Source organism: Cellulosimicrobium sp. 22598, assembly GCF_052044445.1.
GTDB classification, from domain to species: Bacteria; Actinomycetota; Actinomycetes; order Actinomycetales; family Cellulomonadaceae; genus Cellulosimicrobium; species Cellulosimicrobium cellulans_G.
The window spans coordinates 1-57,671 of record NZ_JBQEMZ010000011.1; the positions used below are offsets into that span (position 1 = coordinate 1).

50 protein-coding genes and 1 riboswitch (1 of these 51 running past the window's edge) are annotated in these 57,671 nt (G+C 75.4%); of the genes, 27 read left to right on the forward strand and 23 right to left on the reverse strand.

The features are described 5' to 3' along the window. Positions 1-284 precede the first annotated feature (284 nt). Positions 285-1,547 carry a cell division protein PerM gene (locus ACTJIY_RS12990; protein WP_440674373.1) on the reverse strand — a complete coding sequence of 421 codons (1,263 nt, stop codon included), beginning with the start codon at positions 1,545-1,547 and terminating at the stop codon, positions 285-287. An 81-nt stretch (positions 1,548-1,628) separates the two neighbouring features. Here ACTJIY_RS12990 and ACTJIY_RS12995 point away from each other — a divergent pair, with 81 nt between their 5' ends. Together ACTJIY_RS12995 and ACTJIY_RS13000 are read left to right on the forward strand one after the other, a co-directional pair. Further along, the gene (locus ACTJIY_RS12995) at positions 1,629-2,474 is read left to right on the forward strand and encodes a patatin-like phospholipase family protein (protein WP_253050882.1); all 846 of its coding nucleotides are present in this window, start codon (positions 1,629-1,631) and stop codon (positions 2,472-2,474) included. Then, positions 2,471-3,529 carry a 1-acyl-sn-glycerol-3-phosphate acyltransferase gene (locus ACTJIY_RS13000; RefSeq protein ID WP_253050881.1) on the forward strand — a complete coding sequence of 353 codons (1,059 nt, stop codon included), beginning with the start codon at positions 2,471-2,473 and terminating at the stop codon, positions 3,527-3,529. Before ACTJIY_RS12995 ends, ACTJIY_RS13000 begins: the two co-directional genes overlap by 4 nt. Before the next feature lie 117 nt (positions 3,530-3,646). Here ACTJIY_RS13000 and sucD read toward each other — a convergent pair whose 3' ends face one another. The 3 genes from sucD to ACTJIY_RS13015 form a co-directional block, all read right to left on the reverse strand. Next, positions 3,647-4,537 (reverse strand): succinate--CoA ligase subunit alpha, encoded by an 891-nt coding sequence (gene sucD / locus ACTJIY_RS13005; RefSeq protein ID WP_087471388.1) that lies wholly within the window; start codon positions 4,535-4,537, stop codon positions 3,647-3,649. A gap of 37 nt (positions 4,538-4,574) precedes the next feature. Further along, positions 4,575-5,744: an ADP-forming succinate--CoA ligase subunit beta gene (gene sucC / locus ACTJIY_RS13010; RefSeq protein WP_253050880.1), complete on the reverse strand. Its 1,170-nt coding sequence runs from the start codon at positions 5,742-5,744 to the stop codon at positions 4,575-4,577. 175 nt (positions 5,745-5,919) lie between these two features. Further along, entirely contained in the window at positions 5,920-7,518 is a 1,599-nt protein-coding gene (locus ACTJIY_RS13015; protein ID WP_440674372.1) for an OmpA family protein, read from the reverse strand. A 153-nt stretch (positions 7,519-7,671) separates the two neighbouring features. Between ACTJIY_RS13015 and ACTJIY_RS13020 the strand changes: the two genes are divergently transcribed. Both ACTJIY_RS13020 and ACTJIY_RS13025 read left to right on the forward strand, forming a co-directional pair. Then, positions 7,672-7,893, forward strand: a complete 222-nt coding sequence (locus ACTJIY_RS13020; protein ID WP_047233082.1) for a helix-turn-helix domain-containing protein — start codon at positions 7,672-7,674, stop codon at positions 7,891-7,893. A 1-nt stretch (position 7,894) separates the two neighbouring features. Continuing rightward, entirely contained in the window at positions 7,895-8,470 is a 576-nt protein-coding gene (locus tag ACTJIY_RS13025; RefSeq protein WP_440674371.1) for a Clp protease N-terminal domain-containing protein, read from the forward strand. A 29-nt stretch (positions 8,471-8,499) separates the two neighbouring features. Here ACTJIY_RS13025 and ACTJIY_RS13030 read toward each other — a convergent pair whose 3' ends face one another. Continuing rightward, complete coding sequence (locus tag ACTJIY_RS13030) at positions 8,500-9,426, reverse strand: DUF5996 family protein (RefSeq protein WP_440674370.1); 927 nt, start codon at positions 9,424-9,426, stop codon at positions 8,500-8,502. Positions 9,427-9,533: 107 nt separating this feature from the next. Here ACTJIY_RS13030 and ACTJIY_RS13035 point away from each other — a divergent pair, with 107 nt between their 5' ends. After that, positions 9,534-10,223: a DUF6518 family protein gene (locus ACTJIY_RS13035; protein ID WP_440674369.1), complete on the forward strand. Its 690-nt coding sequence runs from the start codon at positions 9,534-9,536 to the stop codon at positions 10,221-10,223. Positions 10,224-10,339: 116 nt separating this feature from the next. Here the strand turns inward: ACTJIY_RS13035 and pcrA are convergent, their stop codons facing one another. Further along, complete coding sequence (gene pcrA / locus ACTJIY_RS13040) at positions 10,340-13,111, reverse strand: DNA helicase PcrA (protein WP_440674368.1); 2,772 nt, start codon at positions 13,109-13,111, stop codon at positions 10,340-10,342. 121 nt (positions 13,112-13,232) lie between these two features. Between pcrA and ACTJIY_RS13045 the strand changes: the two genes are divergently transcribed. Further along, complete coding sequence (locus ACTJIY_RS13045) at positions 13,233-13,613, forward strand: VOC family protein (RefSeq protein WP_253050874.1); 381 nt, start codon at positions 13,233-13,235, stop codon at positions 13,611-13,613. 12 nt (positions 13,614-13,625) lie between these two features. On the opposite strand, the gene ACTJIY_RS13050 is transcribed toward ACTJIY_RS13045, so the two are convergent. From ACTJIY_RS13050 to ACTJIY_RS13065, 4 genes are all read right to left on the reverse strand, one after another. Then, positions 13,626-14,108 carry a DUF456 domain-containing protein gene (locus ACTJIY_RS13050; RefSeq protein ID WP_253050873.1) on the reverse strand — a complete coding sequence of 161 codons (483 nt, stop codon included), beginning with the start codon at positions 14,106-14,108 and terminating at the stop codon, positions 13,626-13,628. A 27-nt stretch (positions 14,109-14,135) separates the two neighbouring features. Continuing rightward, entirely contained in the window at positions 14,136-14,942 is an 807-nt protein-coding gene (locus tag ACTJIY_RS13055) for an alpha/beta fold hydrolase (RefSeq protein WP_253050872.1), read from the reverse strand. Then, on the reverse strand, positions 14,939-15,499 hold the full coding sequence (locus ACTJIY_RS13060) for a PadR family transcriptional regulator (RefSeq protein ID WP_253050871.1): 561 nt from the start codon (positions 15,497-15,499) through the stop codon (positions 14,939-14,941). The genes ACTJIY_RS13055 and ACTJIY_RS13060 overlap by 4 nt, the downstream gene beginning before the upstream one ends. Positions 15,500-15,601: 102 nt before the next feature. Continuing rightward, entirely contained in the window at positions 15,602-15,967 is a 366-nt protein-coding gene (locus tag ACTJIY_RS13065; RefSeq protein WP_253050870.1) for a hypothetical protein, read from the reverse strand. 439 nt (positions 15,968-16,406) lie between these two features. Between ACTJIY_RS13065 and ACTJIY_RS13070 the strand changes: the two genes are divergently transcribed. From ACTJIY_RS13070 to cobA, 5 genes are all read left to right on the forward strand, one after another. Next, complete coding sequence (locus ACTJIY_RS13070) at positions 16,407-18,161, forward strand: nitrite/sulfite reductase (RefSeq protein WP_253050869.1); 1,755 nt, start codon at positions 16,407-16,409, stop codon at positions 18,159-18,161. A gap of 176 nt (positions 18,162-18,337) precedes the next feature. Beyond that, positions 18,338-19,051: a phosphoadenylyl-sulfate reductase gene (locus tag ACTJIY_RS13075; protein WP_353709585.1), complete on the forward strand. Its 714-nt coding sequence runs from the start codon at positions 18,338-18,340 to the stop codon at positions 19,049-19,051. An 8-nt stretch (positions 19,052-19,059) separates the two neighbouring features. Next, positions 19,060-20,067 carry a sulfate adenylyltransferase subunit CysD gene (cysD, locus tag ACTJIY_RS13080; protein WP_353707843.1) on the forward strand — a complete coding sequence of 336 codons (1,008 nt, stop codon included), beginning with the start codon at positions 19,060-19,062 and terminating at the stop codon, positions 20,065-20,067. Next, on the forward strand, positions 20,067-21,455 hold the full coding sequence (locus tag ACTJIY_RS13085) for a sulfate adenylyltransferase subunit 1 (protein WP_440674367.1): 1,389 nt from the start codon (positions 20,067-20,069) through the stop codon (positions 21,453-21,455). Before cysD ends, ACTJIY_RS13085 begins: the two co-directional genes overlap by 1 nt. Before the next feature lie 10 nt (positions 21,456-21,465). Further along, on the forward strand, positions 21,466-22,869 hold the full coding sequence (gene cobA / locus ACTJIY_RS13090; protein WP_440674366.1) for a uroporphyrinogen-III C-methyltransferase: 1,404 nt from the start codon (positions 21,466-21,468) through the stop codon (positions 22,867-22,869). A gap of 8 nt (positions 22,870-22,877) precedes the next feature. Here cobA and ACTJIY_RS13095 read toward each other — a convergent pair whose 3' ends face one another. From ACTJIY_RS13095 to ACTJIY_RS13105, 3 genes are all read right to left on the reverse strand, one after another. After that, entirely contained in the window at positions 22,878-24,422 is a 1,545-nt protein-coding gene (locus tag ACTJIY_RS13095) for a hypothetical protein (RefSeq protein WP_440674365.1), read from the reverse strand. Between the two features lie 53 nt (positions 24,423-24,475). Beyond that, positions 24,476-25,093, reverse strand: a complete 618-nt coding sequence (locus ACTJIY_RS13100; RefSeq protein ID WP_253051426.1) for a LuxR C-terminal-related transcriptional regulator — start codon at positions 25,091-25,093, stop codon at positions 24,476-24,478. 77 nt (positions 25,094-25,170) lie between these two features. Beyond that, entirely contained in the window at positions 25,171-26,589 is a 1,419-nt protein-coding gene (locus ACTJIY_RS13105; RefSeq protein ID WP_440674364.1) for a PspC domain-containing protein, read from the reverse strand. A gap of 136 nt (positions 26,590-26,725) precedes the next feature. Between ACTJIY_RS13105 and ACTJIY_RS13110 the strand changes: the two genes are divergently transcribed. Further along, a complete protein-coding gene (locus ACTJIY_RS13110; protein WP_440674363.1) occupies positions 26,726-28,477 on the forward strand; it encodes a PspC domain-containing protein in 1,752 nt (583 codons plus the stop codon). Continuing rightward, positions 28,477-29,049 (forward strand): hypothetical protein, encoded by a 573-nt coding sequence (locus ACTJIY_RS13115; protein ID WP_440674362.1) that lies wholly within the window; start codon positions 28,477-28,479, stop codon positions 29,047-29,049. Before ACTJIY_RS13110 ends, ACTJIY_RS13115 begins: the two co-directional genes overlap by 1 nt. A gap of 180 nt (positions 29,050-29,229) precedes the next feature. Here ACTJIY_RS13115 and ACTJIY_RS13120 read toward each other — a convergent pair whose 3' ends face one another. After that, positions 29,230-30,003 (reverse strand): hypothetical protein, encoded by a 774-nt coding sequence (locus ACTJIY_RS13120; protein WP_440674361.1) that lies wholly within the window; start codon positions 30,001-30,003, stop codon positions 29,230-29,232. A 180-nt stretch (positions 30,004-30,183) separates the two neighbouring features. On the opposite strand from ACTJIY_RS13120, the gene ACTJIY_RS13125 reads away from it, so the two are divergent. Continuing rightward, entirely contained in the window at positions 30,184-31,344 is a 1,161-nt protein-coding gene (locus ACTJIY_RS13125; protein ID WP_440674360.1) for a glycosyltransferase family 4 protein, read from the forward strand. A gap of 4 nt (positions 31,345-31,348) precedes the next feature. Here ACTJIY_RS13125 and guaA read toward each other — a convergent pair whose 3' ends face one another. Together guaA and thiE are read right to left on the reverse strand one after the other, a co-directional pair. Continuing rightward, positions 31,349-32,962, reverse strand: a complete 1,614-nt coding sequence (gene guaA / locus ACTJIY_RS13130) for a glutamine-hydrolyzing GMP synthase (RefSeq protein WP_440674359.1) — start codon at positions 32,960-32,962, stop codon at positions 31,349-31,351. Between the two features lie 43 nt (positions 32,963-33,005). Then, the gene (gene thiE / locus ACTJIY_RS13135; protein ID WP_440674358.1) at positions 33,006-33,731 is read right to left on the reverse strand and encodes a thiamine phosphate synthase; all 726 of its coding nucleotides are present in this window, start codon (positions 33,729-33,731) and stop codon (positions 33,006-33,008) included. Between the two features lie 51 nt (positions 33,732-33,782). Beyond that, positions 33,783-33,862: riboswitch (TPP riboswitch) on the forward strand. Between the two features lie 4 nt (positions 33,863-33,866). Here thiE and ACTJIY_RS13140 point away from each other — a divergent pair. From ACTJIY_RS13140 to ACTJIY_RS13150, 3 genes are read left to right on the forward strand one after another with little or no spacing between them, the layout of a single operon-like run. Next, positions 33,867-35,264 carry an FAD-dependent oxidoreductase gene (locus ACTJIY_RS13140; protein ID WP_440674357.1) on the forward strand — a complete coding sequence of 466 codons (1,398 nt, stop codon included), beginning with the start codon at positions 33,867-33,869 and terminating at the stop codon, positions 35,262-35,264. Positions 35,265-35,269: 5 nt separating this feature from the next. Beyond that, complete coding sequence (gene thiS / locus ACTJIY_RS13145; protein WP_308202266.1) at positions 35,270-35,503, forward strand: sulfur carrier protein ThiS; 234 nt, start codon at positions 35,270-35,272, stop codon at positions 35,501-35,503. Between the two features lie 9 nt (positions 35,504-35,512). Further along, complete coding sequence (locus tag ACTJIY_RS13150) at positions 35,513-36,355, forward strand: thiazole synthase (protein ID WP_440674356.1); 843 nt, start codon at positions 35,513-35,515, stop codon at positions 36,353-36,355. An 83-nt stretch (positions 36,356-36,438) separates the two neighbouring features. Here the strand turns inward: ACTJIY_RS13150 and ACTJIY_RS13155 are convergent, their stop codons facing one another. Then, positions 36,439-37,704 (reverse strand): ThiF family adenylyltransferase, encoded by a 1,266-nt coding sequence (locus ACTJIY_RS13155; RefSeq protein ID WP_440674355.1) that lies wholly within the window; start codon positions 37,702-37,704, stop codon positions 36,439-36,441. Then, the gene (locus ACTJIY_RS13160; RefSeq protein ID WP_253050859.1) at positions 37,701-38,141 is read right to left on the reverse strand and encodes a DUF3817 domain-containing protein; all 441 of its coding nucleotides are present in this window, start codon (positions 38,139-38,141) and stop codon (positions 37,701-37,703) included. Before ACTJIY_RS13160 ends, ACTJIY_RS13155 begins: the two co-directional genes overlap by 4 nt. 123 nt (positions 38,142-38,264) lie before the next feature. On the opposite strand from ACTJIY_RS13160, the gene ACTJIY_RS13165 reads away from it, so the two are divergent. From ACTJIY_RS13165 to ACTJIY_RS13175, 3 genes are all read left to right on the forward strand, one after another. Continuing rightward, the gene (locus tag ACTJIY_RS13165; RefSeq protein WP_440674354.1) at positions 38,265-40,061 is read left to right on the forward strand and encodes an ABC transporter transmembrane domain-containing protein; all 1,797 of its coding nucleotides are present in this window, start codon (positions 38,265-38,267) and stop codon (positions 40,059-40,061) included. Then, on the forward strand, positions 40,058-41,791 hold the full coding sequence (locus tag ACTJIY_RS13170; RefSeq protein ID WP_253050857.1) for an ABC transporter ATP-binding protein: 1,734 nt from the start codon (positions 40,058-40,060) through the stop codon (positions 41,789-41,791). Before ACTJIY_RS13165 ends, ACTJIY_RS13170 begins: the two co-directional genes overlap by 4 nt. A 102-nt stretch (positions 41,792-41,893) precedes the next feature. Next, positions 41,894-43,012 (forward strand): hypothetical protein, encoded by a 1,119-nt coding sequence (locus ACTJIY_RS13175; protein ID WP_440674353.1) that lies wholly within the window; start codon positions 41,894-41,896, stop codon positions 43,010-43,012. Between the two features lie 71 nt (positions 43,013-43,083). Here ACTJIY_RS13175 and ACTJIY_RS13180 read toward each other — a convergent pair whose 3' ends face one another. After that, positions 43,084-43,977, reverse strand: a complete 894-nt coding sequence (locus ACTJIY_RS13180; protein ID WP_440674352.1) for an SURF1 family protein — start codon at positions 43,975-43,977, stop codon at positions 43,084-43,086. A 244-nt stretch (positions 43,978-44,221) separates the two neighbouring features. Between ACTJIY_RS13180 and ACTJIY_RS13185 the strand changes: the two genes are divergently transcribed. From ACTJIY_RS13185 to ACTJIY_RS13205, 5 genes are all read left to right on the forward strand, one after another. Further along, positions 44,222-46,723, forward strand: a complete 2,502-nt coding sequence (locus ACTJIY_RS13185; protein ID WP_253050854.1) for a phosphoketolase family protein — start codon at positions 44,222-44,224, stop codon at positions 46,721-46,723. Next, complete coding sequence (gene pta / locus ACTJIY_RS13190; RefSeq protein WP_353707828.1) at positions 46,720-48,933, forward strand: phosphate acetyltransferase; 2,214 nt, start codon at positions 46,720-46,722, stop codon at positions 48,931-48,933. The genes ACTJIY_RS13185 and pta overlap by 4 nt, the downstream gene beginning before the upstream one ends. Beyond that, positions 48,930-50,189 carry an acetate/propionate family kinase gene (locus ACTJIY_RS13195; RefSeq protein ID WP_440674351.1) on the forward strand — a complete coding sequence of 420 codons (1,260 nt, stop codon included), beginning with the start codon at positions 48,930-48,932 and terminating at the stop codon, positions 50,187-50,189. The genes pta and ACTJIY_RS13195 overlap by 4 nt, the downstream gene beginning before the upstream one ends. Positions 50,190-50,205: 16 nt before the next feature. Further along, a complete protein-coding gene (locus ACTJIY_RS13200; protein WP_440674350.1) occupies positions 50,206-51,147 on the forward strand; it encodes a DUF4031 domain-containing protein in 942 nt (313 codons plus the stop codon). Between the two features lie 125 nt (positions 51,148-51,272). After that, positions 51,273-51,962, forward strand: a complete 690-nt coding sequence (locus ACTJIY_RS13205) for a SanA/YdcF family protein (RefSeq protein ID WP_353707825.1) — start codon at positions 51,273-51,275, stop codon at positions 51,960-51,962. A 47-nt stretch (positions 51,963-52,009) separates the two neighbouring features. On the opposite strand, the gene ACTJIY_RS13210 is transcribed toward ACTJIY_RS13205, so the two are convergent. From ACTJIY_RS13210 to ACTJIY_RS13225, 4 genes are read right to left on the reverse strand one after another with little or no spacing between them, the layout of a single operon-like run. Next, complete coding sequence (locus ACTJIY_RS13210; protein ID WP_253050849.1) at positions 52,010-53,653, reverse strand: succinic semialdehyde dehydrogenase; 1,644 nt, start codon at positions 53,651-53,653, stop codon at positions 52,010-52,012. A 9-nt stretch (positions 53,654-53,662) separates the two neighbouring features. Beyond that, positions 53,663-54,724, reverse strand: a complete 1,062-nt coding sequence (locus ACTJIY_RS13215) for a GNAT family N-acetyltransferase (protein WP_440674349.1) — start codon at positions 54,722-54,724, stop codon at positions 53,663-53,665. Next, positions 54,721-55,326, reverse strand: coding sequence for a GNAT family acetyltransferase (locus tag ACTJIY_RS13220; protein ID WP_440674348.1), 606 nt, complete (start codon positions 55,324-55,326; stop codon positions 54,721-54,723). The genes ACTJIY_RS13215 and ACTJIY_RS13220 overlap by 4 nt, the downstream gene beginning before the upstream one ends. An 8-nt stretch (positions 55,327-55,334) precedes the next feature. Beyond that, positions 55,335-56,459, reverse strand: coding sequence for a GuaB3 family IMP dehydrogenase-related protein (locus ACTJIY_RS13225; protein WP_253050846.1), 1,125 nt, complete (start codon positions 56,457-56,459; stop codon positions 55,335-55,337). 145 nt (positions 56,460-56,604) lie between these two features. Between ACTJIY_RS13225 and ACTJIY_RS13230 the strand changes: the two genes are divergently transcribed. Further along, positions 56,605-57,306: an exonuclease domain-containing protein gene (locus ACTJIY_RS13230; RefSeq protein ID WP_253050845.1), complete on the forward strand. Its 702-nt coding sequence runs from the start codon at positions 56,605-56,607 to the stop codon at positions 57,304-57,306. Positions 57,307-57,467: 161 nt separating this feature from the next. After that, a protein-coding gene (locus ACTJIY_RS13235; protein WP_253050844.1) for a helix-turn-helix domain-containing protein crosses the window boundary here: on the forward strand, positions 57,468-57,671 show its 5' end (the start). 1,332 nt of this gene lie beyond the right edge of the window; the window shows 204 of its 1,536 coding nt (coding positions 1-204); the start codon lies at positions 57,468-57,470; the stop codon falls past the right edge of the window.

Genomic DNA, 57,671 nt, shown 5'->3' on the forward strand with positions numbered 1-57,671 from the left:
TGGTGGGCCGACCGCCGAGCGGTGGGGGTGGGCTCGGATGCGAAGGGGCGTCAGAGCGGCGCTCCTAGAACCCACGCTCGACAGACCAAGGTGACGGCGCCGCAGCCCCGAGCACCGAGCCCACCCCCACCGCGGACCCAACCCCGCGCGTCTGAGACCCGACCACGCCCACCTCGGCGGACCACAGCTCTACCTCGCGTGACCATGGCTCTACCTCGACCGACCGGGGCTCTACCTCGGCCAACCAGGGCTCTACCTCGGCGGACCGGGGTTCTCCCTCGGCGTCAGGGCTCGTCGTCGAGGGGGGCGCCGTGGTGGCGGCCCAGGACGTCGAGCCGCGCCCAGAGGACCGCGAGCGCGGCGCCGCCGCCGATCTCCGCCGCCGCGAGGGCTCCGACGACGAGCGCGTCGGCGCCGACGACCTCGAGCCGCCCGGGCCCGACCGCGCCGCCCGCGAGCCAGCTCACCGCCCCGACGAGCAGTCCCGCGCCGAGCGCGACCCCGCCCAGGGCGAGGCTCACGTCGAGCCACCGGACGTCGTCGTCCGGGTGGGTGCCTGTCACGTCGCGCAGGCGGCGCCACACGAAGGCCCCGACCACCACGCCGAGCGCGACGACGACGGCCGGCACCCACGGCGTCAGCGGGTTGGTCCAGTCGTCGCCGGGCAAGGCGCCGAGCAGCGGGATCGCCGGCAGCGCGCCGGGCTCGGAGCCGGTCGGGGCGAACGTGCTGCCCTCGCCGACGGCGAAGCCCGGCCCGACGAGCCACGCCCCGGCCCAGGCCACGACGTTCGGCAGGACGGCGAGCTGCGCGAGCGCCAGGACGATGCCACCGACGGTCCCGGGCACGAGCCCCGCGACGATGTCGCCCGACGTCGCACGCCCGGCCACCAGCCACGCCCCGACGACGACGGCGGAGACTCCGGCCAGCAGGCTCGTGCCGAGCAGGCCGCCGCGCAGGCCCAGTCGTACCGACGGCGGGAGCCACCGGTCGAGCCGCTGCGTGAGGTCGCCGACGAGGGGCGCGTCGGGTCGTGCGAGGATCCCGGCGCCCAGGCCGAGCCCGCCGACGACGGCGCCCCCGACGACCGCGACGCCGAGACCCCACGGGGGCGTCGACCCGGCGAGCAGCGCGACGCCGAGCGTCGCGAGGGCATAGGTCACGGTGCCCGCGACCCAGGCGGACAGGGTCGTGTGCGCGGATCGTCGGGCAGACGCGAAGCAGCAGAACAGCGCGAGGGCGGTGAGTCCGAGCGGCACCAGCGTGACCGTCGTCCCGCTCGCGACGAGCGGGACCCCGTGCCCGAGCAGCCAGAATCCCGCGGCGATCGTCACCGACTGCCCCCACCCGGAGCCCTCGGGGGACCCGGTGGACGACGCGAGGAAGGCGACGACGCCGGGGAGCACCACGACGGCGAGCGACAGCGCGAGCGCCTGGAGCGCGGCGAGCACTCCCGAGGGCCCGCGCCGGACCACGACCGGTGCGGGGGCCGGGCTGCCGTCCACGGTGCGCGTGCGCGCACCACGCGTCGTGCTGGTGGTGCTCATGGTGCCCATCGTCGTCGATCGAGTGGTCGGTCTGCGGCATTCGCCCCGGCGCGCCAGCCTACCCGCGCCTACGATCGGTCCATGACGACGCCGCCCGCCCCGACCGCGTTCGTCCTGGGCGGGGGCGGGGTCCGGGGCGCCGTCCAGATCGGCATGCTGCGTGCGCTGCTGGAACGCGGCATCACGCCCGACCTGGTGGTCGGGACGTCGATCGGTGCGATCAACGGGGCGGCCCTCGCGGCGGACCCGACGCCCGCGGTCGTCCCTCGCCTCGAGTCCGCCTGGTCGTCGCCCGCGGCCGCGCAGGTCTACGGCGAGGCGTGGTACCGGCAGGTGCACCGGCTCGCGACGACGCGCACCCACCTCGCCAGCCCGGCTCCCCTGCGCGCGCTGCTGCGCCAGGTGCTCGGCGAGCGCACGACGTTCGCCGACCTCGCCGTGCCCCTCGTCGTCGCCGCGGCGTCGATCGAGCGCGCGGCGGAGCGCTGGTTCAGCGAGGGTCCGTTGGTCGACGCCGTGCTCGCCTCGGCGTCCGTCCCGGGCGCGCTGCCGCCCACGCGCATCGGCGACGAGCACTACGTGGACGGCGGGGTGGTCTCCTCGATCCCGCTGGGCGAGGCGGTGCGTCGCGGCGCACGGACGGTCTGGGTGCTCCAGGTCGGGCGGATCGAGGAGCCGTTGCGGCCGCCGCGGACCGCGGTCGAGGTCGCGAAGGTGACGTTCGAGATCTCCCGGCGGCACCGGTTCGCGCGCGAGCTCGCCGAGGTCCCCGACGACGTGACCGTCCACGTCCTGCCCAGCGGCGGGCCGCTGCCCGGCGACGACCGGCTCTCGTCGTCGCGCCGGCTCGACACGACCCGAGCGCGCGCCGCCTCGTCGTACGCGGCGGCGCGCCGCTACCTGGAGGAGCTGGGGGGCGACGCGTGAACGTCGCGCCCCCGCCGCGCTGGGTCCGCCGGCTGCTGCTCGCGCCGGCCGTCGTCGTCCTCGCGGTCCTGCTCGTCCCGACGAGCCTCATGCTCGTCCTGCTCGTCGGCGGCATCGTGAGCTGGGCGCTGCCCGGTCGCCTGCGCGCGCCGCGCGTCCTCTGGGTCGCGAGCTTCTACGTCGTCTGGGACGCGGTCGCGGTCCTGGCGCTGTTCGGGCTCTGGGTGGGCTCCGGCTTCGGCTGGGCGCTGCACCGGCCCGCCTTCCGGCGCGCGCACGTGCGCCTCGCCGGCCGGATGCTCTCGGTGCTGTTCTGGCAGGTGCGCTGGACGCTGCGCCTGCGGATCGACGTCGACCTCAGCGAGGCCGACGGGCTCGACGGGGCCCCGGTGCTCGTGGTGAGCCGCCACGCCGGGCCCGGCGACTCGTTCGTCCTCATGGACCGCATCGTCAACGCGGCGGGACGCGAGCCGCGCGTCGTGCTCAAGGACACGCTCCAGTGGGACCCCGCGATCGACGTCCTGCTCCACCGCGTCCCGGCGTACTTCGTGGTGCCGCGCTCGCGGCGGCCGCACGGCGCGCCGTCCGGCAGCGAGGCGGTCGCCGCGCTCGCGACGGACCTCGCGCCGGACTCCGCCGTCCTCCTCTTCCCCGAGGGCGGGAACGTCACGCCGCGCCGCCGCGACGCCCGGATCACCGCGCTGCGCGCCTCCGGCGAGGAGGACCTCGCCGTGCTCGCGGAGGGGATGCCGCACGTCATGGCGCCGCACGTCGGCGGGTTCCTCGCCGCGCTCGACGCGACGCCGACGACGGGCGTGGCGGTCGTCGCGCACACGGGCCTCGAGCGCCTGGTCACGGTGCGCGACATCTGGCGCGAGCTGCCGATGGACAAGCGCCTCACGCTCAAGATCTGGGCGACGCCCCGCGAGGCGCTCCCGGCGGGCGACGAGGAGCGCGCCGCGTGGCTCTACGCGCAGTGGGTGCGCCTCGACGCGTGGCTCGCGGCGTCGGGGGCGCCCACCGTCCCGAGCGCGGACCGCGACCCCGCCGCCTGAGGCGCGATGTCCGGCACGAGCCGGACCACGACGCCGGACGCACGACGCCCCGCGGCCGGCGGAGCGGTCACGGGGCGTCGGGTGCGTGGACCCGGGTCGCGGGTCCGGGGTCCAGCGTCAGGCGAGGACCTCGCGCAGGAGCGCGGCGGTCTCGGACGGCGTCTTGCCGACCTTGACGCCGACGGCCTCGAGGGCCTCCTTCTTGGCCTGCGCGGTGCCCGCGGACCCGGAGACGATCGCGCCGGCGTGGCCCATCGTCTTGCCCTCGGGGGCGGTGAAGCCCGCGACGTAGCCGACGACCGGCTTGGTGACGTGGTCCTTGATGTAGGCCGCTGCGCGCTCCTCGGCGTCGCCGCCGATCTCGCCGATCATGACGATCGCCTTGGTCTCGGGGTCGTTCTCGAACGCCTCGAGCGCGTCGATGTGCGTGGTGCCCACGATCGGGTCGCCGCCGATGCCGATGGCGGTCGAGAACCCGAGGTCCTTGAGCTCGTACATCATCTGGTAGGTCAGCGTGCCCGACTTCGACACGAGACCGACCGGGCCCTTGCCCGTGATGGTGTGCGGGGTGATGCCGGCGAGCGACTCGCCCGGCGTGATGATGCCGGGGCAGTTCGGGCCGATCATGCGCGTCTTCTTGCCCTGCAGGTAGGCCCAGACCTCGGCCGTGTCCTGGACGGGGACGCCCTCGGTGATGACGACGATGAGCGGCATCTCGGCGTCGACGGCCTCGATCGCGGCGTCCTTGGTGAACGCCGGCGGGACGAACAGGACGGACACGTTCGCGCCCGTCTCGGCCATGGCCTCCGCCACGGTGCCGAACACGGGGAGCGTGACGTCGTTGCCCTCGTGGTCCTTGTGCGTGACGGTCGTGCCGGCCTTGCGGGCGTTGACGCCGCCGACGATCTGCGCGCCCGAGTCGAGCATGAGGGCGGTGTGCTTGGCACCCATCCCGCCGGTGATGCCCTGGACGATGATCTTGGAGTCGGAGTTCAGGTAGATCGACATGGTGTTCTCTGTCTCAGCTTTCCGCGTCTTCGGGCGATCAGGCGTTGGCCAGCTCGGCAGCCTTGTCGGCCCCGCCGTCCATGGTCTCGGCGAGGGTCACGAGCGGGTGGTTCGCCTCGCGCAGGATCGCGCGGCCGAGGTCCACGTTGTTGCCGTCGAGGCGCACGACGAGCGGCTTGGAGGCCTCGTCGCCGAGGATCTCGAGCGCGCCCACGATGCCCTTGGCGACCTCGTCGCACGCGGTGATGCCGCCGAAGACGTTGACGAACACCGACTTGACCTGCGGGTCGTTGAGGATGACGTCGAGGCCGTTCGCCATGACCTGCGCGTTGGCGCCGCCACCGATGTCGAGGAAGTTGGCGGGCTTCACGCCGCCGTGGGCCTCGCCCGCGTACGCGACGACGTCGAGCGTGCTCATGACGAGCCCCGCGCCGTTGCCGATGATGCCGACCTCGCCGTCGAGCTTGACGTAGTTGAGGCCGTTCGCCTTGGCCTTCGCCTCGAGCGGGTCGGTCGACTCCTTGTCCTCCAGCGCCTCGTGGTCCGGGTGACGGACCTCCGAGGCGTTGTCGTCCAGCGTGACCTTGCCGTCGAGCGCGACGATCGAGCCGTCCTCGGTGCGGACGAGCGGGTTCACCTCGACGAGCGTCGCGTCCTCCGCCGTGAAGACGGTCCAGAGCTTGCGGATGACCGCCGCGACCGGGGCCTTGAGGTCCTCGGCGAACCCGGCGGCGTCGACGATCTCCTGCGCCGTGGCCTCGTCGATGCCCACGATCGGGTCGACGGCGACCTTGGCGAGCGCCTCGGGGCGCTCCACCGCGAGCTGCTCGATCTCCATGCCGCCCTCGACGGAGCACATGGCGAGGTAGTTGCGGTTCGACCGGTCGAGGAGCACCGAGAAGTAGAACTCCTCGGCGATCTTGGCGCCCTGGGCGACCATGACGCGGTGGACCGTGTGGCCCTTGATGTCCATGCCGAGGATCTCGGACGCCTTCTCGGCGGTCTCCTCGGGCGAGTGGGCGAGCTTGACGCCGCCGGCCTTGCCGCGGCCGCCGGTCTTCACCTGGGCCTTGACGACCACGGTGCCGCCGCCGAGCTTCTCGGCGCCCGCGCGGGCCTCCTCGGGCGTCGTCGCGACGACCCCGCCCAGCACGGGCACGCCGTGCTTCTCGAAGATGTCGCGCGCCTGGTATTCGAACAGGTCCACCCTGCTGCGTCCTTCCGTCTGATGCGCCGTGTGCGGCATGACCGATGTCTCGACATCAAGACATCCCCGTACAGGGTAGCCCGGGAAGCCCCGGGCTCCTATCGCTCGGCGGCGGAGGACCGCGGGCGCCGCGTGTTCCGTTCGTCACGCGGCGCCGCGCCCGGGTGACCCCGGCTCAGTCCGCGACGGGCACGTCCACGAACCGCACCGGCGTGCTGCCGTCCGTGACCTCCGTCGACCCGTCCGGCACGTCCACGACGACCGTCTCCCCGCCCCGGTCCGGCCAGACGACGGTCACGCGCGACGTGACGCCCGGGCTCAGCGAGCCGACCGACAGGTCCGCGAGGACGCTGCGCGCCGAGTCCGGGTAGAAGGCCGGGTCGACGAGGTAGTCGACGGGGTAGACGCGCACGCCGCCGTCGAGCAGGGTCACGTTGTTCGCCCCGAGCCCGCCTTCTCCCAGCTCGCCGCGACCGTCGAGCACGGATCCGAGCACGCTCACGAACGCCGCGTGGTCCGTCCCGTCGTTGCGCACGTCGAGGGTCCCCACCAGATAGCCGCCCGCTCGCCGGACCTCCACGAGCTCGACGTGCAGCGTCTGGGTCCCGCCGAGCCCGTCGGCGTGCTCGAGGGTCGCACCCCCGAGACCGTCGACGGTCGCACCCTCCGGCGCCGTGAGCTCGCCGGCCGCCGGCACCTCCGCGGGCGAGCGGTCCGCCGCGGGGACGAACTCGACGGTCACGCGACGGTTGAGCGCCCGCGCCTCGTCGGTGCCGTCGGTGGCGACGGGTTCGGTCTCCCCGCGTCCCTCGACCCGCACGTCGAACCGGCCCAGGTCGGCGATCTCGCCGAGCCGGTCCGCGACCGCGTGCGCACGGCGCTCGGAGAGCTCCTGGTTCGCGGCCTCCTCCCCCTGGTCGTCGGTGTGCCCGACGACGACGAGCTCGCCGTCCGCAGCGAGCGCGAGCTGGTCGGCCACGGCCTGGAGCGCGGCGTCCGACGCGGTGCCGAGCTCGGCGGAGTCGACCGCGAACAGGACGTCGGAGTCGATGGCGACGCTCACGAGGTCGTCCGTGTCGCGGGTGCTGACCGCGTCGTTCGCGCTGGTGCTGAACGTCTCGAGGACGGCGGTCGGCGCGACGACGTCGTCGAGACCGGCGGGCGCGAGCTCGGCCGCCGGGACCGTGAGGCCCTCGGCGTCGTCGGCCGCGACGACGGGGACGTCCTCGACGAGCCCGAGGTAGGGCACGAGGACCGCCGTCGTGGCGGACGCGGGGGCGGCGAACGCGACGTGGCCCACCACCGGCTCCTCGTCCGGCCCGAGCTCGAAACGGTCGTCCTCGAGGGACGCGAGGGCGACGCCGTCGGCCGCCCGGGCCGGCTCCCGGACGACTCCGGCGTCGAGGTCGACGAGGCGCACGCCGTCGAACGTGTCCTCCTGCGAGAGCGTGCGGTTCGCGAACGCCTCCCCGACGAACAGGGTGTCGTCACCGCTCGTGGCCTCGGCCTCGACCCGCAGGACGGCGAGGTCGCCGTCGAGCACCACGGGCCCGACCGACATCTCGATCTCCCGCCCGAGCACGTTCCCCGTCACGACGACCGGCGTCGCGTCCGACGAGGACGCCGGCACCTGCGCCTCGGCGGCCCCCGTCGTGGCGGCCGGGTCGGGTGCCCCGTCGCCCGCACCGCAGCCCGCGAGGGCGACGGCCGCCACGACGACGGTCGCGAGCGCGGGGACGACGCGCGTCCTGGGTGTGCCGGTCCACTGGTGCACGGTGACTTCTCCTGTCGGTCGACGGGGTCGGTGGGCTGCTCCCGCCCACAGGTCGACGTGGACGCTAGCGGACGGACGACCGGCTCGGACGAGCCGCCCATCGCCGTCAACTCGGGTTGACACATGCGAGATCGTCAACCTAGATTGACACGTATGGAACCCGTCGACATGGACGCCGCGAGCAGCACCGATCCCGACACGGGCCTGCGTGCCGTGCGGTCGCTGCGCGTGCTCGCCGAACGCCTCGAGGCGCTGCAGGTCGAGCACGCCCGAGCGCTCGGCTGGTCGTGGCAGGAGATCGCCGACCGCCTCGGCGTCACCCGCCAGGCCGTGCACAAGAAGTACGGCGCGTCCCGCACCACCAGGAGGTCATGACATGTTCGAACGCTTCGCCGCCGACGCCCGCGACACGGTGGTCGGCGCCCAGGAGGTCGCCCGCTCCCGCGGCGACGACGCCATCGACGCCGTGCACCTGCTCCTCGCTCTCGCCCGCCAGGACGGTGGCGCGGGCGCGGTCGCCCTCGCCGCGGTCGGCGTCGACGCCGACGACCTCGAACGCCAGGTCGACTCCGCGCGCAGCCACGACCCGCTCGACGGCCAGGCCCTCGCCGCGCTCGGGATCGACCTCGACGAGATCCGCGCACGCACGGACGCGGCCTTCGGGCCGGGAGCACTCGACCGCGCGGGGGACGACGAGCGCCGCCGCGGGCGGCGGAACCGCCGCTCGCACATCCCGTTCACGCCCGAGGCGAAGAAGTCGCTCGAGCTCTCCCTGCGCGAGGCGGTGCACGCGGGCTCCCGCGCCATCGACTCGGGCCACGTGCTCGCCGCGGTCGCGCGCGCGAAGGGCTCGACGGCGCACCGCGCGCTCGTCGACACGCTCGCCGCGGCGGGGTCCGACGTCGCGGGCCTGCGCGCCGCGCTCGCCGCAGGGCACCGCAAGGCGTCCTGACCCGATACCGCCGACCGGTCCCCGGGCGCTCAGCCCGGCGGGACCGGCCCGGTGAACGCGGCGAGGTCCCACCCGGCCGCCGTCGCCAGCTCGCGGTAGGAGCGCTCGAAGAACGCGAGCAGGACGGCGTCGGGGTCCGCCGCGTCGCGCAGCACCCCGCACGGGAGCACCACCTCGCGCAGGCCGGGGTCCCAGTACCCGGGCGCCAGGTCGAGGTCGGCCGCCCCCGGCGGCTGCGGGTACGCGTACGCGTAGACCTGGTCGGCGTGCGTCGTCGGGTCACCGGGCCAGTAGCCGACCGCGACGTTCTCCGCGTTCTCCGCGAAGCGGTAGATGGGCTCGACGTCGTCCGGCTGGTGGAAGGGCCGCCCGTTGAACAGCGTGAGCCCCAGGTCGAACGCTCCCCAGTAGAAGCGCGGACCGCTCGACTTGCCGTAGAACCCGGAACGGAACCGCTCCATCACCGCCGCGACCCGCTGCACGGTCGCGAGCCACGTGCGCGTGAGCTCGCCGTCCCACTCCCCGACCGCGGTGTCCTGCTCGAACGGCACCGGGTCGGGGATCTCGCGCGGCGTCGACCACACCCGCACCGGCACGGCGAGGCGATCGAGGCACGCGAGGGTGCGCGCGTAGAAGTCGGCGACGGACATCGGCCCCAGCCCGACGGTCTCGGTGCGCCCGTCGGACGTGCGGAACGCGACGTGCTCCGCCACCAGGTCGATCTCGACGTCGAGCGCGCGCTCGCCGACCTGCATCACGGGCGTGACGAACCCGCGCGACGTCACGTGGAACGCGACGTTCCACCAGTGGTTGACGAACGGCGTGAGGTCGAGCACGACCTTGCCGACCACCTGCGTGAACAGGTGGAGCGGCCGGCGCGTCGGCTCCCACCGCCGCACGTCGAGGTCGGGCCACGGGGCGGGCGCGGGGGCGGGGCGGGCGGCCGGCTGGGTCACGGGAGGCTCCTCGGGGCTCGGTCGTCCTGCCACGGTAGGACGCGTCCCGCTGCCGTGCCCGCCGACGGGGTGACGCCTGGCCGGCGCGGGCCGCCTAGCGTCGTGGCGTGCCCGAGACGACCTCGCTCCCCGACCGCGCCGACGACCGCCCGTCGGCACCGGACCGACCCGGCCGGGTCACGACGTCGTCCGGTCGCCCGTGGCGGCGCGGTGCGGTCGTGCTCGTCGCGAGCTTCCTGCTGGGCGGCCTGACGTCGTACGCCCAGGGGTTCCTGCCCGACGCCGCGGCGCCCTTCGCGAACTCGGCGAGCGGCTGGACGCTGCTCACCGCGCTGCTCGTCACGTGGTCGGCGCGCGTCCCGCGCTCCCGGACGTGGCACGCCGCCGTGCTCGGCGCCGCGAGCTTCGTGCTGCTCACCCTGGGCTACGCCGTCGCAGCCGACCTCCGCGGGTACTTCTACGACCCGACGACGTTCGGGGTCGTCGGCGTCGTCGTCGGCCCGTTCGTCGGGGTCGCGGCGGCCTGGCTGTGGCGGACCGGCACCCCCGCCGCCCTCGGCACCGCGGTGCTCGCGGGCATCGGGGTCGGCGAGTCCGTCTACGGGCTCACGACCGTCGTCGAGACGACCGGCGCCACCTACTGGGTCACGATCGGCGTCGTCGCGCTCGTCCTGCTCGGCGGCATGCTCGCGCGCCGGCTCCGCGGCGCGCTGCCGGTCGCGACCGCCGTCGGGGGCACCGCCGTCGTGGCAGCAGCGTTCGTCCTCGCCTACCGCGCCCTGGGCACGATCGGCTGACTCGGCGGTCGAGCCCCCGCACCCCGAGAGAGCGGCCCCCGGCTCAGAGCCCGGTGCACGGCACCCGGTACGTCACTACCTCGGTCAGTGGTCGCCGTCTCGGCGCCGAGGCGCTCTCAGAGCTTGGTCACCGGCGAGTAGCGCAGCAGGAGGCGCTTGGTCCCGTCGGCCCCGAAGTCGATCTTCGCGACCGCGTTCGGGCCAGCGCCCTCGAGCGCGACGACGGTCCCCAGCCCGTAGGCGTCGTGGGTCACCTTGTCCCCGACTGCGAGGTTCGGCACGTCCTCGTCGGCCCGCGGCGTCGCCGACCCGAACTTCGCCCCACCGGACGGCGAGCCGAACGCGGCGCGGGCAGGGGCCGACGATGACGGGTCGTGGCGGGTCTGGCGGGAGCGGCCCGAGGAACGAGGGCCGCGGATGGTAGACCCGTCGTCGTCGGCCCCTGACCGCGCCCCCGACCCGAACCCCGACCGCGAACCGGACCACGACCCCGAGCCGCGGCCCCAGACCGACCCGCCCGCGCGCAGCGTCGCCATCGACGACTCGCGCCGCCGCCAGTCCCACAGCTCCTCGGGGATCTCCTCGAGGAACCGGCTGGGCGGGAACTCGTTCGCCATCCCCCACGCCGACCGCACCGCGGACCGCGACACGTAGAGCCGCTCGCGCGCCCGGGTGATGCCCACGTAGGCGAGGCGGCGCTCCTCGGCGAGCTCGGCGTCGTCGTGCAGCGACCGCATGTGCGGGAACGTGCCGTCCTCCATGCCGGTGAGGAACACGACGGGGAACTCGAGGCCCTTGGCGGTGTGCAGGGTCATGAGGGTGACGACCCCGGGGTCCTCCTTCTCCGCACCCTCGCTCTCGCCGTCGGCCACGTCCTCCGCGGGGATCTGGTCCGCGTCGGCGACGAGCGAGACGCGCTCCAGGAAGTCGGACAGCGTGCCCTCGGGGTCGAGCTCGGTGAACTCCGTCGCGACGGCGTGAAGCTCGGCGAGGTTCTCGACGCGCGTGGCGTCCTGCGGGTCGTCGCTCGCGCGGAGCTCGGCGAGGTACCCGGTGCGGTCGAGGACGGCGCCGAGGATGTCCGACGGCGTCGCGCCGGAGTCGGCGAGCTCGCGCAGCCCGGTCATGAGCTCGACGAACGCACGCAGGGGGTTGAGCGTGCGGTTGGTCAGGCCGGGGATCTCGTCGATGCGGGCGAGGGCCGCGCCGAACGAGATGCGCTCGCGGTCCGCGAGCGCCGCGACCGCCCCCTCGGCGCGCTCGCCGAGCCCGCGCTTGGGCACGTTGAGCACGCGCCGCAGGTTCACGTCGTCGTCGAGGTTGTCGATCGCGCGCAGGTAGGCCACCGCGTCCTTGACCTCGCGCCGCTCGTAGAAGCGCGTGCCGCCGACGACCTTGTACGGCAGACCGACGCGGATGAGCACCTCCTCGAGCGCGCGGGACTGGGCGTTGGTCCGGTAGAACACCGCGACGTCGCCGGGGCGCACGCCCTCGGAGTCGCCGAGGCGGTCGATCTCCTCCGCGACGAACCGCGCCTCCTCGTGCTCGTTGTCGGCGACGTAGCCGATGACCTTCGCGCCCGCGCCCGAGTCGGTCCACAGCCGCTTCGGCTTGCGGTCGGGGTTGCGCGAGATGACGGCGTTGGCGGCCGAGAGGATGTTCTGGGTCGAGCGGTAGTTCTGCTCGAGCAGGATGGTCCGGGCGTCCGGGTAGTCGGCCTCGAACTCGAGGATGTTGCGGATCGTGGCGCCGCGGAACGCGTAGATCGACTGGTCCGCGTCGCCGACGACAGTGAGCTCGGCGGGGTCGAGCGCGGGGACCTGCGCCTCGCCGGTGCCGCTCGTCGCGGCGTCGGTCGCGGCGGAGTCCTCGCCCACGCCCGCGAGCTCGCGCACGAGCACGTACTGCGCGTGGTTGGTGTCCTGGTACTCGTCGACGAGCACGTGCCGGAACCGGCGGCGGTAGTGCTCCGCGACGGCGGGGAACGCCTGGAGCAGGTTGACCGTGGTCATGATGATGTCGTCGAAGTCGAGCGCGCTCGCCGCGACGAGCCGCGCCTGGTAGCGCGTGTAGACGTCGGCGAGCACCTGGTCGAACTCGGGGACGCTCGCGCCGTGCGGGCCGCCGCGCGCGGCGAGGCCGTCGTCCGTCGCGTGGGCGCCCGAGTCCCGCGCGTACGTCTCGGGGTCGACGAGCTCGTTCTTGAGGTCCGAGATCTTGTTGGCGAGCGACCGGGCCGGGTACTTCTTCGGGTCCAGGTCGAGCTCGCGCGTCACGAGCGTGATGAGCCGCTGCGAGTCCGCGGCGTCGTAGATGGAGAAGCTCGACCGCAGCCCGAGCGTCTTGGCCTCGCGGCGCAGGATGCGCACGCACGCCGAGTGGAACGTGGAGACCCACATGTTGCGCGCGGCCGGCCCCACGAGCGTCTCGACGCGCTCGCGCATCTCGGCCGCGGCCTTGTTGGTGAACGTGATCGCGAGGATCTGCCCGGCGTTGGACCGGCGCGTGGCGAGCAGGTAGGCGATGCGGTGCGTGAGCACGCGCGTCTTGCCCGACCCGGCACCCGCGACGATGAGCAGCGGTCCGCCCGCGTGCACGACCGCCTCGCGCTGCTGCGGGTTGAGCCCGTCGAGCAGGGCCTCGGGGTCGAGGTGGGCGTACCGGCCACGACGCTCCCCCGCGCCCGACGCCGCGCCGTCGCCTCCCGGCCCCGTGCCTCCCCGGGCGGCGTCCCCGACGGGCGACCCGGCGCCGTCGGGCACGGCCGGGTCGTCGGTCCAGCGCGGGGCGGTCCGCGGGAGGCGGGACTCGCCGCCGTGGTCGACGCGCGGGCCGTCGAACAGCGTGTCGAGGCCGGGCAGCGGGAGGTTCTCGAAGAGCGAAGCCATAGCCCCTCCAGCCTAGGCGCCCCCGCCCACACCCCGTGCCGACCTCGCCGATGAGTCCTGTCGTCCGCGACGGTCTCCCCCGTCACGGCCGCAGCACGTGCCGCACCACGAAGGAGACACCATGACGACGACCCACCTCACCGGCGTGCACACCGTCGCGGTCCCGGTCACCGACCAGGACCGCGCGCTGGCGTACTACACCGGGACGCTCGGGTTCGAGGTCCGCATGGACGGCGAGCTCCAGGAGGGGTTCCGCTGGATCGAGGTCGCTCCCCCGGGCGCCGCGACGTCCGTCGCGCTCGTCGCGGCGGGCGACGGCCTCCCCGCGGGGATCGACACCGGTATCCGGCTCACCACGACCGACGCGGCCGGCGACCACGCGACGCTCACCGCCGCCGGGGCGAGCACCGGCGAGCTCCTGGCGTGGGAGGGCGTGCCGCCGATGTTCTCGCTGCGGGACGTCGACGGGAACACGCTCTACGTGATGGAGATCCCCGGCTGATCCGACCGCGCCTCAGGTGAGGGCGAGGCCGACGCCCCAGGTCGCCGCCGCGAGGAGGCCGCCCAGGAGCTGGACGAGGATCGTGATGCCGGTCGCCTGCATCGCGGCGACGGTCGCGCGCCACGCGGCGCGGCGGTCGCGGCGGCGCAGGAGCTCCGCGACGAACACCGCGAGCACGAAGCCGATGAAGAGCCCGATCACGGGGATCACGAAGAACCCGACGACGCCCGCGATCCCGCCCCACACGAGGGTCGACCAGGGGACCTCCGCCCGGCGCATGTGGCGGCCCGCGAGGACGTACTGCGACACCTCGGCGGCGACCACGAGCACGGCGGCGACCGCGAAGACCACCCACGCGGCGGTGCCGCCCGTGACGATCGCCCACACGAGGACCGCGCCGAGCACGAGCACGTTCCCGGGCAGGACCTGCACGACGATCCCGACCAGCCCGACCAGGATCGCCAGCCCGACGAGGACCTCTCCACCGACGCTCACGGGGGAAACCCTCGCACGTCGGGCGCGCTACGCACGCCCCGCGAGCGGCACCAGCCGCGGGTGCGCGACGCCGTCGAGCACCCAGGACCGGATCATCGCGCCGAACAGGTCCGGGTCCTCCGCGCTCCACTGGTGGTGCATCCCGGGCGCCACGCGCACGACGGCGCCCGGGACGCGGCGCTCGATCGTCGACAGCGCGCTGCGGGCGGGGCGGAGGTCGCGGCCGCCCGCGACGGCGAGCACGCGGGCCCCGGACTCCGCGAGGCCGTCGGGCCAGCGCCCGCCGTAGACGTCGGCGAGCAGCCGCGCCATGGTCTCGCGGCGGATCGCGAGACCCGAGCGCACGAACAGGTCCCGGGACTCCGCGGGGATCCCGGTGGCGACGGCCTGGCCGCGCCAGTACCAGCGCCGGTCCCAGACCCGGAGCTGCGCGCGGCCGAGCGCGCCGGCGAGCCCGGGCACGCCGTCGACCACCGCGCCCGACGACAGGACGGAGCGCACGAGCCCGGGGTGCCGCGCGGCGAGGTGCAGCGCGACGACCCCGCCGAGCGACAGGCCGACGACGTGCACCTCCTGCCCGGCGGGGATCGCGGAGACCGTCGCGGCGACGTCGTCGACGACCACGTCGAGCGACGCCGGGACCTGGTCCCCGCGGCCGCCGAAGCCGAGCAGGTCGGGCGTCCACACGTCGAGGTCGTCGAGCGCCTCGACCTGCGGCTCCCACATCCACGACGCCACGGTGCCCCCGTGCAGCAGGACGACGGAGACGGAGCCGGTGCCCGGCGCGCCCGGGCGGCTCGCCGGGTGGTGCACGACGGCGTCCGGGAGGCTCACGGGAGCACCTCGCGCTCGGTCTCGTCGAGCCACGCGAGCTCGGTCCGGGCGTGCGCGAGACCGTGGCGCAGCGTCGCGAGCCGGAGGGCGAGGCCGCGCGTGCCGCGGACGCGGTCCGCGTCGGGGCCGCCGTCCGCGAGGACCGCCGCGACCCGCTCCTCCTCGGCGGTGAGCGTCGCGACCGTCTCCTCGGCCAGCGCGCGCCGGGACGCGAGCAGCGCCGCGACGCCCTCGTCGTCGAGCTGGTCGGCGAAGAACAGCCGCCCGAGGAAGGGCTCGCGCGAGTCCTCGTGCGGGAGCGGCGAGGCGAGCCAGTCGCGCAGCGCCGCGCGGCCGGCGTCCGTGATCGTGTGGACCTTGCGGTCCGGGTAGCTCTCCTGGGGCACCACCTCCACCTCGGCGAGCCCGGCGTCCACGATCGCGGCGAGGGTGCGGTAGAGCTGCGAGCGGTCGGCCGCCCAGAAGTGGCGGACCGAGGAGTCGAACGCGCGCTTGAGGTCGTAGCCCGTCATGGGCCGCACCGTGAGGAGCCCGAGCACGAGATATCGAAGGACCATGCGACTAGTGGACCATGCACCTAGTCGAGCGTCAACGCCTCGGGGACGACGAGAGCCCGCCGACGGACGATCCGTCGACGGGCCCCGGCCGGGTCGCTGCGGTCAGTTCCAGAAGACCGCGACGAGGATGTTGACGAGGGTCAGGCCACCGATGGCGTGCTTGACGCCCGGCGCCACGGCGCCGTCGGCCGCCTTGGCCCCCTGGCGCTTGGCGACGAACGCCAGGACGGCGATGACCAGGGCGATGACCAGCTTGACGCCGATCTTGGCCATGTCGGGGCCGCCGTCACCCCAGACGGACGCCTCGCCGATCCCGACCATGGCGATCCCCGCGACGAGCGCGGTGAGCGCGCCGTGGAAGACGCCCTTGTACAGGCCCGGCGAGCGCAGGGACGCGAGGTAGCCGCCGAGGACGATGGCCCACCCGATGAAGTGCAGCGCGACGAAGACGTTGTAGAGGAACTCCATGACCCCATCCTATTTGCTGACGCTCCTGTCGTGAAACTTTGCACAAGGTGGCCCGTCGCATCGCCCGCCGCTCGCCCGACAGCCGGCGAGGGGCCGGATGGCTCGACAAACTGGACTCATCCAGTCTAGTATTTCAGGTTTCCCACCATGCGGACGAGGGGTGTCCACCACGCTGGACCGCGGCTATCGTTCTGCGCATGACCACGGCAGCCCGCACCCTCCTCGTGACCTCGCGTCACGGGATGCCGGCGTGCGCGCACACGTGTCTCAGCTGTTGTCGCTGAACCGCGCCCGACTCAGCGCGAGCCCGCACGCTCGCCTCTCTCCCCGGAGAAACCCTGAGAACCGGCGCGCGCCGTCGGTCCTCAGCCACTCGCACCCTCGCTGAGCGCTCGCCGTCGCGCGTCCCCGCCCCCGAACGAGGACACGAGGAACCCCGATGACGCAGGCCACGACTGCGCCGGAGACCACCGAGGACGCCGCCGCGCGACCTGGTCGTCCCGCCGGCGAGCGCGCCGCCCGGCCGGCACGCGCCGCCCGCCCGAACGGGCAGTGGAAGGTGGACGGCACCGAGCCGCTCAACGCCAACGAGGAGCTCAAGCGCGCGGGCAACGGCCTCGACGTGCGCGAGCGCATCGAGACGATCTACGCCCGCGAGGGCTTCGACTCCATCCCCGGCGACGACCTGCACGGCCGCTTCCGGTGGTGGGGCCTCTACACCCAGCGCAAGCCCGGGATCGACGGGGGCAAGACGGCGACGCTCGAGCCGCACGAGCTCGAGGACAGGTACTTCATGCTCCGCGTCCGCTCGGACGGCCAGGAGCTCGACGTCCGCGCGCTGCGCGTCCTCGGCGGCATCTCGCGCGACTTCGCGCGGGGGTCGGCCGACATCACCGACCGGCAGAACATCCAGTACCACTGGATCGAGATCGAGTCCGTCCCCGAGATCTGGGACCGCCTCGCGACCGTCGGCCTCGAGACGACGACGGCCTGCGGCGACACCCCGCGCGGCTTCCTCGGCAGCCCGGTCGCCGGCATCGCGGCGGACGAGATCATCGACCCGACTCCCGTGATCCTCGAGATCAAGCGCCGGTACATCGGCGACCCCGAGCTCGCGAACCTCCCGCGCAAGTTCAAGACCGCGATCACCGGGCACCCCAGCCTCGACGTCGTGCACGAGATCAACGACGTGTCGCTCGTCGGCGTCGTGCACCCCGAGCTCGGCCCCGGCTACGACCTCTGGGTCGGCGGCGCGCTCTCGACGACCCCGCGCCTCGGCGAGCGCCTGGGCGCCTTCGTCACCGAGGAGCAGGCGGCCGACGTGTGGCACGGCGTCGTGCGGATCTTCCGCGACTACGGCTACCGCCGGCTGCGCAACAAGGCGCGCCTGAAGTTCCTCCTCGCCGACTGGGGCACGGAGAAGTTCCGCGAGGTGCTCGAGAGCGAGTACCTGGGGTACCGCCTCGCCGACGGCCCCGCGCCCGCGCCGGCGACCGGTCCGGGCGACCACGTGGGCGTGCACCTCCAGAAGGACGGGGACTACTACGTCGGGGCCGCCCCCGTCGTGGGGCGCGTGGGCGGCAGCACGCTCACGGGTCTCGCGGACCTGGTGGAGAAGGTCGGCGCCCGGTCGGTGCGCCTCACGGCGCACCAGAAGCTGGTCGTCCTGGGGGTGCCGCCCGAGGGCGTGGACGAGCTCGTCGCGGGCCTCGAGCCGCTCGGGCTCACCGCCCGGCCGAGCCCGTTCCGCCGCTCGACCATCGCGTGCACGGGCATCGAGTTCTGCAAGCTCGCGATCGTCGACACCAAGGACACGGCCGCGCGCGTCATCGGCGAGCTCGAGGAGCGCCTCGCGGACGTCCCGTCGCTGGTCGAGCGGCCGCTCGACCTCAACATCAACGGCTGCCCCAACTCGTGCGCGCGCATCCAGACGGCGGACATCGGCCTGAAGGGCCAGATCATCACCGTCGACGGCGAGCAGATGCCCGGGTACCAGGTGCACCTCGGCGGCGGCCTCGTCGGCACGGGGCGCGACGAGGGCGGGCTCGGGCGCACGGTGCGCGGTCTCAAGGTGCCCGCGACGCAGATCGCCGACTACGTCGAGCGCGTCGTGCGCCGCTACGAGGCGGACAAGGACGGCGCCGAGACGTTCGCCGAGTGGGCGCACCGGGCCGACGAGGAGGCGCTCCAGTGAGCGGGGACCAGGACGTGACCACGACGACGGCCGGCACCACGCCGTCGGGCGCTCCCGACCCGCTGGCCGCGCTGCGCGCCGCGGCGCAGGCCAGGGCCGAGCAGCGCGAGAGCGCGAAGGCCGCGCACCACGCGGAGCGCGCGCGGCACGGCCGGCCGAAGCGGTCGCTCGACGAGCTGCGCGAGATCGCGCGGCGCGGCGCGGCGCTGCTGCACGGCGCGGGCACGCCCGGCGTCGAGGGCGCCACGCGCCCCGAGGCGACCGCGGAGGAGGTCATCGCCTGGGCTGCGCGCGAGTTCGGGACGTCCGTCGCGGTGGCGTGCTCCATGGCCGACGCCGTGCTCCCCCACGTCGTGGCGGCGCAGATCCCCTGGGTCGACGTGCTGTTCCTCGACACGGGGTACCACTTCGCCGAGACGGTCGGCACGCGGGACGCCGTCGAGCAGCAGATGGACGTGACGATCGTCGACGTCCGGCCCGAGCTCACGGTCGCCCAGCAGGACGCCGCGCACGGCAAGGACCTGTTCTCGCGCGACCCCGGCCTGTGCTGCCAGATGCGCAAGGTCGAGCCCCTGCACCGCACGCTCGCGGGCTACGAGGTGTGGGTCACGGGAGTGCGCCGTGACGAGGCGCCGACCCGGACGGGCACGCCCCTCGTCACGTTCGACGAGAAGAACGGGCTCGTGAAGATCAACCCGCTCGCGGCCTGGTCGTTCGACGACCTGCTCGCGTACGCCGCGCGGCACCAGGTGATCCTCAACCCCCTGCTGAACGACGGCTACCCGTCGATCGGCTGCCAGCCGTGCACCCGGCGCGTCGCGCCGGGCGAGGACCCGAGGGCCGGCCGCTGGGCGGGGCTCGACAAGACAGAGTGCGGACTCCACGTATGAGGACGGGCATGACGACCATCGACCTGACGACCGACGCACCGGGCTCCCCCGCCGGTGCTCCCGCCGGCGCCCGCGCGGACGCGCCGGTCCCCGGCTCGGCGCTGCCCGGCGGGCGCCGTCTCGCGCAGCTCGACGCGCTCGAGAGCGAGGGCATCCACATCGTCCGCGAGGTGGTGGCCGAGTTCGAGCGCCCCGTGCTGCTGTTCAGCGGCGGCAAGGACTCCGTGGTGATGCTGCACCTCGCGGTCAAGGCGTTCGCGCCCGGCCCCGTGCCGTTCCCCGTGCTGCACGTGGACACGGGCCACAACTTCCCCGAGGTGCTCGCCTACCGCGACGCGACGGCGGCCCGCCTGGGCCTGCGGCTCGAGGTCGCGAGCGTCCAGGACTACCTCGACGACGGCCGCCTGCGCGAGCGCGCGGACGGGACGCGCAACCCCCTGCAGACGCAGCCGCTGCTCGACGCGATCTCGGGGCACAAGTTCGACGCCGTGTTCGGCGGCGGCCGGCGCGACGAGGAGAAGGCGCGCGCCAAGGAGCGCGTGTTCTCGCTGCGCGACGAGTTCGGCCAGTGGGACCCGCGCAACCAGCGCCCGGAGCTGTGGAACCTCTACAACGGGCGCCACCGGCCCGGCGAGCACGTCCGCGTGTTCCCGCTGTCGAACTGGACCGAGCTCGACGTGTGGCGCTACATCGCGCGCGAGCGCATCGAGCTCCCCGAGCTCTACTACGCGCACGAGCGCGAGGTGTTCGACCGCGACGGGATGCTGCTCGCCGTCGGGCCGTACTCGGAGCCCCGCACGGACGCCGAGGCCGCGTCGCGGCGGACCGAGACGGTGCGCTACCGGACCGTCGGCGACATGTCGTGCACCGGCGCCGTGCGGTCGGACGCGACGGGCGTCGAGGACGTCATCGCCGAGGTCGCCGCGACGCGCATCACCGAGCGCGGCGCGACCCGCGCCGACGACCGCCTCTCCGAGGCCGCCATGGAGGACCGCAAGAAGGAGGGGTACTTCTGATGGGCACCCAGACCAGCACCGGCGCCGCCACCGAGGGCACGACCGTCCCGCTCGACGACGCGCGCCGCGGCACGCTGCTGCGCCTCGCGACGGCGGGCTCCGTCGACGACGGCAAGTCCACGCTCGTGGGCCGCCTCCTCTTCGACTCGAAGTCCGTGCTCGCGGACCAGCTCGACGCCGTCGAGCGCGTCTCGCGCGACCGCGGCCTCGAGTCGGCCGACCTCGCGCTCCTCACGGACGGACTGCGCGCCGAGCGCGAGCAGGGCATCACGATCGACGTGGCGTACCGGTACTTCGCGACCGCGCGCCGGTCGTTCATCCTCGCCGACTGCCCCGGGCACGTGCAGTACACGCGCAACACCGTCACGGGAGCGTCGACGGCGGACGTCGTCGTGCTGCTCATCGACGCGCGCAAGGGCCTGCTCGAGCAGACGCGCCGCCACCTCGCGGTCGCGAGCCTCCTGCGCGTGCCGCACGTCGTCGTCGCGGTCAACAAGATCGACCTCGTCGACTACAGCGAGGCCCGGTACGAGGAGCTCGCGGCGGACATCCGCGCGGCCGCGACCTCGCTCGGCGTCGGCGACGTGCACACCATCCCGGTGTCCGCGCTCGTGGGCGACAACGTGGTGGACCGCGCGAGCGCGAACACGCCCTGGTACGACGGCCCGAGCCTGCTCGAGCTGCTCGAGGAGCTCCCGACGGGCGACGACCCGGAGACCGAGGCGTTCCGCTTCCCCGTCCAGGTGGTCATCCGCCCGCAGGCCGCGGCCGACGAGCGCTACCGCGACTACCGCGGGTACGCCGGGCAGGTGGCGTCGGGCGTCGTGACGGTCGGGGACGAGGTCGTCGTGCTGCCGTCCGGTCGCCGCACGACCGTCGTCGGGATCGACACGGCCGACTCGCTCGCGTCCGGCGAGGTGCTCACGGAGGCGTTCGCGCCGCAGTCCGTGACGATCCGCCTCGCCGACGACGTGGACGTCGCGCGCGGCGACCTCATCGCCTCCGCCGCGGAGGCCCCCGAGGTCACGCAGGACGTCGAGGGCACCGTCGCGTGGCTCAGCGACCGACCGCTCCTGCCCGGCGCGCGCGTGCTGCTCAAGCACACGACCCGCACGGTGCAGGCGGTGGTGCGCGACGTCGTCGGGCGGCTCGACCTCGACACCGCCGAGCTCGACCCCGCCGAGCGTCTCGACCTCAACGACATCGGCCGCGTGACCCTGCGGCTCGCGTCGCCCGTCGCGGCCGAGGAGTACGTCGTGGCCCGCCGCACGGGCGCGTTCCTGCTCGTCGACGCCCAGGACGGCGGCACGCTCGCCGCCGGCATGGTCGGCGACGCGCTCGCCGCCGCCCGGCGTCCGGCGTCCCGGCCCGGCTCGTACGCGATCTAGGCTGGACGCCGTGACCGCACCCGAGCACGAGACGTACCCCCTGGGCCTGCGTCTCGACGGTCGCCGGGCCGTCGTCGTCGGCGGCGGCCCCGTCGCGGCGCGCCGCACGCGCGGGCTCCTCGACGCGGGCGCCGTCGTGACCGTCGTCGCGCCGTTCGTCTGCGAGGACCTCGCGGAGCTGCTCGCGGTGCACGGCCCCGCCGGCGACGCGCACGGGCACGTCGCCCTGCCCGCGGACCACGGTGCGCGGCTGTCGTGGGTGCGGCGCGACTACCTCACCGGGGACCTCGACGGCGCGTGGCTCGTCCACGCCGCGACCGGCGACCCGGGCGTGGACTCCCAGGTCGCGGCCGATGCCGAGGCCGACCGGGTCTTCTGCGTCGCCGCGGGCGACGCGGACCTCGCGACCGCGTGGGTGCCCGCCGTGGCACGCACGCGCGTCCCGGGCGGCGCGTCCCGCGGTGGCCCGGCCGCGGAGGTCACGGTGTCCGTCAACGCGGGCCGGGACCCGCGCCGCGCCCAGCGCGTCCGCGACGCCGTCGCGGCGCTGCTCGAGACGGGAGAGCTCCCGCTCCGTGCGGTCCGCCCGGCGGGCACGCGCCCCACGGCCGACGACGACGCCCCCCGCGCCGGGGCCGTCTCGGAGCCGCTCGTGCGGCCGGTGGGGACGGTCGCGCTCGTCGGGGGCGGCCCCGGCGACGCCGGGCTGATCTCGGTGCGGGGACGCCGCCTCCTGGCGGAGGCGGACGTCGTCGTGGTCGACCGGCTCGGGCCGCGCGGCCTGCTCGCCGAGCTCGGCGACGACGTCGAGGTCGTGGACGTCGGCAAGACGCCGGGCCACCACCCGGTGCCGCAGTCGGAGATCAACCGGATCCTCGTGCACCATGCGCTCGTCGGGCGGCGGGTCGTGCGCCTCAAGGGCGGCGACCCCTACGTGTTCGGGCGCGGCGGCGAGGAGGCCGAGGCGTGCCGCGAGCACGGCATCCCGGTCGAGGTCGTCCCGGGCGTGACGAGCGCCGTCTCCGTGCCCGCCGCGGCGGGCATCCCCGTCACGCACCGCGGCCTGTCGCGCGGGTTCACCGTGCTCACCGGGCACGAGGACGTCGGCAAGGTCCCCGCCGCGACCGACCACACGGTCGTCCTGCTCATGGGCGTCTCTCGCCTCGCGGAGACGGCCGCCGCGCTCGTGGCGCAGGGCCGTCCGCCCGAGACGCCGGTCGCGGTCGTGGAGGACGGCTACGGCCCGCGCCAGCGCACGACCGTCGGCACCCTCGCGACCATCGCCGACCGCGCGCGCGAGGCGGGCGTCCGCCCGCCGGCCGTGACCGTCGTCGGCGACGTGGTGACCCTCTCCCCCGCCTGGCCCGCCTACGCCGCCCACGACGGCCACGGCGCGCGTCGCCGCTCCGGGTAGCCGCGGGCTCAGCCTCCCGGTCGCGCCGGGTCGTCGTGCGGGACCAGCACCCGCACGCCCGGGCGGTCGAGCACGGTCGTCGTCGCCTCGTCGAGAGCCCGCCACGTCTCGTCGCTGAACCCGTCGCCGGTCGTCCGCACGAGGACGGCGGACGTCCCCGAGGTCAGGTAGCGCAGCGCCTCGGCCTGCCAGGCGAGGTTCCGACGGCGCGGGACGGCCTCCCCGTCGGCGTCGCGCGCGCCGAGGTCGTAGGTGTACCCCGAGAGGTCCACCGGGAGCTCGCAGCCGCGCTCCAGGTCGCGGCTCAGCACGTCGAGGACGGCCAGCATCCCGGGGGAGTCGGCGCGCACGCAGCCGTCGTCCGGGAGCCGGGCCGCGACCTCGGCCGTCGGGAGGGGCACGAAGCGGGGCGCGGTCAGCACGGCCGCCACCAGGAGGGCTCCCGCCCCGGCGCCCAGGACCGTCCCCGCCACGACCCGGCCAGGGCGCGGCAGGAGCGAGCACGCCGCTGCCAGGACGAGGACCAGGGCGGGCGCCGGGAAGGCGGCGTACTGCGCGTACGCGGACGGCGCGGCCAGCAGCACGCCGACCTGCGCCACGAGCAGCACGACCCAGAGCCGTCCCCGCCGCCCGGCCCAGGCGACGACCGCCGCGACGGTCAGCAGCACCAGCACGGTCCAGACGGCCGCGACCTGGGCCCGGTGCGACACGAGCTCCTCGAGACCTCCCGTCCCCGTGATCCACACGAGCCGCTGCTCGAGGTCTTTCGGCTCCCGCGGCCGGCCGAGCTGGGTGAGCACCACCATGCGGACCATGTCCGGGCCCGCGGCGAGGAGGAACGGCAGCAGCACGGTCGCCAGCGCGACGACGGCGCCCGCGGCGGCGCGGGCGGCGGTGCGCCACCCGGCGACGGCCAGGAGCCAGAGGAGCACGACGGCCAGCGGCACGACGCCCCAGATCTTGACCGTCGCGCCGAGCCCGAGGACGGCGCCGCCCGCCCACACCCAGAGACGCCCGCTGCCGGTGCCCTCCCGGCGTGCGTCGAGGCCCCGGAGCAGCAGCACGACCCCGCCGAGCAGGCACAGGGAGCCCAGGGGCTCGAGCAGCGTGAGGCGCTCGGCCCACGCCGCGGCGTAGGACACCGCGTACAGGACGCCGCCCACGACCGCGGCCGTCGCACCCCACCGGCGCGCGACGCGCGTCACGAGCACGGCGTTGGCCGCGCCGACGAGCATGAGGCCGACGCGCGCGGCGACCAGGGCGTGGTCGTCGCTCGTCCATGCGGTGAGCCCCGCGAAGGGCGTCAGGGCGAGCATCGAGCCGGGCGGGTGCAGCAGCAGGAAGTCCCGGTAGGGCAGGCGGCCGTGCACGAACGCCACCGCCGCCGAGAAGTACACGCCGTCGTCGTACCCGCGGTAGGCACCGACCCCGGCCGAGCCGCCGACGAGGTGCCACCGCACCGCGAACGCCAGCACCGCCACGACGGCGGCCACGATCCACCCCCACCGAGCGGCAGCGGGCTCGCGGCGCGGGGCACGGGCTGCCATGCTCACACCCGCCAGTGTGCGTCAGGCCCGGGGCGGGCGCGCGACACGGGGCGGTGCCGCTAGAGGAGGCGGCGCTGGGCCGCCCAGCGGGTGAGCTCGTGGCGGGAGGACAGCTGGAGCTTGCGCAGGACCGCGGAGACGTGGGTCTCGACCGTCTTGATCGAGATGAACAGCTCGGACGCGACCTCGCGGTAGGTGTACCCGCGCGCGATGAGGCGCATGACCTCCTGCTCGCGCGCGGACAGCCGGTCCAGCTCGTCGTCGCGCACCGCGACGTCGCCCGCCCCCGTGCCGAACGCGTCGAGCACGAAGCCCGCGAGGCGCGGCGAGAACACCGCGTCGCCGCCCGCGACCTGCCCGACGGCGGCCGACAGGTCCGGCCCGGAGATCGCCTTCGTCACGTAGCCGCGCGCCCCGGCGCGGATGACCGCGACGACGTCCTCCGCGGCGTCGGACACCGACAGCGCGAGGAACCGCACGTCGCCGAGCACGTCGGCGCAGCGCTGGACGACCTCCGCGCCGCCGCCCCCGCTGCCGCCCGGCAGGTGCACGTCGAGGAGCACGACCGGGGGGCGCAGCTCGTGCACGCGCGCGACGGCGGACTCGACGTCGTCCGCCTCCCCCACCACGGTGACGAGGGCGGGGTCGAGGCTCGCGCGCACTCCCGCCCGGAACATGTGGTGGTCGTCGACGAGCACCACCGGGACGGGGCCGGTCGAGGGGCCGCCGGCGGCCGGCGTGCTGGGGATGGTCGTCACGGGGTCTCCTGGTTCGACGGTGCGCTCGACGGCGGGCGGGCGGGCTCGGGCTCGGCCGTCAGGGCGCGCGGCACGCGCAACCGTACCTCCGTGCCCCATCCCGGCCTGCTGATGATCTCGGCCTTCCCGCCGCGGCGCTGGACCCGGCCGAGGATCGACTCGCGGACGCCGAACCGGTCGGGTGCGACGTCCTCCATGTCGAAGCCGTCGCCGCGGTCGCGCACGAAGACCTCGACGGCCGCGTCGCTGACCTCCAGGTAGACCGAGTAGGGCGGACCGCCGTGCGCGACGGCGTTGACGAGCGCCTCGCGGGTGGCCTGCAGCAGCGCCGCGGTCTCCTGGGTGGGCGTGCAGTCGCCCACCACGACGACGTCGACCACGACCGGCCCGGGGTCGGTCTCGCCGGTCGACCCGCCGGGCGCCCCGACGGGCGCGCCGATGGGCTCCGCACGACGGCCCACGCGCCCGTCCTCGACCTCCGCGACGAGCCCGCGCAGCTCGGCGGCGAGCGACGTCCCGGGCGAGGGGCGGTCGTCGTACAGCCACTCGCGCAGCTCGCGCTCCTGGGCGCGCGCGAGGCGCGCGACGGTGTCGGCGTCGGACGACCGGGCGCGGATGAGGGCGAGCGTCTGCAGCACCGAGTCGTGCAGGTGCGCCGCGATGTCGGCGCGCTCGGCCTCGCGGGCGCGGGCGGCGCGCTCGTCGCCGAGCTCGCGCACGAGCTTGAGCCACCACGGGGCGAGCACGATCGCGACGCCGGCGAGCACCGCGACCGCCGCGACCGCCGCGCGGACGATCTGGGTGGGCCGCGCGTCCTGCCCCACGAGGAGGACGATGCCCACGAGGACGAGCACGACGCCGCCCGCGATGCGGAGGACCCCGGCGGGCGTGCGCCCGCCGGCACGGGTGAGCAGCCGGCCGCGCTCGACGGCGTCGAGCTGGCTCCACGCGAGCGCCGCGCCCGCGAGCGCGATGAGGACCGGGATCACCCACGACACCTCGACGTCGACGCCCGTGCGCAGCGCCACGAGCAGCGCGGCACCGCCCAGCAGGACGACGCCGATCGCGACGTCGCGCACGGGCAGGCGGCGCACGCTGCCCTGGAGCCGGGGGGCGAGCCGCGACAGCGACGCCGGGCGCTGCTCCTCCCGTGCCGCGGCCGGGTCGCCGGACGGGACCGTGAGCCACCAGAACACGTAGAGCGCGACGCCCGCGCCGCCCGCGAGCCCGAGGAGCGCCATCACGAGGCGCACCACCCCGACGCTCACGCCCAGGTGGGCCGCGAGCCCGGCGCACACGCCCGCGACCCACCGGCCGCGCTCGGGGCGGCGCAGCGGCAGGCCGCGGGGTCGGGAACCGGGCCCGGCACCGGTGGGTGCACCGGGCCGCGGGCCGGGGCGGGCAGGAGTCGTCACCCCCCGATCGTCACACGTCGCGGGCGCCCGGAGCGTCCCCGGACGGGGAAACCAGGGTCGGTCCGCGGCCGGTTCAGGGTCGGGTCAGGGTGGCACCCGATACCGGCGGGCCGGCTCCCGGGCCAGCATGGTGGCCATGAGCACTCCCGACCTTCCCGGACCCGGCGCCCAGCCCGGGCCCTCCGGCGGCGCCGCCGACGCGTCCGGCGCGCAGCCCGGCACCGTCCCTCCCGGGCCGAGCGGACCCGACCCCGCGTGGGCCGGGCCCGCCGGCCCGTCCGACCCCGGCCAGGGCCCTCCGCAGGGCAGCCCCCAGGGCCCTCCGCAGGGCCCTGGCGGGACCCGCCCGAACGGCACCGACGGCTTCTTCGACGCCGTCCGCCGCGTGGGCATCTTCCGCTCGGACGACCGGTGGATCGGCGGCGTCGCGTCCGGCGTCGCCGAGCGGTTCGGGATCGACCCGCTCGTCGTGCGCGGGCTCCTCTTCGTGACGTTCTTCCTGTCGGGCGCCGGGCTCGTCCTCTACGGCGCGGCCTGGGCCCTGCTGCCGGAGCGTCGGGACGGGCGCATCCACCTCCAGGAGGCGTTCCGCGGCAACGTGGACGTCGCGCTGCTCGGCGCGGCCGCGTTCGTCGTCGTCGGGTTCTCCTGGGGCGGCGGCTGGTGGTCGTGGTGGGACGCGCTCCACCTCGGGTGGCTGACCGGCCTGTTCTGGGTCGCGGCGTTCGTCACCGTGGCGGTCGTCGTGGTCTCCGCGCTCACCCAGCGCGGCCCCCGGAGGCCCCAGGGCGCACCGCCGCAGGCGCCGCCGTGGCCCGGTGGCCCCGGCGCACCCGGCCACGGCCCAGGTGGACCGGGCTACGGTCCGGGCGGGCCGGCCTACGGTCCGGGCGGGCCGGCCTACGGTCCGGGCGGGCCGGGCTACGGTCCGGGCGCTGCCGGTGGCGACCCCGCGCCGGCCGACGCCCCGTGGGGCTCCCCGGGAGCGCCGTCGGGCACCGCGCCGTCGGGTCCGCAGGACCGGACGACCTGGTCCGCCGAGGCGAGCCCGTACGCCTCGACCGCGCCCGGCGTCACCGCGCCCCTCCCCCCGTACGCCCCGGGCGCACCGCTCGGCGCGACCGCGGCACCGCAGCGGGCCCACCAGGGACCGCGGAACCCGTCCGCGCAGCAGCCCCCGAGGCCTCCGCGCGCCCCCCAGCCGCCGAAGCCCCCGCGGCCTCGCGGACCCGGCGCGACCACGACGGGGGTCGTGGTCGGGCTGAGCCTCCTGCTCGGTGCGTTCCTGCTCGTCGTCGACCGGCAGGGCGAGCTGCCCTGGCCCGTGTTCCTCACCTGGGCGGGCCTGTCCGGGATCCTCGCGGGCCTGGCGATCGTCGTGAGCGGCCTGCGCGGGCGCACCAGCGGCGGCCTCGGCTGGCTCGCGGTGCTCCTGCTGGTCGTCGCGCTCCCCGCGTCCGCGTGGCGGTCCGCCCCGTTCACGTTCTTCCTCGACGACTCCGTGCGGACCGTCACGGACGGCACGCACCGCGTGACCGACCCGGACGTCGCCGAGGAGGGCTTCGGCGTGACCTTCGGCGACCCGACGATCGACCTCTCCGGGCTGGACCTGTCCGACGCGTCCGGCGCGTCCCCCGTGGAGGTCCCGATCCAGCTCGGCGCCGGGGACGCGACCGTCGTCGTGCCCGACGGCGTCCCCGTCCGCGCCCAGGTCCAGGTGCTCGCCGGGAACGCCCGCTGGCACGTCGACGGCGACCGGCAGGAGATCGGCGGCGTCAGCACGCAGCCGGTCACGTTCGACAACGACGAGGTCCAGTCCGGCGACGACCCGCTGCTCGTGCTGCGGGTCGAGGTCGGTGCCGGCCAGATCACGATCGAGGAGGACTGATGAACGACTCCGGACGCCGCGACGACGAGACGCGGCCGCTCGGCGACGAGCTGTTCGACACCCCGCAGGCCGGGTCCCCGGAGGCGGACGCCCACCCGACGGTCCCGCTGACCACCGAGCCTCCGGCCACGGAGCCGCTCGGGTCGCCCCGACCCGCGGTCCACCCCACGGAGCCGCTGCCCACCACGCAGGCACGGGACGGGGAGACCTCCGTCCTGGACGTGGGCGTGCCCGCGACGCCTGCGCACACGGGTGCTGCTCCGGACGGCACGACGACGTCCGGCCAGGCCGCCGGTGCCGTGCCACCGGTCGGGCCGTCCGCCTCGGCGACGCCCTCGGCGCCCGCGTCGCCCGTCGCGCCCGCCGGACCCCCGTCGCCCGGACGGCGCGGACCGCGCGTCTCCACGATCGTGTGGGGATTCGTCCTCGTCGCGTTCGGCGTCGTCGTCCTCGCCGCCGCCCTCGGTGCGCGGGTCGACCTCGGGCTGGCCACGATCGTCGTGCTCGCCGCGGCGGGCCTCACGCTCGTGGTCGGGTCGATCGTCTCGGGGGCTCGGCGCCGACGCGGCTGAGCCCGGACCCGTCGCGCGCGGACCCGGCGACCAGGGACGCACCCGGGCGGGAGACACCGAGGGGCCGTGGCACGTGTGCCACGGCCCCTCGCCGTGTCCGAGCGACGCCGCCCCGCACGCTCTCCCCGGTGCGACCCGGTGGGAACGGGTCCTCGGCGTCCGGACGGACGGCCGGGACGATCAGGGGGTGGGCTCGTCACCCCTGCGCTCGGGCGAGGTGCCCGTGGGTCCGGTCACGGGCGGCGTCGTGTCCGGTGAGGCGGCGGGCGACGCGCCGGGGGCGGACGGCGTCCCGGTGCCCGGTGCGCCGGTCGGCTCGACCGGGGTCGCGGCCGCGCGGGCCTCGGCGCCGGGCGTCGAGAGCGCGGACGTGCGGCCCGGCGCCTCGACGGGACGAGTCGGCTCCGGACGGACGGGCGGGGCGGTCGGCGCGGGCTCCGCGTGCACGGGGGCGGCGTGGCGTCCCGCGTCCGACAGGTCGCCCGACGACGTGTACGCCCCCGGCGTCTCGACCGCGACGCTGGGGCCGCCCGCGAGTCGCCGGAGCGCGATCCCGACGAGGATGAACAGGATGCCGAGCCCCATGACGAGCAGGCACACCCCGAACGCGACGACGGACGTGAAGAGCGACGCCCGGAGGAACGACGCCGTCATGACCGTCTGCCGCGTGGGGTCGTCCTGGTCGAGCTCGGCGTACGTCTGGCCGCCGCTCGCCTCGAGCGCGTGCTTGTTGATGACCTCGGCCTGCGCGTACGCGGTGAGCGGCCCGTTGACGTGGCGGCCCGCCAGGAACGACGCGTCGTCCGAGACGGTGATCTCCTCGGCGGACAGCTGGTTCGCCACCACGATCCAGGTGCCGATGCCCGCGAGGAGGAGGACGATGCCGGCGATGATCGACACGAGGCCGATGCCTCGGGCCCCCTTGGCCGGCGTGACGGTGACGGTGCTCGACATGGCGCGTTCTCCCCTTCGTCAGGACCCACCTGCTGCCGCACCGCGGTCCGCGACCCGCGGGCGCGGGTCCGCCGCAGGGCGGTCGAACCACCCATACGGGACCCACGGTAGCGACGACGGCGGTCCCCCGCGCGGCGAACGCGCACCTCAGCGCCGCGCCGGGATGGGAGGATGCCGACCGTGCGCATCACCCACCTGACCGACTGCTACCTCCCCCTGCTCGGCGGGATCGAGACCCAGGTCGCGCGGCTCGCGCAGCAGCAGGCGGCGACCGGCCACGACGTCTCGGTCGTGTGCACCACGCCGGCGCGCCCCGGCGCGCACGGCGTGTCGACCGAGCGGGACGGCGACGTCACGGTGCACCGGCTCGCGGCACGCGTGCCGGGCGGCTACCCCGTCCACCCGCGCGCGCCGCACCACGTGGCGCGGATCCTCGGCGCGGACCGGCCCGACGTCGTGCACCTGCACATGGGCGTCCTCACCCCCTCGACGCAGGCGTCGCTGCGCACGGTCGTGCGCGCCGGGCTGCCCGCCGTGCTCACCGTGCACAGCGTGTGGGGCGGGGCCGAGAAGGCGTTCGCCGCGCTCGACCGCGTCACGCGCTGGTCGAGCTGGCCCGTCCTGTGGTCGGCGGTGAGCGAGTTGACCGCCGCTCCCCTGCGCCGCATCGTCGGCGACCACGGCGAGGTCGTGGTCCTGCACAACGGCCTCGACCTCGACGCGTGGCGCGTCCCGCGCACCGAGCGCGCCGACCGCATGGAGGGCGCGGCCCTCCACGTCGTGGCCGCGACGCGGTTCGCGCCGCGCAAGCGCGTACTGCCGTTCCTGGAGGTCGTGCGGGACGCCGTCGGGCGCCTCCCCGAGGGGGCGCTCCACGTGACGCTCGCCGGGGACGGACCGGAGCTGGCCGACGCGCGGCGCTTCGTCACGGAGCACGGGCTGGGGTCGGTCGTGTCGCTGCCCGGCCGCCTCGACGCGACCGGGCTCAAGCGCCTCTACGCACGGGCCGACGTGTTCGCCGCGCCCGCCGTCGAGGAGGCGTTCGGCATCGCCGCGCTCGAGGGCCAGGCCGCCGGGCTGGCGGTGCTCACCCGCTCGCAGTCGGGCGTCGCGGAGCGCCTCACCGACGGCGTCGACGCGCTCCTCGCGGACGACGACGCCGGGCTCGCCGACGCGCTCGTGCGGCTCGCGACCGAGGACGACCTGCTCGACCGGATCGTCGCGCACAACCGGGACGTGCCGTCGTCGGCGGGCTGGCCGCGCGTGCTCGCCGACGTGGAGCGGGCGTACGAACGGGCCGCGACGATCGCCGTGGATCGTCGGGCCCGCCCGTCCCGCTAGGGGGTCACTCCCACTCGATGGTGCCCGGGGGCTTGCTCGTCACGTCGAGCACGACGCGGTTGACCTCGGAGACCTCGTTGGTGATGCGCGTCGAGATGACGGACAGCACGTCGTAGGGCAGGCGCGTCCAGTCGGCCGTCATCGCGTCCTCGGACGAGACGGGGCGCAGCACGATCGGGTGGCCGTAGGTGCGGCCGTCGCCCTGGACGCCGACCGAGCGGACGTCGGCGAGCAGCACGACGGGGCACTGCCAGATCTCGTCGTCGAGTCCCGCCTTCGTCAGCTCCTCGCGCGCGATCGCGTCGGCCGCGCGCAGCGTCTCGAGCCGTTCCGCCGTGACCTCGCCGACGATGCGGATGCCGAGGCCGGGACCGGGGAACGGCTGGCGCGCGACGATCTCCTCGGGGACGCCGAGCTCGCGGCCGACCGCGCGGACCTCGTCCTTGAAGAGGGTGCGCAGCGGCTCGACGAGCGAGAACTGGAGGTCGTCGGGCAGGCCGCCGACGTTGTGGTGGCTCTTGATGTTCGCCGCGCCCTCGCCGCCGCCGGACTCGACGACGTCCGGGTAGAGCGTGCCCTGCACGAGGAACTTCACCTCGGCGCCGTGCTCGCCCGCGTCCTCGACGATCTGGCGCGCGGCGTCCTCGAACACACGGATGAACTCGCGGCCGATGATCTTGCGCTTGGTCTCCGGGTCGCTGTGCCCGGCGAGCGCCGTGAGGAACCGCTCCTTCTCGTCGCGGATCACGAGGTTGACGCCCGTCGCCGCGACGAAGTCGCGCTCGATCTGCTCGACCTCGCCCGCGCGCATCAGCCCGTGGTCGACGTGCACGCACGTGAGCTGGTCGCCCACCGCGCGCTGCACGAGCGCCGCGGCGACGGCGGAGTCGACGCCGCCCGAGAGCGCGCAGATGACGCGCGCGTCGCCGACCTGGGCGCGGATCGCCGCGACCTGGTCCGCGATGACGTTGCCGGGCGTCCAGTCCGGGGCCAGCCCGGCGCCCTCGTAGAGGAAGTGCTCGAGCACGGTCTGGCCGTGCGCGGAGTGCTTGACCTCGGGGTGCCACTGCACGCCGTAGAGGCGACGCTCGCGGTCCTCGAACGCGGCGACCGGCGAGCCCGACGACGTCGCGAGGACCTCGAAGCCCTCGGGCGCGCGGTGCACCGCGTCGCCGTGGCTCATCCACGTGGTCTGGTGCTCCGGCGTGCCGTCGAGCAGGACGCCCGCGGCGCACACCTCGACCTCGGTGCCGCCGTACTCGCGCAGGCCCGTCTGGGCGACCTCGCCGCCGAGCGCCTTGGCCATGGCCTGGAAGCCGTAGCAGATGCCCATGACGGGCACGCCGGCCTCGAACAGCGCCGGGTCGACGAACGGCGCGCCGGTCGCGTACACCGACGACGGCCCGCCGGAGAGGATGATCGCCACCGGGTCCTTCGCGAGCATCTGCTCGACCGTGAAGGTGTGCGGCACGATCTCGGAGTAGACCTTGGCCTCGCGCACGCGGCGCGCGATGAGCTGCGCGTACTGGGCGCCGAAGTCGACGACGAGCACGGGGCGCGGGGTCGCGGCGACCTCGGCGGTGGTGGGGGTGTCGGGAGCGGTGGCGGGTGACGTCACGGCTCCAGGATAGTCGCCGCGCGGCGCGGTCCCGTCCCGCGTCTCAGGCGCCGGTGGGTTCGGCGGCGCGCTCGGCCGCTCGCTCGGCGACCCGCCCGCGCAGCGCCCGGGCGGCGGCCTCCGGGTCTGGCGCCTGCGTGATCGCCCGCACGACGACGACGCGGGTCGCCCCGGCGTCGAGGACCGCGTCCAGCCGCTCCGCGTCGATCCCGCCGATCGCGAACCAGGGCGTCGTGGGCCGGGTCGCGGCGACGTCGCGCAGCAGGTCGAGCCCGACCGCGACGCGCCCCGGCTTCGTCGGCGTCGCCCAGAGGGGGCCCACGCAGAAGTAGTCGACGTCCGGGTCCGCCTCGGCCGCGGCCGCCTGGTCGGCCGAGTGGGTGGACCGGCCGAGCACCGGCGCGGCCCCGAGCAGGGATCGCACCGCGGAGACCGGCAGGTCGCCCTGACCCATGTGGACGACGGGTGCACCGGTGAGCGCCGCAACGTCGGCCCGGTCGTTCACGGCCCACAGGGCGCCGCGCTCCGTCGCGACCCGTGCGACGAGCTCCTGGAGCTCGAGCTCGCGCGCCGCGTCGAGCGTCTTGTCGCGGAGCTGGACGACGTCGACCCCGCCCGCGAGCGCCGCCCGCAGGAAGTCCTCGAGGTCGCCGCGCTCCTCGCGCGCGTCGGTGCACAGGTAGAGGCGTGCGTCGGCGAGCCGGGCCCGCGCGTCGTCCGCAGCCGGCACGGCGGGGTTCGCGGGCGTGGCGAAGGTCTCGGTGCTCACCCGCCGGAGCCTAGCCGCGCCCGCTCCCGCACGCGGGTACTGTGGCCGACAGCACGGGAGCCCCGCACGGGGCTGAGAGGGCGTCGGAGCCGACCGTCGAACCTGATCTGGGTCATGCCAGCGAAGGGAGCGCGCATGCACACCCCTGTCCGTCCCGGGCCCCGCCCGCCGGGAGCCGGCCCTGCCGTGCCCGACGGCGCGCGCGACGTCGTCGTCGTGGGCGGCGGGATCGTGGGGCTCGCCGTGGCGTGGCGCGCCGCGCGCGCCGGTCTGTCGGTCACGGTGCTGGACCCGGCGCCGGGCGACGGCGCGACGCACGCCGCGGCCGGGATGCTCGCCCCCGTCACGGAGGCCGACTTCGGCGAGGACGCGGCGCTGCGCCTGCACCTCGCCGCCGCCGCGGCGTGGCCGGGGTTCGCCGCCGACCTGCGCGCCGCGACCGGGGCCGACGTCGGTCTGCGCACCGCGGGCACCCTCACGCTCGCCTACGACGCCGACGACCTCGCCCTGCTCCGCCGCGTCCTCGCCCTCCACGCGGAGCACGGCCTCGCCTCGCGCGAGCTCACCGTCGCCGACGCCCGTCGGCGCGAGCCGTACCTCGGCCCGCGGGTCGCGGGCGCCGCCTGGGCGCCGGACGACCACGCGGTCGACCCGCGCGCGGTGCACGCCGCCCTGCTCGGCGGGCTGCGCGGCCTGGTCGGTGGCGGCACCGGAGCGGGCTCCGGGCCGGGGACGCTCGCGGGGTCGGGCACCGGATCCGCGGTGGGCGCCGTCGTCGTGCGGGCGTCCGCGACGCGGCTCGCGCTCGGCCGGGCCGGGCGGGTCGTGGGCGTGCACGACGACGCGGGCCGGCTCCACGCGGCGGGCGCGGTCGTCGTCGCGGCGGGCTGGGAGTCCGGGGCGCTCCTCGCGGACGTGCCGGGCGTCGTCGTGCCGACCCGGCCGGTCAAGGGGCAGACGCTGAGGCTCGACGCCGGGCCGGACCTCGCGCTGGAGCACGTGGTGCGCGGGGTCGTGCAGGGGCGACCCGTGTACGTCGTGCCGCGCGACCCGGTCCCGGACGGGCCGGGTCGCGGCGTCGCGGGTCACCGGGAGGTCGTCGTCGGCGCGACCACCGAGGAGAACCCCGACGACCGCCGCGCGACCGCGGGCGGCGTCTTCGCCCTGCTGCGCGACGCGCGCGCCCTGCTGCCCGGGATCGACGAGGCCGCGCTCGTCGACGTGACGCCCCGGGCGCGCCCCGCGACCCCGGACAACCTCCCGCTCGTCGGTCCGACCGGCGTCCCGGGGCTGCACCTCGCGACGGGGCACGGCCGCAACGGCATCCTGCTCGCGCCGCTCACCGCCGACGCGGTGATGGCCGGGCTCACGGGTGCCGCGCTCCCGCCCACCGTCGCGGCCGCCCTCACCCCTACCCGCACCGACCGCTTCGCCGAACCCGGGATCGCTCCCCACGGCGGGCCCGACCTGGGGAGCGACCCCGGGTTCGGCACCGTCCGGTCCGCCGCGTTCTCCCTGACGACACCGAGGTGATCTCCGTGACCCGACCTGCTCCGACCGCGCTCGTCAACGGCGAGCCGTACCCGCTCGACGCCCCCGTGCACCTCGAGCAGCTCGTCGCGGCGCTCGTGCCCGCGTACGTCGCCGACGGGACGCCGCAGGGTGTCGCCGTCGCGGTGGACGACGCCGTCGTGCCGCGCGGCTCGTGGGCGACGACCGTCGTCGCGCCGGGTGACCGCATCGAGATCGTGACCGCCGTCCAGGGCGGCTGAGGAGGACCCGTGACCACGACCGACATCTCCCCCGCGCCCGCGCACCGACCGTCGGACGGCGGCGACCCGCTCGTCGTCGCCGGCACGACGATCGGGTCCCGCCTCGTCATGGGCACCGGCGGGGCGGCGAACCTGCTCACGCTCGAGGACGCGCTCGTCGCCTCGGGCACCGCACTGACGACCGTCGCGATGCGCCGCGTCGCCGTGCGCGCCGGTGGCGCGGCCTCCCCCGACGCCGGGATCTGGGCGCTCCTCGCGCGCCTCGGCATCCGGGCGCTGCCCAACACGGCCGGGTGCTTCTCGGTGCGCGAGGCCGTGCTCACCGCGCACCTCGCGCGCGAGGCGTGCGGCACCGAGTGGGTCAAGCTCGAGGTGATCGCGGACGACGTCACGCTCCTGCCCGACCCCGTCGGCCTCGTCGAGGCGGCCGAGCAGCTCGTGCGCGACGGGTTCGTCGTGCTGCCCTACACGAACGACGACCCGATCCTCGCGCGCCGGCTCGAGGACGTCGGGTGCGCCGCCGTCATGCCGCTCGGCGCGCCGATCGGCACCGGCCTCGGCATCCTCAACCCCCGCAACATCGAGGCGATCGCCGCCGCCGCGCGCGTGCCCGTGATCCTCGACGCGGGGATCGGCACGGCGTCCGACGCCGCGCAGGCCATGGAGCTCGGGTGCGCCGGCGTCCTGCTCGCGACCGCCGTCACGCGCGCCGCCGACCCGGTCCGCATGGCGCACGCGATGCGCCTCGCCGTCGAGTCGGGCCGCCTCGCCGCCGGCGCCGGCCGCATCCCCCGCCGCGAGGGCGCCCTCGCGAGCTCGTCCCCCCAGGGCCGCCTCGACCTCGCCCTCTGACGCCGGTCCCGCCAGCGGAACAGGCCGTCCTGGCTCGTCAGCCGACCAGGATCCGCGACGTCCACCTGCTCGGCGGGGGCGGACTAGGTGGCCGGGGTCGTTTCCAGGGCGTCGAGGAGGGCGGGGACGCCGCCGACGACCGAGCGGGCGTCGATCCCGGCGGCGCGCGCGACGTCGGCGACGCGGGCCGAGCGGCCGCCGACCGCGCACAGGACGAGCACGGGTCGGTCCGACGGGAGGTCCGCGAGCGCCGCGGCGGGGTCGCCCGTGAGGAACGTGCCGCTCGGCACGAGGGTCGACCCGGGCAGGGGACGCACCTGCGCCTCCCAGTCCTCGCGCACGTCGAGCACGTACGGGGCCGTGCCGTCGTCGCCCAGCAGGGCCGCCGCGTCGCGCGCGGTGACGTCGCGCTCCCCCGTGACCGGCCGCGCGACCGACGTCGCCGGGGCCAGTCCGCAGAACGCGGCGTAGGCGTCGTCGCCCGGCAGGAGCGCGGTGACGGGGTCGCGGGTCGGGTCGGCGCGCACGGTGAGCTGGCGCCACGAGAGGTCGAGCGCGTCGTAGACGGCGAGGCGGCCGAGCAGCGTCGTGCCGGCGCCGGTGACGAGCTTGATCGCCTCGGTCGCCATGACGGAGCCGACGGTCCCGCACATCGCGCCGAACACGCCGCCGGTCGCGCAGTCGGGCGCGGCGCCGGGCGGCGGCGGGACGGGGAACACGTCGCGGTAGGTGACCCCGCGCGCCTCGCCGTCCCCCGGGCCGACGGGAGCCGCGCCGCCCGGGCGCGGGACGTCGTCGGGCAGGGCGAACCGGGGCGCGCCCCAGAAGACGCTGACCTGCCCCTGGAAGCGGTAGATCGAGCCCCAGACCACGGGCAGGCCGAGCACCTCGGCCGCGTCGGAGACGAGGTAGCGCGTGGGGAAGTTGTCGGCGCCGTCGAGCACGACGTCGTAGCCGCGCAGCGCGTCGAGCGCGGTGTCCGCGTCGAGGCGGACCGCGTGCTCGACGACGCGCACGTGCGGGTTGACGTCGGCGATGGCGTCGCGCGCGGAGTCGACCTTGCGGCGCCCGACGTCAGGACCGCCGTGGATGACCTGGCGCTGGAGGTTGGAGGTGTCGACGACGTCGTCGTCGACGATGCCGATCGTGCCCACGCCCGCGGCGGCCAGGTAGAGCAGGGCGGGGCTGCCGAGGCCGCCCGCGCCGACGACGAGCACGCGCGCGGCGGCGAGACGGCGCTGCCCCTCGGGGCCGACGCCGGGCAGCGCGAGGTGGCGCGCGTACCGCTCGAGCTCCGCGGTGGTCAGCTCGGGGCCGGGTGCGACGAGGGGCGCGAGCGGCGTCGTCATGACGCGTACTGCTCCTCCAGGACGGCGAGCTTGGCCTCGGCCTCGGCGTGCACCTTCTTCTCGAGGATGAACGACATGACCGGCACGACGCCCGCGAAGACCATGGTCGCGAGGCGGCCCCAGCCCCACCGCATCTTGGTCCACAGGTCGAGGACCGTCACGAGGTAGACGACGTAGATCCAGCCGTGGGCGAAGGGGATCCACGAGACGTACCGCATGACCCCGTCGACGTCGACGAGCTGGCCGACCCCGTACTTGACGAGCATCTCGACGCACAGGACGAGGAGCATCACACCGGTGATGATCGCGAGGACCCGGTAGCGGGCGAGCGCGCCGCGCGCCTTGCGGATCGCGGTGCGGGCGGCCTCCGTGCTGGGCGTCGCCGCGCCGGCGGGGGCGGGCGTGTCGGTGGGGGTGGCCGGGTCCTGCGTGGTCATGGGAGGGGTCCTCGTTCCGGGCGAGACGGCCGCGGCGGTCCGTGCCGCCGCGGTGGCGTGTGACGCGGTCGCCGCCGTTAATGCGTCGCCGCGTGTCGGACGCCGAACCTAGGGTAGAACACCGTGCGACCCCTCCCCCTCCCCGACCCGGGGACCCCCGACCTGCGCGGACCGACGCGCTACCTGCTCTGGCTGGCCCGTCGTCAGTGGACCGTGCTCACCGTCTCCGTGCTGCTCGGCCTGGCCAACTTCGCGTGCCAGGCGTTCCAGCCGTACATGCTCGGCCGCGCGCTCGACGAGGGGCTCGCGGAGGGGTTCGGGCCGGAGCTGTGGCGCTGGGCGGGTCTCCTGCTCGCGCTCGGCCTCGGGATCGTCGTCACCGGGGTCACGCAGCACCGGTTCGACATCGCGAACTGGCTGCGCTCCGCGCTCACGACGTCCCAGCTCGTGGGCGACGTCACCGCGCGCTCCGGCGACGCGATCACGGAGGAGCTGCCCACGGGCGAGGTCGTGTCGACCGTGGCGAGCGACGCCATGCGCGTCGGCCAGCTCTTCTCGATGATGGGCCAGTTCCTCGGCGCGCTCGGCGCGTACGTCGTGGTGGCGGTCATCATGCTCTCGACGTCGCTCCAGCTCGGGCTCGTCGTCGTGCTGGGCCTGCCGGTCGTCGCGGCGGTGCTCGCGCTGCTCGTCAAGCCGCTCCAGCAGCGCCAGGCCGCGCAGCGCGAGGCGCAGGGCCGGCTCACGACGCTCGGCGCCGACACCGTCTCCGGCCTGCGGATCCTGCGCGGCATCGGCGGCGAGGGCGTGTTCGTCGGCCGCTACGCGCGCCAGTCGCAGAAGGTGCGCGAGGCGGGGGTCAAGGTCGCGCACACGCAGGCCACGCTCGACGCCCTGCAGGTGCTCCTGCCGGGCCTCCTCGTCGTGCTCGTCGTCTACCTGGGCGCGACGGCGGCCCTGCGCGGCGACATCACGCCCGGGCAGCTCGTCGCGTTCTACGGGTACGCGGCGTTCCTCGGCTGGCCGCTGCAGGTCGCGACGCAGATGCTCAACATCGCGACGCGCGCCCACGTCGCGTCGCGCAAGATCGTGCGCGTCCTCGCGGTCGAGCCCGCCGCGGGCGCGACACCGGCCACCGCGCCCATGCCGCCCGAGGGCAGCCCCCTCGTCGACGAGACGAGCGGCCTGGTCCTCGAGCCGGGCCGCGTGGTCGCGCTCGTGTCCGCGGACCCCGACGCGTCGGCGGCCGTGGCGACACGCCTGGGCCGGTTCGACGACGCCGCCGAGGCCGCCACGCCCGTGCGGCTCGGCGGGACGCTCCTCGCCGACCTGGACAAGCACGCGCTGCGGCGCCGGGTCGTCGTCGCCGAGGCGACGCCCCAGCTCTTCTCGGGCGCGCTGCGCGACGAGCTCGACCCGCGGGGTGCCGCGACCGAGGCCGACGTGCTCGCCGCCGTCACCGTCGCCGACGCCCACGACGTGCTCGACTCCGTCCCCGACGGCCTCGCGGGCGAGCTGCCCGAGAAGGGTCGCTCGCTGTCGGGCGGGCAGCGCCAGCGCGTCGCGCTCGCGCGCGCCCTGCTCACGGAGCCCGAGGTCCTCGTGCTCGTCGAGCCGACGAGCGCCGTCGACGCCCACACGGAGGCACGGATCGCCGCGCGCCTCGCCGACGCCCGGCGCGGACGCACGACGCTCGTCGTCACCGCCTCGCCGCTCGTGCTCGAGCACGTCGACGAGGTGCTGCTCCTCGAGGGCGGCCGCGTCACCGCGCGCGGCACGCACCGGGACCTCGTCGACCGCGCCCACGCGTCCGGCACCGCGCCGGACGACGACGCGGCCCGCTACCTGCGCGTCGTCGGGCGCTCGCTCGACGAGTCGCCCGTCCTCGCCCGTACCGCACCCGAAGGAGCAGAGTCGTGAAGCTCCCCGTCGCCGACGGCCCCGCCGTCCGCGCCGCCGCCGGGCGGCTCTTCGCCCGCCACCGCGGCACGTTCGTGCTCATCGCCGTGCTCCACACCCTCGCCGCCGTCGCCGGGCTCGTCGGGCCCTGGCTGCTCGGCCGGCTCGTCGACGCCGTCACCGAGGGCACGACGTCGTCCTACGTGACGACGGTCGTCGCCGTCGGCGCGGGGGCCGTCGTCGCGCAGGCGGTGCTCCGCCGGTACGCCCAGCGCCTGTCCATGGTGTTCGGCGAGACGGTGTTCGCCGAGCTGCGCGAGGACCTCGTCGAGACGGTGACCTCGCTCCCCCTCTCGACGGTCGAGCGCGCGGGCACGGGCGACCTCGTCGCCCGCACGACCAACGACGTCGACCGCATCCAGCACGCGGTGCGCTTCGGCGTGCCGCAGCTCCTCGTCGCCGTCGTGACGCTCGTGCTCACGGTCGTGGCGTCGGTCGTCGTCGCGCCGCTGGTCGCGATCGCGCTGTTCGTCGGGGTCCCGCTGCTCGTCGTCGTCTCGCGCTGGTACCTCCGGCGCGCGTCGGCGGGCTACCAGCGCGAGGCCGCCGCGTACGCGACGCTCAACGGCACCATCACGGAGAACGTGGAGGGCGCGCGCACGGTCGACGCGCTCTCGCTCACCGAGCGGCGCCAGGCCCGCGTGCGCGCCGACCTCACCGAGGCGTACGAGTCGGAGAAGTACACGCTCGGGCTGCGCACCGTGCTGTTCCCCGGCATCGACCTCGCGATCGCGATCGCGCCCGTCGCGGCGCTCGTGTGGGGCGCGTGGCTGCTCTCGCAGGGGCAGACGACGCTCGGCGCGGTCGCCACGGTGACCACGTACGCGTTCCAGCTCGCGGGGCCGGTGTGGAACCTCATCTTCTGGCTCGACGAGATCCAGGTCGCCGCGGCGTCCTACGCCCGGATCGTCGGCGTCGCGCAGGTCCCCGGCGACCGCACCGCGACGGGCGACGTGCCCGACGGCGACCGGCTCGTCGCGCGCGACGTCGAGTACGCGTACCGCGAGGGCCACCCCGTGCTGCACGGCGTCTCGCTGGACCTCGAGCCGGGCGAGCGGCTCGCCGTCGTCGGTCCGTCCGGCGCGGGCAAGTCGACGCTCGGGCGCATGCTCGCGGGCATCCACCCGCCCACCGCCGGGTCGGTGCGCTCCGGCGGCGTCCGCCTCGTCGACCTGCCGCTGGAGGACCTGCGCCGTCAGGTCGCGCTCGTCACGCAGGAGCACCACGTGTTCGTCGGGACCCTGGCGGACAACCTGCGGCTCGCGAAGGTCGACGCGAGCGACGCCGAGCTCCGCGACGCGCTCGACGCCGTGGACGCGCGCGGCTGGGCGGAGTCCCTGCCCGACGGCCTGGAGACGACCGTCGGGTCGGGCGGGCACGTGCTGACCCCCGCGCAGGCGCAGCAGGTCGCGCTCGCGCGGCTCGTGCTCCTCGACCCGCACACGCTCGTGCTGGACGAGGCGACGTCGCTCCTCGACCCGCGCGCGGCCCGCCACCTCGAACGCTCGCTCGACGCCGTGCTCGCGGGCCGGACCGTCGTCGCGATCGCGCACCGCCTGCACACCGCGCACGACGCCGACCGCGTCGCCGTGGTCGACGACGGCCGCATCAGCGAGATCGGCCCGCACGACGAGCTCGTCGCGGCGGGCGGCGACTACGCCCGTCTCTGGCACTCCTGGCAGCAGGAGTAGCCGCCCGCGAGATCGACCCGGCCGTCTCGAGATCGACCTCCAGAGGGTCGATCTCGGACGCTGGGGTCGATCTCGCGGGTTCGGTTGTCCACAGACCACGGCGTGACGCCCCGCGTCCCGCCCGCGTCGGCCACGCTCGGCACCATGCCGCACGACATCCCGCCGATCGACACCCTGCCCCGGGCCACCCCGGCGCGCGACGCCGCGCCCGTGGAGCCGCCCGCCCGCGACACCCCACCGGGCCGCACGTCGTCGGACGGGCGTGCGGACGTCACCTCTCCCGACGCCGCGCCCCGGCGCCCCGGCGACGACCGCCGGACCGAGCGCCCCGTCCCGCCGACGGCGACCCGCTTCTCGGAGGAGCGGCGCACGGAGCTCGCCCGCCGCACCCGGGACGGGACCCTCGACCGCGTCCGGCGCGGCGTCTACCTCCCGCCGGTCCCTGCCGACGCGAGCCCCGCGCAGCTCCGCCGCGAGCTGGTGCTGCGTCGGGTCAGCGCCGTCGCCGAGCGGCTGTCGAGCGCGTACTGGTTCAGCCACACGAGCGCCGCGCTGCTGCACGGCTGCTGGACCTGGCGGCTGGCCGACGTCGTCCACGTCACCCAGCTCCGCCCGCCCAAGGCGGCGCAGACCCGCGAGCCGGCGCTCCGCCGGCACTGGACCCCGCTCCCGGTCCGTGACCGCACCCTCGTCGCAGGTCTCCCGGTCACGACGCTGGAGCGCACGGTCGTGGACTGCGCCCGCTCCCTGCCGGGAGCGCAGGCTCTGGTCGTCGCCGACTCGGCGCTGCGCGCGGGGGCCGACCCGGCGGTGCTCGGCGCCCTGCTCGCGGAGGCCGCGGGGCGGCGCGGCGTCCGCCGGGCACGCGCCGTCGTCGGGCTCGCGGACGCCCGGTCGGAGTCGCCCGGGGAGTCGGTCGTGCGGTGGGTCGTGCACGACGCCGGGCTGCCGGCTCCCGTGCCCGGGCTCGAGGTCCCGACGTGGCGCGGGAGCCTGTGGGTGGACCTCGGCTGGCCGGAGCACCGGGTCGCGGTGGAGTTCGACGGCGCGGTCAAGTACTCGGGTGGCGGCTTCGGGGACCCGCGGTCGCGCCTGCAGCAGGAGAAGGCGCGGCACGACGCGCTCGTGGAGGCGGGGTGGGTCGTGCTCCGGGTCGTCTGGGCGGACCTGGGCGACCCGGCGACGATCGTGCGGCGCGTCGAGCGGGCTCTTCGTCGGTGACGACGCCCGCGGGGGCGGGTCCACGCGTCGAGGCGCGGCGCGAGGTCGACCCGTACGTCCGAGATCGACCCTCAGGAGGTCGACGTCGAGCCGGGCGGGTCGATCTCGGCGGGGTCCGGGAGGCCGGCGATGCCGCCGCCGTCACCGCGGGTGCGGCGCTTGCCGCCCGCCGCCTCGTCGCGCACCAGGCGGATCCACAGCAGCACGGCGAAGCCGCCGAACACCCACCACTGCAGCGCGTAGAAGAGGTTCTGGAGGTTGAGCCCGGTGCCGCCCTCGATCGTCGGGCGCGGGAGCTGGGCCGGGCCGCCCTCGGCCGCCGAGGGCTGCTCGGGGTCGGAGGTGAGGAGCACGAGGTACCCCGAGTACATCGGCCCGCCCCACTCGTTGACGAGCGCCCCGGTCGAGATGGCGTCGGTCAGCCCGGGGGCGGAGCCGCCCTGGCCCGCGGCCTCCGAGGCCTGCAGGTATCCCGTGAGCCGCACGACGCCGCCCGGCGGCTCGAGCGCCGCGCCCTGCTCGGGCGTCTCGACCCAGCCGCGGACCACGGGCAGCACGGGAGCGCCCGAGAGGTCGGCCCACGACGCGCCCTGCGTCCCGTCGTCGGTCACGTGCAGCGGGGTGAGGACGAGGTAGCCGACGCGGCCGTCGAGCGCACGGTTCTCCACCAGGAGCTGGCCCTCCGGGTCGTACTCCCCCTCGACCCAGGCCTGCCGACCGACGAGCTCGCCTGGGAAGGAGGACTGCGGCGGGAGCAGCACCCCGACGCCCTCGGGCCCGGCGGCCTCGAGCTCCGCGGCCTCCTGCTGGGCCGCGAGCTCGGCCCGCTGCTGCGCGCGGTCGAGCTGCCAGACGCCGAGCCGTGCGCACACGGCGGCGGCCAGGAGGAACAGCACGAGCAGGCCGACCACGCGGGGCTGGCGGGCGACCGCCCAGAACGAACGCGGGGCGGTGGGCTCGGGCACGACCCCACGGTAGCCGGGCCTCGCGCGAGAACCCGCATCGCGGGCGACGGACCGGGCGAACCTCACACCGGTGCGGTCGGACGCGGTGGCGTGCGCGACCGGCTCCCGGGACCTAGGACCTTTTCTGCGGTCCTGGACGGACGTCACACCGCCCGGGGCCGTCACGGACCGTGCAGGGCCCCGGTCGATGCGGTTGTATGAAGCCGTAGTCGTTCACGAACCCTTCCCCCTGCAGGAGCGTGAGATGAGCACGACCACCGCCACCGAGTCCACCGCCTGGCGACCCGCCGAGGTCGCCCCCCTCGACGACGACACCCTGCGTCGCGTCGACGCGTGGTGGCGTGCAGCGAACTACCTGTCCGTCGGCCAGATCTACCTGCTCGACAACCCGCTGCTGCGCACGCCGCTGGACCGCGAGGACGTCAAGCCGCGCCTGCTGGGCCACTGGGGCACGACGCCCGGCCTGAACTTCCTCTACGCGCACCTCAACCGCGCGATCGCGCAGCGCCGCCAGTCGACGATCTACGTCGCGGGCCCCGGTCACGGCGGCCCCGGCCTCGTCGCGAACGCGTACCTCGAGGGCACGTACTCCGAGACGTACACGGACATCACGCAGGACACCGAGGGCCTGCGCCGCCTGTTCCGCCAGTTCTCCTTCCCGGGCGGGATCCCGAGCCACGTCGCGCCCGAGACGCCGGGGTCGATCCACGAGGGCGGCGAGCTCGGCTACGCGCTCTCCCACGCGTACGGCGCGGCGTTCGACAACCCGGACCTGCTGGTCGCGGCGGTCGTCGGCGACGGCGAGGCGGAGACGGGCCCGCTGGCGACGAGCTGGCACTCCAACAAGTTCGTCAACGCGCGCAACGACGGCGTCGTGCTGCCGATCCTGCACCTCAACGGGTACAAGATCGCCAACCCGACGGTGCTCGCCCGGATCAGCGACGACGAGCTGCGCGACCTCATGATCGGCTACGGCCACACCCCGTACTTCTTCACGGGCGGGTTCGACGGCGAGGACCACTTCGAGGTCCACCAGCGCTTCGCGCGGCTCCTCGACGAGGTGCTCAACCACATCGCGCAGATCAAGGCCGACGCCGCGGCCGGGAACGACGAGCGACCCGCGTGGCCGATGATCGTGTTCCGCACGCCGAAGGGCTGGACGTGCCCGCCCGTCATCGACGGCAAGAAGACCGAGGACTCGTGGCGCGCGCACCAGGTGCCGCTCGCGAGCGCGCGGGACACCCCGGAGCACCTCGACGTGCTGCGCGGCTGGCTCGAGTCGTACCGTGCGGACGAGCTCTTCGACGAGGGCGGTCGCCTGCGCGACGACATCGCCGCGCTCGCCCCCGAGGGCACGCTGCGCATGAGCGACAACCCGCACGCGAACGGCGGGCTGCTGCTCAAGGACCTGCGCCTGCCGGACTTCCGCGACTACGCGGTCGACGTCTCGGGACCGGGCGGCAACGTCGCCGAGGCGACCCGCGTGCTGGGTCAGTGGCTCACCGACGTGGTGCGGCTCAACCCCGACAACTTCCGGATCTTCGGGCCGGACGAGACCGCGTCGAACCGGCTCCAGGCCGTGTACGAGGTCACGGACAAGCAGTGGAACGCCGACTTCTTCGGGCCCGACGTCGACGAGCACCTCGCGCGTGCCGGCCGGGTCATGGAGATGCTGTCGGAGCACCAGTGCCAGGGCTGGCTCGAGGGCTACCTGCTCACGGGGCGGCACGGCCTGTTCACCAGCTACGAGGCCTTCATCCACATCGTCGACTCGATGTTCAACCAGCACGCGAAGTGGCTCAAGGTCACCAACCACATCCCGTGGCGGCGACCGATCGCGAGCCTCAACTACCTGCTGTCGAGCCACGTGTGGCGCCAGGACCACAACGGCTTCAGCCACCAGGACCCGGGCTTCATCGACCACGTCGTCAACAAGAAGGCCGAGATCGTCCGCGTCTACCTGCCGCCGGACGCCAACACCCTGCTCTCGACCTACGACCACTGCCTGCGCTCCCGCCAGTACGTGAACGTCGTCGTCGCGGGCAAGCAGCCGGCGCCGCAGTTCCTGTCCATGGACCAGGCCGTCGCGCACTGCACGCGCGGGCTCGGCATCTGGGAGTGGGCCGGCACCGAGGTCGAGGGCGAGGACCCGGACGTCGTGCTCGGCGCCGCGGGCGACGTCCCGACGCTCGAGGTGCTCGCCGCGGCGGACATCCTGCGCCGCCGGATCCCGGACCTCAAGGTCCGGGTCGTCAACGTCGTGGACCTCATGCGGCTCCAGGACGAGAAGGAGCACCCGCACGGCCTGTCGGACAAGGACTTCGACACGCTCTTCACCGCGGACCGGCCCGTCATCTTCAACTACCACGGCTACCCGTGGCTGATCCACCGCCTCACGTACCGCCGCACCAACCACGCGAACATCCACGTGCGCGGCTACAAGGAGGAGGGCACCACCACCACCCCGTTCGACATGGCCATGCTCAACGACATCGACCGCTACCACCTGGTGATCGACGTCATCGACCGCGTGCCGTCCCTGCGCTCGACCTACGCGGGTCTGCGCCAGGAGATGGTCGACGCGCGGCTGACGGCCCGGCAGTACACCCGCGAGCACGGGGAGGACATCCCCGAGGTGCGCGACTGGGTGTGGCCGGACGTCGGCGAGACGGCGACCGAGCAGGGTGGCCCGCAGTACAACGGCGCGAGCGCCGCCGTGCAGGACACCGGAGGAGACAACGAGTGAGCGACACCGCTCGCAGCATCTACATCACCTCGCCCGAGGGCGAGACGGGCAAGTCCACGATCGCGCTGGGGGTCCTCGACCTGCTGGTCCGCAAGGTCCAGCGGGTGGGGGTCTTCCGCCCGGTCACCCGGGCCGCCGGCCCGGACGTGCAGGACTACGTGCTCGAGCTCCTGCTCGCGCACGACGGCGTGGACGTCACCGCCGAGCAGGCGATCGGCGTCACGTACGAGGACGTCCACGCCGACCCGGAGGCCGCGCTCTCGCAGATCGTGGCCCGGTACCACGAGGTCGCGCGGCAGTGCGACTTCGTCGTGGTGGTCGGGACGGACTACACCGACGTCGCGGGCCCGACCGAGCTGTCGTTCAACGCGCGCGTCGCGGCGAACCTCGGCGCGCCGGTCCTCCTCGTCGTCTCCGGCAAGGACCGCACGCCCGACGCCGTGGGCAACCTCATCGAGGTGAGCGTCGCCGAGCTGCGCTCCCAGCACGCGCAGCCGATCGGCGTCGTCGCGAACCGCGTCCAGCCGGACGACCTCGACGCGGTGCGCGCGCTGCTCGGGGCGCTCGGCCCCGACGGCGAGCCGCTCGCGCGGGCCGCGGGGACGGCGTCGGGCACGACGGCCGAGCCGGCCACGGGCGCGCACCTGCCGGGCTGGGCGGTGCCCGAGGACCCGTTCCTCGACGCGCCGACCGTGCGCGCGCTCATGGAGGCCGTGGGCGGGACGCTCGCGTTCGGGGAGGAGGCGCTCCTGGGCCGCGAGGCGACGGACCTGCTCGTCGGCGCCATGTCGTTCGAGCACCTGCTGGACCGGCTGACCGACGGCGCGGTCGTCATCACGCCCGGCGACCGCGTCGACATCCTCATCGGGCTGCTCGCCGCGCACTCGGCGTCGGGCTTCCCCTCGCTCGCGGGCGTCATCCTCAACGGCGGGTTCTTCCCGCCGGAGTCCACGGCGCGCCTCGTCGCGGACCTCGACCCGAGCCTGCCGATCATCCGCACCGACCTGGGGACGTTCCGCTCGGCGAGCGCCGCCGCGAGCGCCCGCGGCCGCGTCACCAAGGAGTCGCAGCGCAAGGTCGACACGGCGCTCGCGCTGTTCGAGCAGAACATCGACGGCGCGGCGCTCCTCGCCGGCCTCGACGTTCCCCGGCCCGAGGTCGTCACGCCGCTCATGTTCGAGTACGAGCTGCTCTCGCGCGCCCGCGCGGACCGCAAGCACGTCGTGCTCCCCGAGGGCGACGACGACCGCATCCTGCGCGCCGCGTCCACGCTGCTCGGCCGCCAGGTCGCCGAGCTGACGATCCTCGGCGAGGAGCCCAAGGTCCGCGCCCGCGCGGCCGAGCTCGGCCTCGACATCGACGCCGCCCACGTCGTCAGCCCGCACGACCCGGGGCTCGTGGAGCGGTTCGCGGCGGAGTACGCCCGCCTGCGCGCCCACAAGGGCATCCGGCTCGAGGAGGCGCGCGAGCGCGTCCAGGACGTCTCGTACTTCGGCACGATGATGGTCCACCTCGGCCTCGCGGACGGCATGGTCTCGGGCGCCAAGCACACGACGGCGCACACCATCAAGCCGTCGTTCGAGATCATCAAGACGCAGCCGGGCGTGTCCGTCGTGTCGTCGGTGTTCCTCATGTGCCTCCAGGACCGCGTCCTCGTCTACGGGGACTGCGCGGTCATCCCGGACCCGACCGCGGAGCAGCTCGCGGACATCGCGATCTCCTCCGCGGCGACGGCGCAGCAGTTCGGCGTCGACCAGCGCGTCGCGATGCTGTCGTACTCGACCGGTGAGTCGGGGTCGGGTGCCGACGTCGACAAGGTGCGCCGGGGCACGGCCCTCGTCCGCGAGCGCCGCCCCGACCTGTTCGTCGAGGGCCCGATCCAGTACGACGCCGCCGTGGACGCGTCCGTCGCGGCGTCGAAGATGCCGGGCTCGGACGTCGCGGGCCGCGCGACGGTGTTCATCTTCCCGGACCTCAACACGGGCAACAACACCTACAAGGCGGTGCAGCGCTCCGCGGGCGCCGTCGCGGTGGGCCCGGTCCTCCAGGGCCTCAACAAGCCGGTGAACGACCTCTCGCGCGGCGCGCTCGTGCAGGACATCGTCAACACCGTCGCGATCACGGCGATCCAGGCGCAGGGGTCCGCGGCCCCTGCGCCGGCCGCCGACTCCACCCACGACTCCGGCCACTCCCGAGGAGCCACCTCATGACGATCCTGCCCGAGGGCGAGCGCCCCAACCCCTACAGCGCCTACGGGGCGCACGGGTCCGTGCTCGTCATGAACTCGGGGTCGTCCTCGCTCAAGTACCAGCTCGTCAACCCCGTCGGCGGCGAGGCGATCGCCGCAGGCACGATCGAGCGCATCGGCGAGGACACCGGCATCATCAAGCATCGGTTCGCGGGGAACACGACGACGCGCGAGGAGCCCGTCGCGGACCACGGCGTCGCCCTGCGCATCGCGCTGGGCCTGTTCGACGAGGTGGGGCCGACGCTCGCCGACGCGGACGTGTACGCCGTGGGCCACCGCGTGGTGCACGGCGGCGCGGTCTTCTCCGCGCCGGTCCTGGTGGACGACGACGTCGTCCGCCAGATCTCCGCGCTCTCGCCGCTGGCACCGCTGCACAACCCGCCGAACGTCAAGGGCATCGAGGTCGCGCGCGAGCTGCTGCCCGACGTGCCGCACGTCGCGGTGTTCGACACGGCGTTCTTCTCCACGCTGCCCGACGCCGCGGCCACGTACGCGCTGGACCGCGAGGTCGCGCAGGAGCACGGCGTGCGCCGGTACGGGTTCCACGGCACGAGCCACCAGTACGTGTCCGGCAAGGTCGCGCGCGTGCTGGGCCGCCGGATCGAGGGCCTCAACACGATCGTGCTGCACCTCGGCAACGGCGCGTCCGCGTCGGCCGTGCGCGGCGGCGTCGCGGTCGACACGTCGATGGGCATGACCCCGCTCGAGGGCCTCGTCATGGGCACGCGCACGGGCGACATCGACGCGGCCGTCGTGTTCCACCTCGCGCGCAACGCGGGCATGAGCATCGACGAGATCGACGTCCTGTTCAACAAGCGCTCGGGCGTCAAGGGCCTGTCGGGGGTCAACGACTTCCGCGAGCTGCGGCGGCTCATCGACGCCGGCGACGAGGACGCGCGCCGCGCCTTCGACGTCTACATCCACCGCCTGCGCAAGTACGTCGGCGCCTACACCGCCGTGCTCGGCCGGGTCGACGTCGTCGCCTTCACCGCGGGCGTCGGCGAGAACGACGCGGACGTGCGCGCCGCCGTCGTCGAGGGGCTCGAGCCGCTCGGCCTCGCCGTCGACCCGGAGCGCAACGCCGTGCGCTCCGGCGAGCCGCGCGTCATCTCGCCCGACTGGACGAGCACGCTCGTCATGGTCGTGCCGACGATGGAGGAGCTCGCGATCGCGCGCCAGTCCGTCGAGGTCGTCGAGGCGGCGTCGCGCGCGTCGTAGGTGGCATGCTCGGTCGGTGACCGTTCTCATCGACCCGCCGGCGTGGCCCGCGCACGGGACGCTGTTCAGCCACCTGGTGTCGGACGACTCGTTGGCCGAGCTGCACGCGTTCGCCGCGGGTATCGGCGTGAGCCGGCGGGCGTTCGACCTCGACCACTACGACGTCGCCGCCGAGCGGTACGACGCCGCGGTCGCGGCGGGAGCCGTCCCCGTCGGCGGGCGCGAGCTCGCGCGCCGGCTCGGGGCGTCCGGGCTGCGCGTGCCGGGCCGGGCGCGGCGCGCGGCGAAGGCCGACGCGCTGCTCGCCCGGTGGGACGCGCTCCTGCCCGGGGCCCGCGACGTCGGCGTCGACCTCGTCGAGCGCTGGCACGAGCCGCACCGCGTCTACCACGGGCCGGAGCACCTCGTCCACGCGCTCGACTCGCTCGCGCTCCTGGAGGGGCGACCCCCCGGAGTGCCCGACGGCGCGAGCCCGCCCGGGCGCGAGCCCGTCGGCCCGGCGGCGAGCGACGCCGCGGCGACCCAGCTCGCGCTGTGGTTCCACGACGCCGTGCACGACGGCGTGGCGGGACGCGACGAGGAGCGCTCCGCCGAGCTCGCGCGTACCCGGCTCGCGGGCCACCTCGACACCGCGGTCGTCGACGAGGTCGTGCGGCTCGTGCTCGTGACGACGGACCACTCCCCCACGGCCGACGACCGGGCGGGTGCGCTCGTGTCCGACGCCGACCTCGCGATCCTCGGCTCCGCGCCGGACCGGTACGCGCGGTACGTCCGGCAGGTCCGCGCCGAGTACGCGCACGTGCCCGACGACGCCTTCCGTACCGGTCGCGCCGCCGTCCTGCGAGGACTGCTCGGTGGCGGCGTGCTGTTCCGCAGCCCGCAGGGCGCCGCCCGATGGGAGGACCGGGCCCGCCACAACCTCACCGCCGAGCTCACGACCCTCACCACCCCCACCTAACCCTCGCCCCCGGCAACCCGCCGAACAGGTGGTCCTGGCGCGTCCCGGACGGCGGACGGGTCAGGACCACCTGTTCGGGGCGCCGTGTCGCCTGGTCGGCGTTGTGGCGGCGCTAGGGTCGGGGCGTGAGCGACGACCCGACCTCCAGCCCGGCCGCGCAGTCCTCGACGTCGACGTCGTCCGGGTCGGGGGCCTCCCGTCGGGTCCCGCGCGACCGCCCCCGTCGGTCGCGCCGTCGGCGCGCGACGGTCTGGGTCGCGGCCGGCCTGGCGGTGCTCGTGCTGGCGCCGTTCGCCGTCGTGCAGGGCGTCGGGCGCGCGCACGTCGCCGACCGGGCGGACGTGCCGCCGAGCGACGCGATCGTCGTCCCGGGTGCGGGGCTGCGCCCGGACGGGTCGCCGTCGACGTACCTGCGGCGTCGGCTCGACGCGGCCGCGGAGCTCTACGGCCGGGGCGTCGCGCCCGTCGTCCTCGTGAGCGGCGACGCGCACGACGACTACGACGAGCCCGGGTCGATGCGCGCGTGGCTGCTCGACCGGGGCGTCCCGGACGACGCGATCCTGCTGGACCGGGAGGGCTTCGACACGCACGCCACGTGCACGCGCGCGGTGTCGGAGTTCGGCGTCGGCACGGCGGTCGTGGTGACGCAGGGCTACCACCTGCCGCGCACGCTGTTCTCGTGCCGCGTCGCGGGTCTCGACGCGGTCGGGATCGGGGTCAGCGCGGCGAGCGTCGAGCCGTGGAAGGCCGTGCTCTACCGCGTGCGCGAGGTACCCGCGGCGACGAAGGCCGTGCTCGACGCCGTGCGGCGCTGACGACGCGCGCCCGGCACCGTCGGGGGGCAGTGGCAGCCGGAGGACGGTCAGGGCAGGCGCAGGCGACGCATGACGTCGAGCGCGGAGGTGAGCACCCTGCTGGGGAGCTCGCCGCCGATCTCGTAGAGCGTGTCGAGCGTGAGGCCCTGGTTCGCGCCGCGCTGCACGGAGATGGTCTGCGCCTCCGTGAGCGCCTCGATCCCCTCGCGGCCGTGCCGACGGCCGAGGCCGGACGCCTTGAACCCGCCCATCGGGGCGCCGACGGAGCCCCAGGCGGCGGAGTACCCGTCGTTGACGTTGACGGTCCCCGCCTCCACGCGGGCCGCGATCCGGCGGCCTCGCGCCACGTCGCGCGTCCACACGCTCGCGTTGAGCCCGAACTCGGAGTCGTTCATGACCCGCACGGCCTCGTCGTCGCTCGCGACCCGACGCACGGAGACGACGGGACCGAACGTCTCCTCGCGCGCGCACGCCGCGTCGTCGGGCACGTCGTCCAGCACCGTGGGTGCGTAGAACCACGGGCCGATGTCCGCGCGGTGCACGCCGCCCGCGAGGACGCGCGCGCCGCGCGCGATGGCGTCCTCGACGTGCGCGACCACGCGGTCGAGCTGCGCCTGCGACGTGAGCGACCCCATGTCGGCGGAGTAGTCGAGCCCGGCGCCGAGGCGCATCTCGCGGACGAGCGGGACGAACTCGTCGAGGAACGCGTCCGCGACGTCCTCGTGCAGGACGAGCCGCTCGATCGAGACGCAGAGCTGGCCGGAGTTGGAGAAGCACGCGCGCACGGCGCCGCGCGCGGCGGCGCGCACGTCGGCGTCGGCCGCGACGTACAGGGGGTTCTTGCCGCCGAGCTCGAGCGTCGCGCCGATGAGGCGCTCTCCCGCCCGCGCGGCGACCTTGCGGCCGGTGGCCGTCGAGCCGGTGAACGCGATGTGGTCCACGTGGTCGGTCACCGCGGCGCCGACGTCTCCCCCGCCCGCGACGACGAGGAACAGGTCCGCGGGCAGGCCCGCCTCCTCGAGCAGTTCCGCGCCCCACAGCGCGGTGAGCGTCGTCTGCGGGTCCGGCTTGAGCACGACGGCGTTGCCCGCCACGAGCGCGGGCACGGCCTCGGCGAACGCGAGCGTCAGCGGGTAGTTCCACGGCGCGACGACGCCGACCACGCCCACGGGGCGACGGTGCACGCGCGTGCCGGTGAGCACGGGCAGCATCCCCGGCGCCCGCCGGTCGGCGAGGTAGCGCGGGCCGCGCCGCGCGTAGTGGCGCGTGAGGATCGCGACGTCGGCGACCTCCTCGAACGCGCTGCGGCGCGACTTGCCGGACTCCATCTGGATGAGGTCGAGGCCGTCGGACTGGCGCGCGAGCACGAGCTCGCCGAACCGCCGCAGCACGGCCGCGCGCTCCCGGACGGGGAGCGCCGCCCACGCCGGCTGCGCGGCCCGCGCCCGCTCGACAGCCCGCGCGACGTCCTCGACGGAGGACACCGGGAACGCGGCGAGCGGCGCGCCCGTGAAGGGCAGGACGGAGCGGTGCATGCCCGCCTCGTTGCTGGTGACGACGCGCTGCGCGAGCGGTGCGACGACGTCGGGCTCGAGCACGTACGTCGCCGCGGGGTTCTCGGGGTCGATCAGGCCGTCCAGCGCGGCGCCCTCGCCGGGTCCGCTGCCGGGGGTGCCGGATGAGCTCGTCATGGGGACAGGCTACGTCGTCGGACCGACAGGACCGGTGACGGGCAGCTCCCAGGTCGTGAGCACGGGGCGGAAGCCCTGGCGCGCCCAGAACGGCGCCGAGAGCGGGTTGAGGACGCCGTGGTGCAGGAGCACGACCGCGTCCTCCCCGGCGCGCTCGCGCACGCGCGCGAGCGCCGCGTCGACGAGCGCACCGCCGACCCCGGCGCCGCGCGCCGCGCCGGTCACGTGCAGGAGCACCAGGTAGGAGACCGGCCCGGTCGTGACCGTCCCGGCGACCGCCCCGGACCGCTCCGGCGGCTCGACCGCGACCACGCCCAGGACGTCCTCGCCTCGCTCCCCGGACGCGCCCCCGCGAGCCTCGGCCCGGGCCGCCGTCGCGACGAGGAACGTCGTCGCCGGGTTCGCCACCGCGCCCGCGACCTGGGTCGCGAGGTGCTCGCGGGCTCCGGGCCGCACCCGGGCCGCGCCCACGAGCTCGTCGTACGCGAGCTCGGCGAGCTGGTGCGCCACGAGCGCCGGGACGTCGTCGGCCGTCGCGTCGCGCACGACCGCACCGGCACGACCCCGCGACACGGCGGGTGCCGTCCCGCGCCGCGCCGCCAGGTGGACGGTCGGGCGCATCCCGTGCGCGGCGAGCGCCGCGACGGCCTCGACGTCCCGGCTCGGCCACAGCAGGACCATGCCGTGGTCGCGCGGGGCCGGTCCCACCTGGCGCACGCCGTCGCCGTCGGGCGGAGTGCCCGGGTCCCCGGCGACGCGCGCCGCCCAGGCGGCGAGGAGCGCGGCGACCGCGCCCGGGACGTCGGGGCCGGCCGCCCGTGCGCGCAGCCGGTGCTCGCGCAGCGGGCGGAACAGCGCGGTCGACGAGTCGGCGCCGACGTCGCCGGCCGTGAGGAGACCCGCGGCCCGGGACCCGTCGGGCAGCCGGACCGCGAGCAGCCGCGCGTCGTCCGGCGTGGCGCCCAGGTCGGGGACCGCGACGAGCGGGTCGAGCGCGCGCACCCGCGCACGGTGCTCGGCCTCGAGCGCGGCCAGGTCGTCGGCGTCCGGCGCCCAGGCCGTCGTCGTCATCGCCCGGCGTCGCGCGCGTCCGCCGCGCCGAGCGGTCGACCGAGGACGACGCACTCCTGGTCGACGTAGCCGAGGCGCTCGTAGAAGCCGCGGACCGCGTCGTTGGTCGAGCGCACCATGAGGCGCACGGCGCGCGCGCCCTGCGCGGCGAGCCACGCCTCCGCCGCGACGACCGTGGCGCGACCCGTGCCGGTGCCCTGCAGGCGCGGGTCCACGGCGACGTAGTACAGCCAGCCGCGGTGCCCGTCGACGCCGGCCATCGCCGACGCGACGACCTCGCCCGCGCGGACGACGCCGCCGGGGTCGCCGTCGGCGGACGCCCGTCCCGGGAGGTCGCGCGTCGCCCGGCCCACGAGCACCGTGGACGTCTCCCCCAGCCGGGCGTCCGCGAGGTCGCGGAACGGGTCGTTCCACGGCCGGGTGAGGTCGCACGCGCGCCACAGGGCGACGACGTCCTCGACGTCGTCGTCCCCGACGTCCGCGAAGGCGACGGCCGCGCCCTGACCGCGGAGGGCGCCGTCGGGCGACTCCTCACGCGCCCGGCCGGGCACGGCGGCGCCCGCGCGCGTCAGCCGCGGTCCGTCCGCGACGCGCCCCGTCACGGTGCGGCTCAGCGCGGCTGGTACGGCGAGACGACGACCTCGACGCGCTGGAACTCCTTGAGGTCGGAGTACCCGGTCGTGGCCATCGCGCGCCGCAGGGCGCCGACGAGGTTGAGCGTGCCGTCGGCCTGGCGGCCCGGGCCGAAGAGGATCTCCTCGAGCGTGCCGGCGGTGCCGACGCGCACGCGCTCGCCGCGCGGGAGCTGTGCGTGGTGCGCCTCCGAGCCCCAGTGCCAACCCCGGCCGGGCGCCTCCTCGGCGCGCGCGAGCGCGGCACCGATCATCACGGCGTCCGCACCGCAGGCCACGGCCTTCACCAGGTCGCCCGAGCGGCCGACGCCGCCGTCGGCGATGACGTGGACGTAGCGGCCGCCCGACTCGTCGAGGTAGTCGCGGCGCGCGGCCGCGACGTCCGCGACCGCCGTCGCCATGGGCGCGTGGATCCCGAGCGAGACGCGCGTGGTGTGCGCCGCGCCGCCCCCGAAGCCGACGAGGACGCCCGCGGCGCCCGTGCGCATGAGGTGCAGCGCCGCGGTGTACGTGGACGCGCCGCCGACGACGACCGGGACGTCGAGCTCGTAGATGAACCGCTTGAGGTTGAGCGGCTCCGCGACGCCGGAGACGTGCTCGGCCGAGACGGTCGTGCCCCGGATGACGAAGAGGTCGACGCCCGCGTCGACGACGGTCTGGTAGTGCTCCTGGGTACGCTGCGGCGACAGGGCGCCGGCGACCGTGACGCCCGCGGCGCGGATCTCCTTGAGGCGCTGCGTGATGAGGTCCGGCTTGATGGGCTCCGCGTAGATCTCCTGCATGCGCCGCGTCGCCTCGAGCGGCTCGAGCGCCGCGATCTCCTCCAGGAGCGCGGTGGGGTCGTCGTAGCGCGTCCAGAGGCCCTCGAGGTCGAGCACGCCGAGGCCGCCGTGGTTGCCGAGCGCGACGGCCGTGGCCGGGCTCATCACCGAGTCCATGGGCGCCGCGAGGATCGGCAGCTCGAAGTGGTACGCGTCGATCTGCCAGCCGACCGACACCTCCTTCGGGTCGCGCGTGCGCCGGGACGGCACGACCGCGACGTCGTCGAAGGAGAACGCGCGCCGACCGCGCTTGCCACGTCCGATCTCGATCTCGTTGCTCACCGGGCCAGCCTACCGGCGGGCCGTGCCCGTCACCTGCACGACCGCCGTGTGGGTGGGCGCTGGCAGGGTGACGCTCGTCGCCGGGACGTCCGGCGGCACCGGACGCGACGCGCGCCGGGACCCGAGCGAGACCCCGAGGTGCATCATGACGACGACGCCCTGGACGGCGGGACCGCTCCTCGGTCTCGACACCGAGACCACGGGCGTCGACGTGGACGTCGACCGGATCGTCACCGCGGCCCTCGTCCTGCGCGAGCCCGGGTCGACGCACGTGCGGACGTGGCTCCTCGACCCCGGCGTCGAGATCCCCGCCGAGGCGACGGCGATCCACGGCGTCACGACGGCGCACGCGGCCGCCCGCGGTGGCGTGCCGGCCGAGGCGCTGGAGGAGATCGCGACGCTCGTCGTCGACGCCCAGCGCGACGGCGTCCCGCTCGTCGCGTACAACGCCGCGTTCGACCTCTCGCTCCTCGACGCGGAGCTCGTCCGGCACGGCCTGCCGACCCTCGCCGCCCGGCTCGGCCGGCCCGTGCGCCCGGTGCTCGACCCGCTCGTGCTCGACCGGGCGTGGGACCCGGCGCGCGAGGGCAAGCGCCGGCTCGTCGACCTCTGCGCGCGCTACGAGGTGCTCGACGTCGGTCCGCTGCACACGGCGGACGCCGACGTCCTCGCCACGCTGGACCTCCTCGACGCCCTCGCGCGCGCCTTCCCGGACCTCGGCGCCCTGGGCCCCGACGCCCTCCACGACCTGCAGGTCGCGGCGCACCGCCGCTGGGTCGACGCGCTCGACCCCGAGCGAGAGCCGCCCTACGTCGGGGCCGGCGCGGACGGTCGCTGGCCCTCGTAGCGGACGAGCGACGACGAGCCGGGCAACGGGGCCACGCGCCCGCGAGCACGTTCGTACCTATCTCACGACACGGATGGAGATCCTGTGACGAACCCGTGATCTCGGCACGACCACGCCGCGTCGGCGCATGAATATCTCATCCATGAGTTATCGTCGCTCGCATGACAGCGATCGACGACGCCCCCCTCACGCAGGTCGGCACGCTCATCCGCGGCGCCCGCCAGAACCGGGGCCTCACGCAGACCCAGCTCGCCGAGCGGCTCGGCACGAGCCAGAGCGCCGTGCACCGCATCGAGCAGGGCGCCCAGAACCTCAGCCTCGAGATGCTCAACCGCATCAGCCTCGCGCTCGACTCCGAGATCATC

Coding starts and splice junctions, on each gene's coding strand:
- ACTJIY_RS13115 (WP_440674362.1), top strand. CDS start 28,477: ATGAACGACTCCGGACGCCGCGACGACGAGACGCGGCCGCTCGGCGAC.
- ACTJIY_RS13060 (WP_253050871.1), bottom strand. CDS start 15,499: ATGGTCCTTCGATATCTCGTGCTCGGGCTCCTCACGGTGCGGCCCATG.
- ACTJIY_RS13120 (WP_440674361.1), bottom strand. CDS start 30,003: ATGTCGAGCACCGTCACCGTCACGCCGGCCAAGGGGGCCCGAGGCATC.
- ACTJIY_RS13020 (WP_047233082.1), top strand. CDS start 7,672: ATGGAACCCGTCGACATGGACGCCGCGAGCAGCACCGATCCCGACACG.
- ACTJIY_RS13160 (WP_253050859.1), bottom strand. CDS start 38,141: ATGACCACGCAGGACCCGGCCACCCCCACCGACACGCCCGCCCCCGCC.
- ACTJIY_RS13110 (WP_440674363.1), top strand. CDS start 26,726: ATGAGCACTCCCGACCTTCCCGGACCCGGCGCCCAGCCCGGGCCCTCC.
- ACTJIY_RS13215 (WP_440674349.1), bottom strand. CDS start 54,724: ATGACGACGACGGCCTGGGCGCCGGACGCCGACGACCTGGCCGCGCTC.
- ACTJIY_RS12990 (WP_440674373.1), bottom strand. CDS start 1,547: ATGAGCACCACCAGCACGACGCGTGGTGCGCGCACGCGCACCGTGGAC.
- ACTJIY_RS13230 (WP_253050845.1), top strand. CDS start 56,605: ATGACGACGACGCCCTGGACGGCGGGACCGCTCCTCGGTCTCGACACC.
- ACTJIY_RS13070 (WP_253050869.1), top strand. CDS start 16,407: ATGACGCAGGCCACGACTGCGCCGGAGACCACCGAGGACGCCGCCGCG.
- ACTJIY_RS13100 (WP_253051426.1), bottom strand. CDS start 25,093: ATGTTCCGGGCGGGAGTGCGCGCGAGCCTCGACCCCGCCCTCGTCACC.
- ACTJIY_RS13155 (WP_440674355.1), bottom strand. CDS start 37,704: ATGACGACGCCGCTCGCGCCCCTCGTCGCACCCGGCCCCGAGCTGACC.
- cysD (WP_353707843.1), top strand. CDS start 19,060: ATGACGACCATCGACCTGACGACCGACGCACCGGGCTCCCCCGCCGGT.
- ACTJIY_RS13045 (WP_253050874.1), top strand. CDS start 13,233: ATGACGACGACCCACCTCACCGGCGTGCACACCGTCGCGGTCCCGGTC.
- ACTJIY_RS13065 (WP_253050870.1), bottom strand. CDS start 15,967: ATGGAGTTCCTCTACAACGTCTTCGTCGCGCTGCACTTCATCGGGTGG.
- ACTJIY_RS13025 (WP_440674371.1), top strand. CDS start 7,895: ATGTTCGAACGCTTCGCCGCCGACGCCCGCGACACGGTGGTCGGCGCC.
- ACTJIY_RS13185 (WP_253050854.1), top strand. CDS start 44,222: ATGAGCACGACCACCGCCACCGAGTCCACCGCCTGGCGACCCGCCGAG.
- ACTJIY_RS13140 (WP_440674357.1), top strand. CDS start 33,867: ATGCACACCCCTGTCCGTCCCGGGCCCCGCCCGCCGGGAGCCGGCCCT.
- ACTJIY_RS13195 (WP_440674351.1), top strand. CDS start 48,930: ATGACGATCCTGCCCGAGGGCGAGCGCCCCAACCCCTACAGCGCCTAC.
- ACTJIY_RS12995 (WP_253050882.1), top strand. CDS start 1,629: ATGACGACGCCGCCCGCCCCGACCGCGTTCGTCCTGGGCGGGGGCGGG.
- ACTJIY_RS13210 (WP_253050849.1), bottom strand. CDS start 53,653: ATGACGAGCTCATCCGGCACCCCCGGCAGCGGACCCGGCGAGGGCGCC.
- ACTJIY_RS13085 (WP_440674367.1), top strand. CDS start 20,067: ATGGGCACCCAGACCAGCACCGGCGCCGCCACCGAGGGCACGACCGTC.
- pcrA (WP_440674368.1), bottom strand. CDS start 13,111: ATGGCTTCGCTCTTCGAGAACCTCCCGCTGCCCGGCCTCGACACGCTG.
- sucD (WP_087471388.1), bottom strand. CDS start 4,537: ATGTCGATCTACCTGAACTCCGACTCCAAGATCATCGTCCAGGGCATC.